A 55,986-nucleotide genomic window follows, 5' to 3' on the forward strand; every position below is an offset into this window, starting at 1 on the left:
CGCCATCTCGGTCACGACATAAACCAAGACGCCAAGGACGATACCATAAAGCACCGCCCCACCATACTTATTGGTCCTTCGATAACCGGCCGTAAACGCGAAGGCAATGACCAGCGAGCCACACAGCGTAAGTGGCAGTGCCAGGAGCCTGAGGAACCGCGTTTCGGTTTCGGCGCGCTCGCGGGTATCGGTGAGCCGGGCGGCCAGTGATCCGGCCAGTTCCCACACCGTCATGTCCTTGACCGAGGCGATCCGGGCGCGCATATCCCCGGCTGTGCGGCCCGTGGGCAGGCGAAAATCCGTCATTGCTTCAGGCATTTCGTTGGATCGGTAGCGCGTCGCCTCCGCCAGCACCCATTCGTTGCCGACAAGCTCGGCTGACGCCGCCTCGATCCGGTCGCGCGGCGTTTCCATCAGGAACACGTTGACACTGCCCAAAGCCATCCCCGACGGGTTCACATAGCCCGCCTCGAGAATGTAGTGGACATCGCCTTGCCGTTCATCGAGCCACAACGTGCCGGCCCGGCCGACCTCGCCGCTTGTGGTGCTTGGCGAAAGTGTGCGGTTGAACTGAATCACCGCCGTATCCACCACCAGCGTTACCAGCACCCCGCCCGCAAGGGTGACCGCCAGCGGCGCGATCATCACCCGCCAGACCGAGCGGCCCGAAGCCTTGATCACGGTCATCTCCCGCGTCGCCTGCAGGTTCAGCAGGCCAGCGACGGTGCCCACGAGGAAGGTGAGCGGCAGCGTATCGATAATCCACCGGGCCGCTGCCAGCGCCACGGCTGCCAGCGCCAGCGGCGCGCCTCCGGTCGCCGCCAGGGCGGCGAAGCGGGTGGTATTGAGTGACTCGACCAGCAGCACGATGCCGAACAGCACCACCAGTGTCAGCCCCACATTGCTCGCCAGCCGCCTGACGATGATCCAGTCGATCCGGTTCATCGGCTATGCGCCTCCCGGGGCAGGGGCGCGAGCAGCCGCAATCGATAGACGAGCATCGCGATGGCGATGACGATCAGGACCACGACGCCGGTGAGTTCGTGCGCCCAGCCGGGAACAGGTGCGTAGGAGGTGACTGAACGTTCGAACAGCACCGCGCCGAGCACCGTGATCTCTACCGGCAGGATCGGCTCTCGGCGGCGGCCGGAGGGGAATGCGCTGATGGCCGCGACGAACAGGCAGAGCGCCAGCACCCGCAGGCCATCGGCAGTCCGCTCGGCGATGTGCCGTTGGTCTTCGCTGGGCATTTCGCCCGCGCTGAGGCCGCGAGCGATGAGTCCGTATGTGGTCTGGTCGCCGCGCCGGTCGCCGGTATCTTCGTCGCCGGTCAGCCGTTCGAGCGCGATGTCGTAGCGCTCGAACGAGATTTCGGAAAACTGTCCGTCCGCGGTGCGGTACTGGATGGTGCCGTCCTCGAGTTGCAGCACATAACCCAGCTCGTCCGCCGTGATCACTGCCGAGTCGGCAATATAGGTGCGCCGCGTCTCGGCGTCGCGCCGGTCGTCGGCGAAAAACGAGGTGATCTCGCCATCTGCGCCGCGGCCGCCCACGGTGATCGTCACGCCGTCGCCGAGTTCGGCAAAGCGGTTGGGGACCAGCGAGCGCCCCACCAGGTCCGCTGCTGCCTGCGCCTTGATCAGGTTGTTCTCCCGGCCGGCAATCGGGGCGATCACATGGCCCAGCAGCCACACCAGGAGCGTCCCGACGGCGGCATAGCTGAGAATCGTCCCGAGCAGCACCGGCAGGCGCTGCGAGACGTGGATGATGTGGAGCTCGCGCGAGCCCTGCATCGCCCGCAGCGCCCGCGCCAGCCCGATGGCGAGGCAGACATAGAGAAAGGCTATGGAAAGCGGAGGCAGTCCGAGGATCGTCTGCCAGAACAGCGTTCCCAGCCCGCGATCGCGGACCGCCCCGACTTCGACGATTCTAAGCAACTGCACGAGGTACAAAATGGTCAGCGCGACCCCGAAAAGCGCGGCGGCCTCGGCGGCAAAAAGCCTGAAAAGATAAGTGCCTAGCCGGGTCATGCTGATAAACGGGTTCCGACGCGCGCCCAGCCTCCCGGACTGCCCCCGGCGGATGAACCGGGCGGACTTTGCCCGCCCCGGCCCCGGCTTGGCAAGCCAATGGGGCAGGGACGTGACCATTGCCCCCGGGGATGTTGCGGGATTGACGCGACGGGCGTAGCCACTATCAGTCGTGGGCCTGCTCTTCACGGACAGTGTCCGCCCCATTGCCACAAGGTATTTTCCCATGCCGAACCGGATCGAGATCAAGACCGCCACCCTGCCGCTGCAGGCGACGGGAACGCTGGTCGTCTATGTCGCCGAGGGCGCTGCCCCGGCGGGAGGCGCGGCCGACGTCTGGAAAGCGACAGGGCTCGACTGGCAGAAGGTCGCCACCGCCGCCGGCTTCAAGGGTAAGCAGGGGCAAGTGATCGACCTGTTGGCGCCGGCCGGAGTCGCGGCCGACCGGCTGCTGTTGCTCGGCAGCGGCAAGTCGGCGCCTGACGCGGGCCTGTCAGCCTGGACCGACCGCGGCGGTTCGCTCGCCGGCAAGCTCTTGGGCATCAAGGCAACCAAGGCCGCCATCCTGCTCGACGACGCCGAAGCGACCACCGAGCGCATCGGCGAACTCGCTGCCGGCCTCCGGCTCCGCCACTACAAGTTCGATCGCTACAAGCCAGCCCGGGTCGACGACAATGGCGACAGCACGCTGACGGTGACGTTGCACGTCGATGGCAGGGCGGCCGTCGACAAGGCCATTGCCGACCGTCAGGCGACCGCGGAGGGGACGCTGCTCGCCCGCGACCTGATTCACCTGCCGCCCAACGTCCTGGGTACGCTTGAGTTCGCCGCCGAAGCCGCAAAGCTCGCCGACCTCGGAGTCGAAATCGAACAGCTCGACGAAAAGGCGATGCGCAAGCTCGGCATGCATGCGCTGCTCGGGGTTGCGCAGGGCTCGGCCCGGCCGCCCCGCCTCGTCATCATGCGCTGGAACGGCGGCAAGGCGAAGGAACAGCCCATCGCCTTCATCGGCAAGGGTGTGGTGTTCGATTCCGGCGGTATTTCGCTGAAACCCGGCCTCGGCATGGAGGATATGAAGGGCGACATGGGAGGCGCTGCCGCCGTCACCGGCCTGATGCATGCGCTCGCGGCCCGCAAGGCCAGGGTGAACGCCATCGGTGTCATCGGTCTCGTCGAGAATATGCCCTCTGGTACCGCCTACCGCCCGGGGGACATCCTCACCGCCATGAGCGGCACCACCATCGAGATCGTCAACACCGACGCTGAGGGCCGCCTCGTCCTCGCCGACGCCCTCTGGTACACGCAGGATCGCTTCAAGCCGAAGTTCATGATCAACCTCGCAACGCTCACCGGCGCCATCGGTGTGGCGCTCGGCAACGATCACGCGGGGCTCTTCTCCAACAACGACGACCTCTCGGCCCGGCTGCTCGCCGCCGGCCTCGCCACCGGCGAGAAACTCTGGCGCCTGCCGATGGGCGCCGCTTACGACAAGCAGATCGACAGCCGTTTCGCCGATATCAAGAACTCGGGCGGCCGCCCGGCCGGTTCGATCACCGCCGCGCAGTTCCTCGCCCGCTTCGTCAACGACGTGCCGTGGGCGCATCTCGATATTGCGGCAGTGGCGCTCGCCTCGCCCAGCAGCGAGACCAACACGGCCTGGGCCTCCGGCTTTGGCGTGGCGCTGCTCGATCGGCTGGTGCGCGACAACTACGAGGCCAAATGACCGGCGCCTTGCCAGAGCTGCCGCTCATCGCCAATCCGTCGCGCCTGTGGCTGCTGCCGATCGCGGCGATTGCGCTGTTCGCCGGGCTGGTGGCGCTGCTGCCCAGCGGCCTGTTGTTGGCCAGCCTCGTCGGCCTGCTCGGGATGCACCCGAGCGTGGAGCTGACGTTGCTGGCGCTGCCGACCTTGGCCGTCGCGACGTTCTTCCTCGCAGTGGCAAGCGTGGTGATTGGTGACCTTCGCCTCGCGCATCCGGTACTGACGATCGACGAGCATGGCGTGTTCGATCGCCGCGTCACCGACACGCCGATCGCCTGGAACGAGGTGGTGGAAGTTGCGCCGGCCCCCGGTGGCGGTGGCGTCCTGCTAGCCCTGAAGACGCCGCGCGAGACCCGTCTCAGTCCTTATCGCGCCGGCACCGCCGGGTTCCGCCAGCCCGCCGCGGGCCTGGCCAATATTCCGGTCCGCGGCATGGACCGCCCGGCGAGACTGCTTGCCGAGACGCTGACTGCACTGGCGTTGCGGCACGGCGCCGTACCGCCGACGGAGGGGGTTGCGTGACCGAGATCCTGTTCTACCACCTCGAAAGCCAGCCGCTCGAGCGCGTGCTGCCGGTGCTGCTCGAAAAATCGCTGGAACGCGGCTGGAGCGTTGTGGTCGAAACCGCCAGCGACGAGCGGGCGAGGGTGCTCGACGACATGCTCTGGACCTATCGCGACGACAGCTTCCTGCCACATTCGCTGGCAGGCGGCGATGCCGATCATCTGCAGCCGGTGCTGATCACCACTCGGCCGCATAACCCCAATAATGCCGAAGTCCGCTTCTTCGTCGACCGCGCCGTGCCGCTGTCGGGTGATGGCTACCAGCGCATCGTCTTCATGTTCTCCGGCCACGACCCCGATGCGGTGACTGAGGCGCGAGCTGCCTGGAAAGCGCTGCGCGACGGCAACGAAGTGACCTACTGGCAACAGGACGGCAACGGCCGCTGGGCGAAGAAAGGGTAGGGCGCCGCCGGATCGGCCGGCGACTGCTGACCCCCACCCCTGTCCCCTCCCCCTAAACATGGGGAGGGAGACCAAAACACCGCCATTAGTGAGAGCGTCTCCCTCCCCATGTTTAGGGGGAGGGGACAGGGGTGGGGGTCAGCCTGCACCGGCTTTGCGGTCAGCCCGGCTCCCACCCGTCTTCCGCCTGCTCGAATTTCGAGAACTGGAACCCCGGCGCCACCGTACACCCCACCAGCGACCAGTCGCCGAGGCAGGTCGCCTGCTGCCAGGCGCCGCGTGGGATCACCACCTGCGGGCGCTCGCCGGTGACGAGGTCGTTGCCCAGCTGATGCTCCGTCACACTCTTGCCGTCGCGGGAGATGCCGATCGTCATCGGCGCCCCGGCGTACCAGTGCCACACCTCGGTCGAGTCCACCCGGTGCCAGGCGCCCGATTGCCGGTCGGTCAGCAGGTAATAGATCAGGGTCGAGCGCGGCCGGCCGCCCGCATCGGTCTCGTCGGCAAAAGTCTGGCGATAGAAACCACCTTCGATATGCGGCTCCAGCCCCAACAGGCCGACAATCTCGCTTGCGGTCATCGCCGTCATCCCATCGCCCTCTCGGCCTGCTCAAGCTCTTCGCTGAGCGTCAACCAGCTTTCCTCGATCTTGGCGATTTCGCCTTCGAAGCGCGCCTTGTCCTTGCCGAGCAGGATCACCCGCTCGGGCGCACCGTCATAGGTCTTGGGGTCGGCGAGGAAGCCATCCACCCGTGCCAGTTCGGTCCTGAGCCGCCCGAGCTTTTGTTCGAGATCCTTGATCGACTTGCGCAGCGGCGCCACTTCGGCGCGTTTGGCCGCCGCATCCTGCCGGGCCGTCTTGCGGTCCTCGAGCACCGGGGCGGCCTCCTTCTTGCTGCCTTTGCTGGCGCTGTTGGAGGTCAGCAGCCGCTGATAGGTGTCGAGATCCTCGTCGAACTCTTCGATGGTGCCGTTCTGCGCGATCCACAGCTTGTCGACGGTGGCGTCGATCAGGTGCCGGTCGTGGCTGATGATCAGCACGGCACCCGAGTAATCGTTGAGCGCCGCCACCAGCGCGTCGCGGCTGTCGATATCGAGATGGTTGGTCGGCTCGTCGAGGATCAGCATCCCCGGCCCGCCAAAGGTGATGAGCCCGAGCAGGAGGCGCGCCCGCTCGCCACCCGAAAGGTTCTTCACCTTGGTGTCCATGCGCGAGGTGGTGAGCCCCATCTGCGCCACCCGCGAGCGGCGCTTGGCCTCGCTGTCATACGGCATCAGGTCGATCACATGCTCGAACGGCGTCTGCTCCGGCTTCAGTTTGTCGAGCTGATGCTGGGCGAAATAGGCGATCTCCAGCCCCTTGCCCTTGCGCATCTCGCCGCCCATCGGCCTCAGGTCGCCCGACAGCAGTTTGGCGAAGGTCGACTTGCCGTTGCCGTTGACGCCGATCAGCGCGATGCGGTCGTCCGGATCGATCCGGTTGGTGATGTGCCTCAGGATCACCTTGTCGCCATAGCCCACCGACACGTTGTCGAAGGTCATCATCGGCGAGGCCGGGACCTTCTTGGGGTCGGGGAAATTGAACGGCGACGAGCTCTCGTCGAACATCGCCGCCGGCGGCTTCAGCTTGGCGATCATCTTGACGCGCGCCTGCGCCTGTTTGGCCTTGGTGGCCTTGGCCTTGAAGCGGTCGACGAATTTCTGCAGGTGCGCGATCTGGTCGAGGGTCTTCTCGCGGCTCTTGTTGTTGAGCTCCATCTGCATCCGGCGCGTCTCTTCGAACGTGTCGTAGTTGCCTTTGTAAAAGGTGAGCTTCCGGTGCTCGAGATGCGCGATCGAGTTCACCGCCTTGTTCAGCAGGTCACGGTCGTGGCTGATCATGAACACGGTATAGGGATAGGTCGCGAGGTACTTCTCGAGCCACAGCGTGCCTTCGAGATCGAGGTAGTTGGTCGGCTCGTCGAGCAGCAACAGGTCGGGCTGCGAAAACAGGACGCCGGCCAGCGACACCCGCATGCGCCAGCCGCCCGACAGCTCCGAGGTTGGCCCCAACTGCCGGTCCTTTTCGAAGCCAAGGCCTTTCAGAATGGTCGAGGCCCGTGCTTCAGCGGTATGCGCGTCGATCTCGGCGAGCCGTGTGTGGATGTCACCGATCCGGTGCGGGTCGGTCGCCGTCTCGGCCTCCGCCAGCAGCGCCGTACGCTCCTTGTCGGCCGACAGCACCACGTCGAGCACGCTGATGTCGCTCGCCACGGCTTCCTGCGCCACCGCGCCGATGCGGGCCTTCTTGTTGACCTCGATCGTGCCGCCCTCGGGCGAGATCTGCCCAAGGATCAGCTGGAACAGCGTGGTCTTGCCGGTGCCGTTCTTGCCTACGAAACCGGTCTTCGAACCGTCAGGCAGGACAAGGTTGGCGTTCTCGAACAGGGGGCGGCCCTGGATGCGATAGCTAAGGTCGGTAATGGTCAACATGGCGCGGCCGATGCATCCGCGGCGCGCGGAATGCGTTACTGGTGAGATGGGTCAAATCGAAGCGACCCAATAGACTGAGAACCCGGAGAAGTCCAATGCGCCTCGTTCCTGCCACCCTCGCGCTGTGCCTCGTTTCCAGCGTGGCCCTTGCCCAGGAGCTGGCGCCGCTGAATGATCTCAAGGCCTGTCGCCTCGATGCCGAGCTGGTGTCGCTCAGCTTCAGCTATGATGGCGGCGCCTGCGAGAAGACCGGCAACGGCAGTGTCGACCTGGTCGATTCCGGCACGGCGACGGTCACCATCCCGGTCGTCCCCACTGCCGAAGTCTGCACCATGCAGGTGGTGAAGGTGCCCCACGCCAGCGCCATCAACGCCGTCGACGACGTCACTGCCCTCGAGGTGCAACTGGTGAGCCCGGGCGGCGAAGTGCAGGCCAAGGGCAAGGTCGAGATCGCGCCGCACTCCCCGGATTGCGTGCCGCCGGTGCCGACGGAGTAGGGCACTCAATCGAGGCAAGGGCGGCTCGCCGGCCCTGTCATTTCGGTCGGTCGCGCTGCGCGAGCCCGAGCGACACAGCCGCCAGCACAATCAGGACAGTCAGCAGCAAGGCGCGGATCAGCGTCATCGCCACGCCTTGCTCGAACGCCGCCTGGTTGGTCCGCAGATAGCGTTGCAGGAGGTCGTCGATCTCATCCGACAATGACGATGTCGACGCGTTCCTCAGCTCGAGGAGGCGCTTGAGATGAGCGACTTCGCCACTCACAACAGCCTCTAGCCATCGCAACCCGTTCCTCACCTCGTCGGCGCTGACATGGGAGTAGATCGAAGACAGTTGCCGGCTCTCGTCCGCCGTAAGCGTGACGGTGGCGATCGGGTATCGAACGATGCCGCTTTCGTCCCTGGGCACCGTGAACAGGCAGAAGAACAGGTCGAGCGCGACCAGCTTGCTGCCATCGGCCATCGTATCGATGTCGCGTCTTGCGCTCCAGACCGGCGTCGACCACGGATAGCCGGCCGTGCAGGATTGCTCGAGGTCGAGCGCCCTCTGCAGGTCCGCGAAAGCCTCGATCATCGGGCCGGCGCCGTCACGTTCAGCGGGGTTCTCCAACAGCCTCGCGATGGTTGCGAGGTAGGGCGCATCGACTTTGCTGCGCTCCTCCATCAGGAACATGTCGCGTGAGTACGTATTGTAGTCGCGGAACTTCGACTTGAGGCCACCGAACACCTCGCTCGTCGATGCCGATGAGTTGGTCTCACTGCTGCTGAAGAAATGTGACCAGGCGTAGCTGAACCCGGCATAGTCAGTCGCTGCGATCGCCAGGGCGATCACCACGATCAGCGAGCCGACCTGAAGCCGCCTGTCGGTCCATGGCCGGCTGCCACGTCGGGTGGTCGTAGTATCGCCATGCGGCGTATGCGCAGACACCACAGAAGACATTTGTCCCCTCCGGTTAAGCCCGCTGCCATCCTACTCCGGTTTTGACCGTGGTGTCAGAGGGCTGGGCACGGGCGGGTGGGCCTGCCGCCGGCGTCGAAGGACTAATCCTTGTTGAGGTTCAGAAGCATGACCGGTGCCTTGCCGAACTGCGTCTCGGTCACCCCGGTCTCGATGAAGCCGACCGACCGGTAGAAGGCGAGGGCGTCCTCGCCGGCGACGACGTGCAGCGTCGACGCACCCATGGCCCTGGCCAATTCCTTGGTCCGTTCGATCAGCCGGCGCCCGATGCCGAGGCGCTGCATGGCCGGATCGACGAACAGCCCGTCGAGTTCCGCATCCCCATCCGGCCTCGGCAGCACGACGGCGAAACCGGCGGTGGTGCCGGCGGCGTCGGCCACGCACGCCGTTGCAGGCGTCAACTGCTCGACCGGCACCTGCACCGCTTCTGGGTGCGCCAGTAGCGTGTCGCGATCGCGTTCACTTGCCATCACCGTCTTCCAGACGATAGCGACCAGAGCCGGCTGATCATCGGCCCTTGCCGGGCGAATAGTGTATCCGGAGCCCATTGGCCCTCCACTTGCTGCAGTGCAGGTGACAGAACGCCCGTCTTGCGCCCGTCACGCCTTCCCGTTAGAAGGCCGCACCCAATTCAGACCTACTCCAAGGACCAGACACATGGCCATTGAGCGCACCTTCTCCATCATCAAGCCCGACGCGGTCCGCCGCAACCTGATCGGCAACATCCTTGCCGTGTTCGAAAAGAACGGCCTCCGTCCGGTCGCGCTGAAGAAGATCAAGATGACCCGCGCTCAGGCCGAGGGCTTCTACGCCGTGCACAAGGAACGCCCGTTCTTTGGCGAGCTGGTCGAGACCATGACCTCGGGTCCGGTGGTCGTGCAGGTGCTGGAAGGCGAGAACGCCATCCTGAAGAACCGCGAAGTGATGGGCGCCACCAACCCGGCCAACGCCGCCGAGGGCACCATCCGCAAGCTCTACGCCGTTTCGGTCGGCGAGAACTCGGTGCACGGTTCGGACGCTCCCGAGACTGCCAAGGAAGAGATCAAGTTCTTCTTTGCCGACGACGAGATCGTCGGCTGATCGCCGGCTAGACGACGATTTTCCGAGGGCCGCCTCCGGGCGGCCCTTTTGTTTTGCTAGTGCCGCAACCACGATGTCATCCCCGCGAAAGCGGGGACCTCCGTTTGCGATCGCGCCGCAGGCCACAAACAGAGGTTCCCGCTTTCGCGGGAATGACCCGGTGGGTGCTATACTCATCGAGCAAACAGCAAAGATGCACCCCGTGAACCTTCCCGAGACCATCCATCCCGCGCTCGCCGCCGCCCTCACGGCCCGCGGCTACGACACGCTGACCCCGGTACAGCTGAGCGTCCTCGCGGCCGAGGCCGCCGAGCGCGACCTTCTGGTGTCGGCGCAAACCGGCTCGGGCAAGACCGTGGCTTTCGGCATGGCGATCGCCCCGACGCTGCTGGGCGAGGCTGAACGGTTCGAGCCCGCGAGCGCGCCGTTGGCGCTGCTGATCGCTCCGACCCGCGAACTGGCCCTGCAGGTGCAGCGCGAGTTGCAGTGGCTCTACGCCGAGACCGGGGCGCAGATCGCGGCCGGGGTAGGGGGCATGGACATCCGCACCGAGCGGCGGGCGCTGGAGCGCGGCGCCCATATCGTCGTCGGCACGCCCGGGCGGTTGCGCGATCACATTTCGAAGGGGGCCCTCGATCTCAGCCAGGTCCGGGCGGTGGTGCTCGACGAAGCCGACGAGATGCTCGACCTCGGCTTCCGCGAGGACCTCGAGTTCATCCTCGAAGCGGCGCCCGAAACGCGCCGGACCCTGTTGTTCTCGGCCACGGTGCCGCGCGCCATTGCCGACCTCGCCAAGACGTTCCAGCGCGATGCACTCCGCCTCGTCGCCACCAGCGCCGGCGAGCAGCACGCCGACATCGAGTACCAGCAGGTCGTGGTGCGCAACGACGAGCGCGAGCACGCCGTCATCAACATGCTGCTGCTGCATGACAGCTCCAACACCATCGTCTTCTGCCATACCCGCGAGTCGGTGAAGCATCTGACCGCCCGCCTCGCCAACCGCGGCTTCCCGGTAGTAGCGCTGTCGGGTGAACTGACCCAGGCCGAGCGCTCCAACGCGTTGCAGGCGATGCGCGACGGCCGGGCTCGTGTCTGCGTCGCCACCGATGTCGCCGCCCGCGGCATCGACCTGCCCAATCTCGATCTCGTCATTCACGCCGATGTGCCGTCCAACCCGGAAACATTGCTGCACCGCTCCGGGCGCACCGGCCGCGCCGGACGCAAGGGCATCTGCGCGCTGATCGTGCCGCTGCACCGCCGCAGCGCCGCCGCACGCGTGCTGCGCGCGGCCAACCTCGAAGCCACCTCCCGAGGCGCCCCGACCATCGCCGAGATCGACGCCCGCAACCGCGAGCAGATCATCGCTACCGCGGTGGCTGTCACCGCGCCGAACGAGATCGAAGCGCCATTCGTCGCTGAACTGCTCGAGCGCCTGACGCCGGAACAGCTCGCCGCGGCCTATATCCGCCGCGAACTGGCGGCGCGCCCGGCCCCTGAGGAGGTGTCCGAGCAGCCGATCCCGGCGTTCAACGAGAAGCCGCCCCGCCGCGACAAGCGCTTCGTTGACGAAGATGGTGCGCCCCGCGGCAAACCCGAGCCGATGCAGGACGGCCGTTGGTTCACCCTGTCGATCGGCCGCAACCGCCGCGCCGATCCCAAGTGGCTGCTGCCGATGATCTGCAAGGCCGGCGACGTCACCAAGCGCGATGTCGGCTCGATCAAGATTCTCGACACCGAGACCCGCTTCGAGATTGCCGCTGACAAGGGCGACGCCTTCGCTGCCGCGATCGGCCGCATCGGCGGACAGATCGAGGCCAACACTACCATTGCCGCTTCCGGTCCGCCCTCGACGGCAAACAGGAAGAAGTTCAACCGAGACAGCGCCCCGCGCTTCAACAAGCGCGACGATGCCGCTCCGCGCTACCAGCCGCGCGAGGAGCGCCCGGCCCGCGACGATGGTCCGCGCTACAAGGTCCGCTCGGACAGGGGTGCCAAGCTCGCCACCAAGCCGGCCCGCGAGATCACCCCGCCGGTAGCCTTAGACGCGCCGCCGGCCACGCGTGAGCCGGTGCTGTTCAACAGGAAGCCTACCGAGAAGCCGAAGGTGAATCCCAAGGACAAGGGCAAGCCGAAATACAAGAACCGCGAGAAGCGCGACCCGCCGGCCGACGCCGCCGGGACCGCCCCCCGCAAGAAGCCGAAGAAGGGCTACGATCCGCTCGGTTGACGAACGTACCTCGGCTGCCGCATCCTCCCCCCGGCGTTTGGGGAGGAAACCATGCCTTATGTCCGTATCGAAATCACCGACGGCGCGACCTACGAGCAGAAACTGCAGATTTACAAAGAGACCACCGAGATGCTGGTCCGGATCCTGAACAAGAAGCCGGAATACACCTTCGTGGTCATCGAAGAGGTCGACAACAAGAACTGGGGCCACATGGGGACGTCCGTGGCCAAGATCCGCGAGGCAGAGGCCAGCGCCGCAGCCAAGGTCACCAAGGCCAAGGACAAGGACAAGCCGAAAGCCAAGGCGAAGCCAAAGACCATCAAGGCCTGACGTGCCCGAGATTCTCGTCCACATCGTCGAGGGCCGCTCGAAAGAGAGCAAGAAAGCGTTGATGAAGGACATCACCGACGCGGTGGTGAAGAACTTCAACGTGCCGGCCGAACGCGTCGTGGTGCAGATCGTCGAAAGTCCGAAGGACAGCAAGTCGAGGGGCGGCGTGCCCTTCGACGAGATGTAGCCCGCGGGACAAGACCCGCGCTGGAGCGAAGCCGACCCCCTGCCTCTGTCCCTTCCCCCCAGGGGGAAGGAGACCCTTCGACTTGTATGGGGGTTAGGTCCTTCCTCCTGTTGATGGCACCTCTTGCCTTCTCCCCTTGTGGGAGAAGGTGGCCGAAGGCCGGAGGAGGGGTATCTCTCCGCGTACTGTGTCGCCCGTCGCCGCGCTCCGGTCGCGCTACACACTCCTTGCACGGCCCCCTGATCCGCCTTCTCGCACCTCGCAGCGGACAGTCCGTCAGTTCCCGGGATCGGGGATATTCAGCACATGTCCGCAGGCCTTGCAGTGCACCGCGTCCGGTTCGTGCCGCTGCAACCCGCATTGCGGGCAGGGGAAGAACACCTTGTGCGGTCGAAACAGCGATTGCGCCAACCGCACGAACAGCGTGATGCCAACAATCATCACCGCGATCGAGGTGAGCTTGCCGGCCGTGCCTGGCAGCGTCACATCGCCATAGCCCGTGGTCGTTACCGAGGTGACGGTGAAGTAGAGCGCGTCGACGTAGCCCTCAATGCCGGAATCGGGGCTGCCAAAAAAGGTCAGCACGAACCCCGAGACGAGGAACAGGAACGTCACGATGTTGACGATCGCCTCGCCCTGTTCGCGATATTGCGTCAGCTTGAACTTCTTCAGCGGCCGCCACAGCACGCCGCTTTTTGACAGCGTCCATAGCCTCAGGATGCGCAGGAAGCCGAAATTGGCGAGCCATGCCGGCAGCAGCAGCGTGACGAGGATGAAGATGTCGACGATCGTCGTCGGCTGCCGGAGCCAGCGCAGCGGATCGGTCGAGGCCAGGGCGCGCGCCACGAGGTCGGCAATCAGCAGCACTGCCACCGCGATGTCGAACCAGATGAAGCTCGGCCGGTCGCGCAGCAAGGGCGTCGCGATGAAAAAGGCGATGATCGCCAGATCGACCAGCAACACCGCGAACTGGAACCGCAGCGCCATGGTCGAACTGCCGTGGTAGAGCAGCCGCAGGGTCGAGCGCAGGCGGGTCACGACATGCTCGGGCTTTGCCTCATCCATTGGGGTGTCTCCTCTTCGCGGAGCTTGCCCGGACGGCATCCACTGTCAATGCTGTGCCGCCGGTTGGCGTTGCAGCACGTTGTGCGCGACCAGCAGCACTGCCGCCCCGGCCGTAGCCAGCACGGCCGCGACCCAGAACAATTCAAGGTATCGACCCGGTGCCGCGACCAGGCCGAAGATCCCGGCCGATAGCATGCCGGACGCCACCACCGTCACGTCGAGCAAAGATGTCGACAGGCCCACGCGGCCTCGGATTGCCTCCTGCATGTAGCTGATCGGGACGCTCATCAGCACCGCGATAGCGATCGCCCGCGGCACCTGCAGCCAGAACACCTCGGTGACCCCGCCCGCCTGCGTCAGCAGCACCTGGTAAAGCGCGTAGATCAGCGCTCCCGCTGCGATCAGGGTGTGCTTCCTGAAGCGGCGGCCGAGGAAGCCCCAGGCCAGCATCAGCGGGATCTCCAGGAACGCCCCGATCCCTGCGGCGATACCGACATCGCCGATACTGCCTCCGAAATGGCTGACCATCGCCAGCGGCGTCGCCGTGCCGCTGACCTTGATCGCCACGTTGATCAGCAGGATGCCGCAGATACCAACCAGCATCGGCAAGGCAATCCCGCCCGCGCCATCGGCTCTGGGCTTGGGCGGCGATGAGATAACGCGGGTGGCGGGGTCGGCCAGCATCACCAGTGAGATGGCGCCACAGACGAGATAGGCCACGGCCGCCAGGAGGTAGACGTCGAACACGTTGTAGACCGCAGCGATCCAGCCGGCGAGCGGTGGCACCATCACCCACGACGCCGCATAGATCGAGCGCAGCACGGTGATGCGGAACTCGGCGTCCTTGGGGCGGGTCTGGTCGTAGTAGACCCGGGCATAGGCGAAGGTCTGGCTGAACGCCGAGTTGCCGAATGGCAGGATCACGCAATAGGCGATGACGAAGGCCAGCGGGCTGCGCAACCAGTACATCAGCCCCATGCCGGCGGCGCCGAGCAGCGCCGTCGCCAGCATCAGCAGCCGACGGTCGCCGATCCGGTCCGACAGCCAGCCGAGCGCCACTGACGCGACGACGCCGACGATCGAGGCCACCGTCAGGATCAGGGCGAAATCGCCGTGCCCGACCTTTAAGGCGTCGATCGCGATGATCGCGTCATAGGGCGCCGTCGAGGCGTATCCGACGCCGATCGACAACAGGCTGGCGGAAACAAGCGCCGCCATCGGCAGGCGTGGTTCAGGCGCGTCGCGAATCAATAGTCTCCTCGGCGACGATCCCTAAGACAGAGTCGGGGAGGATGACCAAGAAATTTGACCGCGGCTCTCGCTAGTCGCAACAATACAGGTCGCAATCGCACTGTTCCGGCGGCGGTTCCTGGTTGCCGGGATCTGGCACGAACTGCGGTGCGTCGCCACTGTCGCCATAAATGAGACTGCGCGGTGTGTCGGCCACAAAGCCCTTCTGGAAGCACTCCTTGGCCTCCTCGACGCGGAAGGCGCCGAGCAGCGGAGCCTGCGACTGCGCATACTTGAACTCGGCTTTCAAGTCTTCGCGCGCGGCCCCCTTGAAGTCGTCGGTGTGGCCGAGAATCTCGGACTTTCCGAGATCATAGGCCCCAAGTTCGCAGGTGTCGTCCAGCGTCACGCAGGTGTTGTCGAGGTTACAGAGCACAACTTGCCCATGATAGAGCAGCACCCGGGTTTCCTGGGTCGCCGAGTTGAAATCGAACGACGTCCCGCGCACCCCGATGGTGCCCGTCGGGGTCTTGATGACATAACGGTCCTTCGGCGCCCGGCCGGTAGTAAACCGGAACGTGCCCGACAGCGCATTGATGGCAAACTTGCCGGCCGACTCGTCGTTGCGCAGCAGGTAATCCTCGATCAGCAGCGCCGAGTTGGGGCCGACCACCAGTTCGGTCTGGTCGCTGAACTTGATCTGCACCTGACCCTTGGCACCGGTGACCACCCGGTCGCCGATGAAGATGTCGGCCCCGACCGTCAGCGTCTTGCTGTCGGCCTTGGTCTCGACAGCGGCAGCGGGGTCGACACCCAGCGCCTTGCCGCTGGCGGCAATCGATGCGGTGGCGTGGGATAAAAGTGCGAACGCAACCAACGCGCAGGCGAGGAGGGGTCGCCATATCATCTTGTACATCTGGAGCCTCGATAGTGTATTACCATGAAGATCGCCCAGCCCCCCGGCGAGCGTACTTGGAACGTCTAGTACACAAGTCCTGGGGCGAGCGCCAGCGTGGGTGAAATGTCGGCGCCGTTTGTGATCCACAGGAGTTTCGACGACTAAAGGCAGAATTCGCCGCCGGGAACGCTGTCGTCGGGCCAGCAACTGTCGCCGTCGCCATCCGGTGGTGGGACATCATCTGGCGGCGGCACGGGGTCGGTCACCGGCTCGAGCCGGGGAGCGGTGCCGCTGTCCCCATAGATCAGGCTCCGCGGAGTGTCGGCCACAAAGCCCTTCTGGAAACATTCCTTGGCCTCCTCGACGCGGAACGCCCCGAGCAGTGGCGCCTGCGACCGCGCATACCTGAACTCGGCCTTCAGGTCCTCACGGGCGGCGCCCTTGAAGTCGTCCGTGTGCCCGAGGATTTCGGACTTGCCGAGGTCGTAGGCCCCCAATTCGCAGGTGTCATCGAGCGTCACGCAGGCGTTGTCGAGATTACAGAGCACCACCTGGCCGTGATAGAGCAGCACCCGAGTTTCCCCAGTCGCCGAGTTGAAGTCGAACGAGGTGCCGCGCACGCCGATCGTACCCGTCGGCGTCTTGATGATGTAGCGATCCTTCGGCGCCCGGCCGGTAGTGAAGCGGAAGGTTCCCGACAACGCGTTGATGGCGAACTTGCCCGCCGACTCGTCGTTGCGCAGCAGGTAGTCCTCGATCAGCAGTGCCGAGTTCGGCCCGACCACCAGTTCGGTCTGGTCGGTGAACTTGATCTGGACCTGGCCCTTGGCGCCGGTGACCACCCGGTCGCCGATGAAGATGTCGGCCCCGACCGTCAGCGCCTTGCTGTCGGTTTTGGTCTCGACCGCGGCGGCCGGGTCGACGCCCAGCGCCTTGCCGCTGGCCGCGAGGGTAGGCAATGAGAAGGCAATAAATCCGAGCGCAGCAAGTGCGCGGGCGAGGGGGGCTCGCCAGATCAGGGGGTGCATATGCGTCCTCGGCTATGCAGTGACATGAACATCGCCCGGCCCCCCGGCGGGTGCGACTGGGGGTCTCCTACACAAGGCAAAAACCCGCTTCCAGACCCAAAAACAGCATTCCATCGCCCGTGCGATCAAACCTGTTCAGGGAGCGTTCAGCTTGTGATGACCGTGCCAGTCCCGGGCTGGCAGATCGGTACCCCCAGGCACTTCTCAATGGCGCGCCCCGGGCCTATATCGCTCCCGTTGGGGACGACCCCGACACTTCCCATCGTCAGGCGGGACGGCCCACGTTCAAGGAGCTCCTCCCATGGCGTGGGTTTACCTCACCATTGCCGGCCTGCTGGAAATCGTCTGGGCCATCGGCCTCAAATATACCGAAGGCTTCACGCGGCTCGGACCGACGGCCGTTACCGTGGCGGCGATGGTCGCCAGCATCGTGCTGCTTGGCATCGCCCTGCGCGATCTGCCGGTCGGCACGGGCTACGCCATCTGGACCGGTATCGGCACCATTGGCACCGCGGTGCTCGGCATTTTGGTGTTCCACGAGCCGGCCACCGCGCTGCGGCTTGCCAGCATCGGGCTGATCGTCGCCGGCATTGTCGGCCTCAAGCTGGTCAGTTGATCGGCGCTTCGGCGCGGCAGCTGTTGCTTCCGCGCCAGCCTCACCGATGAAAAACGCCGGATAACAGAAAAGTTGATGGAACCTTCTGCGCTTTTCCGTAACCTGATTTGTGGGGGCTCCGTCAGGCGGAGCTAATCCGCGCCGAGCGTCAGCGCATCTCGAAAAGAAAGTAAAGGGGAGCCATGCTGTTCCGCTCTGCTGAGGTCGTGTCTGTCCTCATGCTCGTTGTTGGCTTGATCATCGCCAAGCATCTGCCGCTGCTTTCCAGTCTGCCGCTGTCGCAGATCACCGGCATCGTCTGCTTCACATTCGCCATCTATCTCAGCCTGCGCATCTACAATGCCGAGCTGAAAAAAATCCGCGCCGAGGAATAGGCGACGGACTAATAGTCCATCGCCTCATCGGTGGCGTCGGGGAAGTTGCTGCGCGCCTCGTCGATGGCTTTTCGGCAGGGCTCGGAGAATTTCGACGCGTTCTCGCGAATGCATTGCGCCAGCCGGCCCTCGCCAGGCTTCTGATCGCCGCAGGACGATTGGAAGTCGTGCTGGCAGGCGCGGCGCAGTTCCATCTTCTGCATCAGGTTCAATTGTGTTGCCTCCGCCCCCGTCGCTGCGAACAGCAGACCGGACAGCGCGAGAACCAGACCTCGTTTCATTGGGCACTCCTGTGAAAAGATGAGCGGGGAGCCCTGCGGTTGGGGTTCCGGGGGCTGCCCCGCTCCACGGCCGGGTCGTGGCCGATCAGTATGCGGTGACGCGGAACCGGCGGCTGTGGCTGTTGCCGGCCGGACCAGTCACCGTTCCCTTGCAATCCCATTGCTCATAGGCGACGCGGACGCACATGCCCGAGCGCTTCAGCGTGTTGCCGTTGACGCCGGTAAGCTCGGTTTCGCGATAGCACGCGCCCTGGAAGCAGTAGACCTCTGCCGAGCGGCTAAGTGTGCCGCGGTCAGTGTCGATGGTCACCTTGCGTTCCCAGGCGGAGGCGCTGCCAGCGCCTCCCACGATGGCTGCCGTGGCAAGGGTAAGGACGACGATGAGTTTTCGCATTTCTGGTCTCCTGGTTTCGATGGGGAGACGATGCGCCCGGGTCTTTGCGCCGCTGTTGCACGCGGGCGCCCTCGTGTAACGATTTGTAACAGCGGCAGCTCGGCGGTTGCCGCCTCATCGGTGTAACCGCTACAGCGCTTGGGGCGACGTATCGCCGACCTAATTGCTCGACAGCGCGACAGATCAGACAACCGGCCGCTTCATGGACCCAGCACGCCTGCTCGTCATCGAGGACGATCCTGACCTGCGGGCATTGCTCGCCGAGTTCCTCACGCGTGAGGGCTATGATGTGCGCACCCTCGATACTGGCCGGCTGGCGACGCAGACCATTGCGAGCTTTGCGCCGGCGCTGGTTGTCCTCGACATCATGCTGCCCGGCGAGGACGGCTTTTCCGTCTGTCGCCGCATCCGCATCGAGAGCATGGTTCCGATCATCATGCTGACGGCCAGGTCGGACGACGTTGACAAGATCGTCGGGCTGGAAGTCGGCGCCGACGACTACCTCGGCAAGCCTTTCAATCCCCGCGAGCTGCTCGCGCGCATCCGCGCCCAGCTCCGGCGCTCGGCGGCCCTGGTGCCGCCCGCCGTGCCGGTCTCGCGCCGCAAGGCGGTGGGCGAACTCATCATCGACCTCGATGGCCGCGCCATCGCCACCCGCGCCGGTACGCTGGTGCCCCTCACCACCGCCGAGTACGACCTGCTCGCCTGCTTCATCGAACGGCCGCGCCGCGTCCTCTCCCGCGACCAGTTGCTCGACTGGACGCGTGGCCGCACCGCCGATCCGTTCGATCGCACCATCGATGTCACCGTCTCGCGCCTGCGCGCTCGCCTCGCCCCGGTTGCACCGAGCGTCGTCGACGCCATCACGACAGTGCGCAACGGCGGCTATCTCTTCGCCATGCCGGTCGAGGACGCCTGATGCGCGGCCTCCCCCTGTCGCTGCGGCTGGTGCTGATTGTCACCGGCGCCATCTTCCTGCTCCAGATCGCAGCGTTCGCCGTGCAGGTGACGCGCGATGACGGTTTCACCCTGGGTGGTATTCGCCCCTCCTTTGCCCGCCAGGTGGTCAGCCTGGTCCGTTTGTTCGATCGCCTGCCGCCGCTTCGCCGCAGCCTAGCGCTCGATCTGCTCAACAACGCTCGCTTCGACGTCGCCGTTGTGGATAGCCCACCGGCGCCTGATCCCGGTGGCCTGCTGCTCGGATGGAGTGCCCGCATCACCGCCGACCGGATTGCGGCCGAAGGGCTCGATCGCGACCGCGTCGAGGTGAGCAACGTGCGCTCTGCCCGTGGCGAGGGCGACGGCCCGTTCGCTCGCCTGGTCGGTCGGCACCTGCGGATTACCGTGGCGCTGGAGGGCGGCGCCTATCTGGTCATCAACCCTGCAGGCGAGGTCGATTCCTACGTCTATGGCGGGATTCTGGCGGCCCTTGCCGCGCTGGTCGGCCTCCTCGTGCTTGGCGTCGCCGTCGTCCTTGTCCTGCGAGAAACCCGGCCACTGGCCGCTCTTACCGCCAATGTCGAGGCCTTCGCCCGGACCGTATCCCCGCGCGAGCTCGAGCCGCGCGGCGCATCCGATCTTCGTTCGCTGATCGGGGCCACCAATGCCATGCAGCACCAGATCGCCGCGCTGATCCGCGATCGCGCCCTCATCCTCGCGGGCATGTCGCACGATCTGCGAACCCAGGTGACCAAGCTCCGCCTTCGCCTCGAACTCATGCCGCCCTCGCCGGGTCGCGATCAGGCCGTTGCCGATGTCGAGGCCATGCAGGCGCTGGTCGAGCAGGCACTGGAGTTTGCCTCGCTCGCCGACAAACCCGGCGAGGGCCGCGCCGATATCGGTGCCACCCTCGACGGCATACGCGCCGATCGTCCGGAATTGGCCTGGTCCGGCCACCCTCCGCTCGAGGTCGCCATCGGCGAGCCGGCGCTCCGCCGTGTGCTCCACAACCTGGTGGGCAACGCCATCGCCTACGGTCGGCAGGCCGATGTCAGCGTGACTGCCACCGCCACCGAAGCTGTCGTTGCCATTGCCGACCGTGGTCCGGGCATTCCGCTCGGCGAACGCGAGCTGATCTTCGAGCCCTTCTACCGCATCGAGGGCTCGCGCAGCCGCTCGCACGGCGGCACCGGGCTTGGGCTGGCGATCGTCAGGCAGATTCTCGATCGCCATGGCGGCCGCATCACCGTCACGGATCGCCCGGGCGGCGGCACGATCTTCACCGTCTTTCTGCCGCTTGCCGTCTGAGCGCCATCCGCAGCCGGCGCAGCCGCAATGATCTAGAGGATGAAATCGGCCGCGTACATTGGCAGTCGGCCATTCAGTTCGAGCTGGAAATCCGCCACGCCGTCACCGTCCGTATCGCCTTCAACCAGCGTTACGGCGGAAAGGTCGGCACGCTGTTCGTAGACCCAGCGCAACTCGCCGGCCTTGCCGGTGAACTCGGCAAAGCCCAGCAACTGAAATGCCTGGTTGCCGGCAAAATGCTCGTTGGCGTCGATCGACCCCAGGTTGATCTTGTCCGCCGTCGGCTTGAAATCCCAGATCACGTCGCGCGTCGTCTCGCCCATGCCGATCTCCTCGACATTGCGAAAGTCGAAGCGATCCCGGCCCTGTCCGCCGAGCATGAACTCCGTACCGAGCCCGCCGATCAACAGGTCATTGCCGGCCCCGGCGTTGAGATAGTCATCGCCGTCGCGCCCTTCGAGCCGGTTGCTGCCGCCCCAGTCGATCAGTTCGTTGTCCGACGCGTTTCCCAGCAGCGGGCGGCCGGAATAGTCGATGGCCATGGTGAGGTTCTCGATCTCGGGATAATCCTCGAGATCGATCGCCACGGTTGCGCGGATGGTGTCCACGCCACCGATATCGATGATGGTGTCGGAGCGATCGTCGATAAGCTGGTAGATGTCATCCCCAAGGCCACCCTCGAGCAGGTCGGCGCCGCCATGCCCGAACAGCTGGTCGCTGCCACCGAGCCCGAGGATGTGATCATCCCCGGCAAACCCGAGGATAGAGTCGTTGGCATCGCTGCCGGTGAGCGTCTCGGGCGCGTCGGTGCCCATGATGTAGGCCATGGAACTCTCCCTCAGAGCGCTTTCAGGAAAAGTTGCAGACTTTTCCGGTTCGAAAGCGCGACCAAATCAATGACCTGGATCTTTTCACCGTTTCACTCGAAACGGTGAAAGATCTAGAGAATGAAGTCGCCCGCCGTCAGCACATGCTGGTCGCGCAGTTCGAGGCCGAAATCGGCGTCCCCGTCGCCGTCGAGGTCACCCTCGATGATGGTCACCACCTCGCCGTTGGTGAAGGTGAAGTAGTCGTAGCGCAACTGCCCCCACTTGCCGGTGAACTCGCCATCGCCGATGAAGGTGAAGGCCTGGTTGCCGTTGCGCCAGACGTTCGCATCGACGCCCGCAAGGTTGATCAGCCCGCCCGCTTCGAAGTCGACGATCACATCGCGGCCCACGGTCGGCTCGCTCTGGTTGCTGGCGAAGTCGAAGCGATCCGTGCCGGCGCCGCCGATCAGCACATCGCGGCCAAAGCCACCGATCAGGATGTCGTCGCCACCGCCCCCCTCGAGCCGGTCATCGCCATTGTCGCCCGAGAGCACGTTGTCGCCAAAGCCGCCGACCAGTCGGTTGTTGAGGCTGTTGCCGTTCACGTGCCAGTCGCCCGCATCGGCGAGCACCAGGTTCTCGATCTCGGGATTGCCGGCGAGGTCCCAGTGCGTCGTGGCGCGGATCGTGTCGATGCCGCCGCTATCGATGATGGTGTCGCTCCGGTCGGCGAACACGAAATACTCGTCGTTGCCGAGGCCGCCTTCGAGCGTGTCTGCGCCCGCGACGCTGCGCAGCGAGTCATTGCCCACATCGCCGATCAGGTGGTCGTCGCCGCCGTAACTGATCAGCACGTCGTTGCCGAGCCCGCCGCGCACTGTCTGGTCGCCGGCTGCGTCGATCCGGGTCACGGCTTCAGTGGGCTTCAGCCCGAACACGACCGCCGTGGTTCCCGAGAGATAGAGGCCGCCCGGGCTGGCATTGCTGTTGCCGAAGGCGAAGTCAGCAAAGCCGTCGCCGTTTAAGTCGCCGAGCCCGGCAACGTCTTCGAAACCGGAATAGGGGTCGGAGCTGTCGATCTCGAAGCCATTGCGACCGTCGAGATCATCGACATCGAATCCCGGCGTGTGGAACGTTGCCCGGCCGAACACCACATGCGCCCGGCCATAGCCGGTCTGCACCAGCACATCGTCGAAACCGTCGCCGTTGACGTCCCCGGCGCCCGCCACCTCGACCCCAAGCCGAGACAGGGTAGGGCCGCGGATGACGAAGCCGTCACTGCCGTCGAGCGCCTCGAGGTCGAGCGAAGCGTCGAACCCATCCGCCTTGCCGAACACCACATAGGCTTGCCCGCCATCGATGTGGCCATGCGGCCTGGCGTTCGGGTTGCCGACGATGAAGTCGTCGATGCCGTCGCCGTTCACATCGCCTGCCGCCGCGACCGAGCGGGTGACATCGGGGTCGAGCCGGAAGCCGTTACTGCCGTCGAGCAGGTCGACGGTGAGGTCGGCGGGAAATCCGTCGGCGCCGCCGAAAATCACTGCTTCTCCGACGGCGACGTCGCCGTACCCGTCGCCATTGATATCGCCGATACCGGATGGGGGCTCGTACCCGCGCTCCAGCTGCCTGAAGATCGATGTGGTGGCGTCGGTGACGATCGCATCCGCCGCAAAGCCGTCCGCCTGGCCAAGCAGCAGCCGGGCCTCGTAGTCGGTGGTGATCAGCACGTCGTCGAAGCCGTCGCCATTGGTGTCGCCGGCCGAGGCGATGGTGTAGCTGGCGGTCGATCGCGGCGGCCCGTTGAGCGTAAAGCCGTTCTCGCCGTCAAGCTGCTCGAGCCAGAAATACGGTTCGAACCCATCCGCCTTGCCGAAGACGACATGTACGTCCTCGTAGCCATACTGGTCGGTGTCGTTGGTGGTCCCCACCATCAGGTCGTCGTAGCCGTCGCCGTTGATGTCGCCGGCGGCCTGGACGTACCAGGGCTTGTCCACCGTATCGATCGCGAAACCGTTGCTGCCATCGAGTTCGGTGATGTTGAAACTGGCCGGAAACGGCGTGGCCGAGCCGAAGACGACATAGTTGTAGACGGTACCGCCTAGCCGGTCGCGGCCGCTGACGATGATATCGTCGAAACCATCGCCGTTGACGTCGCCGGCGTTCTCGACGCTGGTCCCCAGCCTGTCGTCGGTCGTGGCGCCGGTAATGTTGAAGCCGTCGCTGCCGTCGAGCGCGTCCGGATCGATGCTAGGTGGATAATAGGCCATGCTGAAAATCCTCCCGGAGTATCCCTCAAGGCTCCGCCTCGGCCCGCGATACGGGAACGCAACCGTTCGCATGTGGGGGATGCCTCAGGCGCATGGATAAGCGTGGATTCCGCCGATCGATGCTGTCGCGGCCACCTGTGCTGCCTATTGTTTCGGCATTCGATCCACCGACACGCGCTGTGGCTCGCCACGTGGGCAACCGCCACCCTGTTGCCGCCCCATCCCCCGTGATAAATCTCCGCGCCATGAACGCCATCACCACACCCCGCACCGCCCGTTCGGTCTGCCCGCACGATTGCCCCTCGACCTGTGCGCTGGATGTCGAAGTGATCGACGCGCGAACCATCGGCCGGGTGCGCGGCGCCAAGGACGATCCGTACACCGCTGGCGTCATCTGCGAGAAGGTGGCGCGCTATGCCGAGCGGATTCATCACCCGAACCGACTGACCCATCCCCTTCGCCGCATTGGCAAAAAGGGCTCCGGCGAATTCCAGCAGATCAGTTGGGACGAGGCCTTCGACGAGATCGTCGCGCGCTGGCTCGAGATCGAGCGCACCGATGGCCCCGAGGCGATCTGGCCTTACTTCTACGCCGGCACCATGGGCCACGTGCATCGCGACGGCATCGAGCGGCTGCGGCACGCCCGCGGCTATTCGCTGCAATATGACACCATCTGCACCGGCACCGCCTGGCCCGGTTTCATCGCCGGCACCGGTGTACTCGCCGGCCCCAACCCCGAGTCGATGGCCGACAGCGATTGCGTCGTCATCTGGGGCACCAATGCGGTCGCCACCCAGGTCAACGTGATGACCCACGCCATTCGTGCCCGCAAGGAGCGCGGGGCGAAGATCGTCGCCATCGATATCTACCGCAACGGCACCATGGAGCAGGCCGACATGGCGCTCGTCGTGCGCCCCGGCACGGATGGGGCGCTGGCCGTGGCGGTGATGCACATCCTGCTGCGCGACGGCCTCGCCGACCGCGCCTACATGGCGGAATACACCGATTTCTCACCCGAGTTCGAGGCCCATCTCGCGACCTGCACGCCAGAATGGGCAGCCACGATCACCGGGCTCACCGTCGCCGAGATCGAGGCCTTCGCCCGTCTGGTCGGCACCACGCCCCGAACCTATTTCCGCCTCGGCTACGGCTTTACCCGCCAGCGCAACGGCTCGACCTCGATGCATGCGGCGCTCTCGGTCGCGGCGATGACTGGCTCCTGGCAGCACCATGGCGGCGGCGCCTTCCACTCCAACTCCGGCTCGTGGAAGCTCGACAAGTCGATGATCACCGGCGCCGAGATGGGGCCGGGTGGGCGCGAACTCGACATGTCCGAGATCGGCAAGGTGCTGACCGGTGATGCCAAGGCGTTGAAGGGCGGCGGCCCTGTCAAGGCGCTGTTCATCCAGAACACCAACCCGGTCAATGTCAGTCCGGAGCAGGGGCTGACCCGTGCCGGCTTCGCGCGCGACGACCTGTTCACCGTGGTGCACGAACAGTTCATGACCGATACGGCCAGGTTCGCCGACATCGTGCTGCCGGCCACCATGTTCCTCGAGCATAACGACTATTACCGGCGCGGCGGCCATACCCGGCTGCTCTACGGCCCGAAGCTGGTCGACGCCCCCGGCGAGTGCCGCTCCAACTTCGAGGTGGTCAACGAGCTGCTCCACCGCCTCGGCACCGATCACCCCTCGATGCACCTCACCGATCGCCAGATGGTGGCCGAAACCTTCCGCCGCTCAGGCTTCGGCGAACTCGACGAAATCGAAAAATCGGGCTTCATCGATGGCGCCTGGCCCGACGAGAAGGCGCGCTTCGCCGATGGTTTCGCCTGGCCGGACAAGCGCTATCGCTTCGCGCCGGATTGGAACGCGGTGGGGCGGCTCAAGGGCTATAACTGGGTCTGCGACCCCCAGGAAATGCCGCGCTTCGCCGACCACTGGGATGTCACCGAGCGGGTCGATGCCGAAACCCCGTTCCGGCTTGCCACCAGCCCGTCGCGCAGCTTTCTCAACTCGACCTTCGCCGAAACCGCCGGTAGCCGGAAGCGTCAGCCCGAGCCGACCGTGTTCATCCACCCTGATGATGCGGCCGAGCTTGGCATCGCCGACGGCGATCCGGTGACGCTCGGCAACCGTCGCGGCGAGGTGGCGCTGACGGCCGTGTTTTTTGCCGGCATGCAGCGGGGCGTGCTGATCGCCGAGGGGATCCACCCGAACTCGGCGCATCGCAACGGCGTCGGTATCAACACGTTGATCGGTTCCGACCCCGTCCGCCCCTTCGGCGGCGCCGCATTCCACGATGCGTCGGTATGGGTGCGCAAGGACTGAAACCAGCTACCGGCCTTTCGGCTATCTCCCCGCACGAGGAGAGATGGCCGAGAGACCGCTAAGCGGAGCGACATGGCTAGGTTGCGCCGTAAGCGTCCCAGAAGAACCAGACCGTCAGGCCGCTTGCATAGATGATGACCAGCGCCCGCAGCCATTTGGTCGGCACCCGGTGTGATAGCCGCGCCGCCACATAGCCTCCGATCGTCGCCCCGACCAGCGCGAACGAGCCGTGATACCAGTCGATCGAGCCCGAGAGCGCAAAGCGCACCACGGCGATCAGCGCCACCGCGCTCGAGATCCAGCTCTTCAGTCCGTTCATCGCGTGGATGTCAGGCAGCCCGGCCAGCGCCAGAAACGCCAGCAGCAGGATGCCGAGCCCGGCATTGAAGAACCCGCCATAGACGCACAGCGCCGCCAGCAGCGCATAGATTGCCACCGTGCCGGCGATCTTCATGCCGCGCGCTTGGCCGGCGCGCCGGGCGATGAACGCATTGATCGGTCCGCCGAAGGCGAACAGCAGCACGGCGAACAGCATCAGCCACGGCACGATCTTGCCGAACGCCTCGTTCGACACGTGCAGCAACAGTTCCGCCCCGACGAAACCGAAGATCAGCGCGATGGCCGTGTAGGGGAGGAGCTTGTCGCGGTGCTTGACGATGTCCTTCCAGAACCCGACGGCACCGCTCATGTAGCCCGGCAGCGAGGCATAGGTGTTCGACGCATTGGCGATCACCGGCGGCACGCCGGCCGCCATCAGCGCCGGAAACAGCACGAACGAGCCACCGCCCGCCAGCGTGTTGATGGTTCCGGCGATAAGCCCCGCTACGAACAGCATGGGTTCGGGAAAGCGGACGATGGTGGCAATGAGGCTGGTGAAGAAAAGCATGATCTCAGTCATTTGCCTTCCCTAGCCCGTTGCACGCCGGCGCTCCAACGAGAAACCGTGATCTTCGCCATCAGCGGCACGAATGGCGGCAAGTTGACAAAACGGCCGTCATCCACCATATGCCGAGCCGTGCTGCTGGCGCCTGCCGCTCGCCGGGGAAACCCGATGGTCAAGTCCAGCCGCGGATCATCCGTGACGCATTACATGATCGCTCCCCTTCTAGGCGGTTCATGGCAAGGCGAGCCCCATGAAGAAATCCGCCTCTCTTTGAAGAGGACCGACATGACTTTCTCTCTCGATACCCCCAGTGCCGCCACGCTCAAGGCCGAGGCCAAGGCTCTGCGTGCCGAACGTGCGCTCGCCGGCAATCCGCTGGGGCAGGGCGCCGCGCTCGAAGAAATCGCCCGCCGCCACGGCTACCGCGACTGGAACACCGCCTCAGCGGCGATGCCGGAACGCGCGGTCAGCCCGGTGCAGGTTGGCCAGCGCGTCAAGGGCACCTACCTCAGCCAGCCGTTCATCGGCATGGTCATCGGGGTACAACTGCTCGCCGACATGAATCACTACGAGGTGACGGTTAAGTTCGACCGCCCGGTGAACGTCTCGAAATCCGAGCTGATGGGCCCGATCTACCGCCAGCGCGTCCGCGCCACGGTGGACCTGCGCGGCATCTCTGCGGCGCGCACCAGTGACGGGCAGCCGCATATGCGCATCGGGCGCGCCTGACAGGACTTTCCGGAGCCATCGCGATCCGGAGAATTGCATTTCAACGGCGGGCCTCGCTCCGCCGTTGTCATTCCCGTGTGCGGGTTGTCTTCCATCGGCAGGTGCCGATATATGGAGCCCTCGTCCTCCGGTGGCGTTTCGTCACCACTTCAGCAGCAGACTCGGGACTCCATCCAATGACCACCCAGACCTTGCCCATCGATCTCTATTACGCCGCCACGCCGAACGGCCGGAAGATCACCATCATCCTCGAGGAGCTGGCGCTGCCCTACGCCATCTACCCGATCAATATCGGCCGCGGCGACCAGTTCAAGCCGGATTTCCTCGCCATCTCGCCCAACAACAAGATCCCGGCGATCGTCGATCCCGAGGGTCCGGAGGGCAAGCCTGTCTCGATCTTCGAGTCCGGCGCCATCCTGAAATATCTCGCCGAAAAGTTCGGCAAGTTCTACGGCACCAATTGGTCGGAGCGGATCAAGATCGATGAGTGGCTGTTCTGGCAGGTCGGCGGCTTCGGCCCGATGCTGGGGCAGAACAATCACTTCTCGCGCTACGCCCCCGAGAAGATCCCCTACGCCATCAAGCGCTACCAGGATGAGAGCCACCGGCTCTACCGTGTGCTCGATACCCAGCTGCAAAAGCAGGCCGAACTCGGCAAGGACTATGTGGCGGGCGACTACTCGATCGCCGATATCGCCATCTTCGATTGGTCGCGCAGCTCGGACAATCACGGTATCGACATTGCCGAGTTCCCGACCTTTGCCGCCTGGCGGCAGCGCATCACCGACCGTCCGGCCGTGCAGCGCGCCCTCGGCATCACGCTCGAGCAAAGCCAGCAGATCAGCGCCGCCACCGACAAAGAAGCGCACAAGATCCTGTTCAACCAGCGGTAAAGTCGGAGCGCGCAAGAGAGCGCTTGGCAGAGCGCAGACGTCACCCCACCCACGGTGTCACCCCGACGAAGGCCGGGGTCCATCCTGAGATGCCGCGGTGCGCTGAGGATCGGGTAACTTCACGGATCGGTTGAACCACCGCGTTCGCCCCACCCACCGGCTGTCATCCCAGCGAAACCTTATACGCGCTAAGTCAGGTGCTGCGCCTGCTCCGGTGAGGTAAGGGGTGACAACACTCCCCGGCGTCATTCCCGCGAAGGCGGGAACCTAGTGGGATGCTTCGGCATCCGCTGAGGCTGAGAGATCCCACTGGGTCCCCGCCTTCGCGGGGATGACGCCGGTGGCAAGACAAGCCTACCTTACAGTCTGCGCAAATGCCTACTTGGCGTCCAGCTTTCGCTGGGATGACATCGCAGGTGAGGTGCTTGCGGCGCCTAAGCTCGAGCGCGTACACACCCTACTCCGCCACGACTTCCACCGGCACCCGCGACCAATCCTGCTCCTGGCAGAGCACATAAAGCACGCACCCCTTGAGCCGGATCAGGTCGACCGACAGCACCTCGACCGAGCCCGAATAGACGTTGCCGTCCTCAGGACTGTAGATCTCGCCCTCATAAAACATCGGATTGCCCGTCTGGCGCAGCGCCAGGATCTGCAGCCCCTGGATCGGCCGGCCCTGCAGTGCCGGATCCTTGTTGTTGGCATCGGTGAACGATGCCGGATCGATCGCTTCCAGCTGATCGCCGTATTTCTCTTTGATGGCCTCGGGGATCACGATCTTGCTGATGTGCCCGCAATAGCCGGCGGGGCAGGGGATGATGGTCAGTTCGGTCTGCGCCGTGGTCAGCCAAACCCCTTCGATCAGCGCCGGCAGCGCCTGCTGTGCTGCCACGGGCCCCAGGCCCAGCCCCATGGCAACCACTGCGACGCGCGTCAGTTCACGTAGAAAGGCCATGGGTTCATCCTCCGCAAAGATCGCCCATTCCGCTCCGCTTGATTCGAGGGCAGGGCCTCGACTGCGGCAACTGCGGCTATCGTCGCGCAGCCTCGGGTCAAATCAATGGCAAACTTCGGCAAGTATCGTGACGCAATAGTCGGCGAGGCAGTTCTGCATCACTTGCCCGGGTCCGGTCAGTTATTGCGACATGGCCCCACCGAAAAACCCCTTGCCCGCCCGGGCGATTGCCCCTATCAGGACCGGCGACGGAGAGGTGGCCGAGTGGTCGAAGGCACGCCCCTGCTAAGGGCGCAGACCTCTAAAGGGTCTCGTGGGTTCGAATCCCATCCTCTCCGCCACCCTGCGCCCGTTGCGCTTCGGGTGGCAGGCCACACGGACCCCAACGGGCGCAGGGGTGATCTCTCGAAGCTGCTTGCAGCGTAGGGAGACATGTCGCCCAAGTGGCACCATTTTCCTTCTGCCGACGATCCGCACCGCCGGGCGCGCGCATAGGTGACGCGCCTGGAGCCGCGGCCCCCGTCGTCGCACCGCCCGGCTTCGGTGCCGAGCGGCATGTTTGCATCAGCGTCAGTTCGTCATTGGCGGATGAGACAAAAACCCGGGCTCTAACTGGCCCAACTTCGAGCCGACGACGAAGAACAGGGTGTTCGGCGCCAACAGCCAGAACTCGGGCCGGCGGGCCTGCTTGCCCGCCGTGCCGCCTAACCTGCGATGGCGATGTAGTCGCCGCCGCGGCTGTGCTTGAGATAGTTGAGCGCCCGGACCTGGCCGGTCATTTCGAGCTCGCCGCGATAGACCGGGTCGTGCCAGCCTTCGATGTCGATCGAACCCGACCAACCGGCGAGGCGCAATTCGGAGATGATGTCGGTCCAGTTGCTGTCGCCGAACCCCGGTGTGCGCATGAACACGAACTTCTCCTTGCCGAAGATGCCGTGCTCCCTGATCACGTCCCAGCGGACGGTCGCGTCCTTGCCGTGCACGTGGAAGAACTTGTGCGCCCACTTGCGGATCTGGGGCAGCGGGTCGATCAGGTAGACCAACTGGTGGCAGGGCTCCCATTCGAGGCCGATATTGTCGTCGGGCGTCTCATTGAACATCAGCTCCCAGGCATCGGGGTTATGGGCGATGTTCCAGTCGCCGGTCAGCCAGTTGCCATCCATGGCGCAGTTCTCGAAGGCGATCCGGACGCCTTTGTCGGCCGCGCGCTTGCTCAGTTCCGACCAGACGGTCTTGTATTGCGGCAGGCTGTCGGTGAGCGGCTTGCCCCTTACGCGGCCGGTGAACCCGGCCACTGTGGTCGCTCCAAAGTGGTGCGCATTGTCGATGCAGGCCTTCCAGCCCTCCAGTGTCTGGCGATCCATTTCCCGGTCCTCCAGCGGATTGCCGAACATTCCGAGGGTCGAAATGGTGATGTCGCGGTTACCGATGGCGTCGAGGCAGCGTTTGCCGAGTTCGCCCAGGTCCTGTCCGTTGGTGGTCTGCCAGAAGAACGGCTCAAAGCTCTCGAAGCCGAGGTCGGCAATCTTGCCGATATTCTCGGCGGCCTGGCCCGCCGTGGCAGAGATCATGGTGCCGATGCGGATGGCCTTGGCGGGGTCGGTCAATTCGAGATCCTCAAGCTGTAATGGCGACGCGCTGGCGCGTCCGGGCGCTCTCGATGGCGGCAAACACCATGGCGAGACTGTTGATGTTGTCCGAGCTCGCCGTTTCCGGCGCCTGCCCGGCCGCGATCGCGTCGATGAAACTGGTAATGACGCTGGCATGGCCGTGCGTTTCGTCGGCGTTCGCCGGCGGGGCGACTTCCAGAGGAGCGAGCGGGCGGAAGAAGCCGTCGCTGCCGGCCACCACGTTGGCCTCGAACCCGTCGGCGCCGTCCCACAATACGGTGCCCTTCGAGCCGACGATGCGCCACGCGGAGTCCCAACTGGTATTGGCGCCCTCGGCGCTCCACGAGCCGCGATAGGTGAACAGCACGTCGTCTGAGAACTCGAAGATGGCGTTGGCAACCGAGCCGTGCGCGTACCACGAGCTTTTCGGGTTGGCCTCGTGGCAGTAGACCGCCAGCGGCTGCTTGCCCGAAATGAAGCGGGCCGCATCCAGCGTGTGGATCGCCATGTCGACCAGCAGCACATGCTCCATCTGCTCGCGGAAGCCACCGAAATGTGCGCCGACGAAGAAGTCGCAATGCACTGCGTTGAGCGTCCCGAGGGCGCCGCTCTCGATCGTCGCGCGGAGCCGGCGGACGCCCTCGTTGAACCGGCGGTTCTGGACGATGGCGTGGGTCTTGCCGACTTCGGCCGCGAGCGCCACGAGGTCGCGGGCGTCGGCGAGGCTCGTCGCCATCGGCTTTTCGGAGAGCACATGGCAGCCGTGCCGCAGCGCAATGGCGACCACGTCATGCCGGGCCCCGGGGATCACTACGTCGAACACCAGGTCCGGCCTGGTACCATCGAGCAGCGCCTCGAGGTCGGACTCGACCGCGGCGCGGCTGAGCCCGAACTCCGTTGCCAGGCGGTTTGCCGCGTCGATATTGATGTCGTTGAGCCCGACGATGCTGATGCGGTCGCTGAGAGCTGGCGTCTCGGCAATCGCCTTGAGCCAACCTCTGGACATAGCTCCGCATCCGGCCAGAACGGCACGATATGACAAGTTGATCCTCCCCACGAGGCGTCGGCGGCGCGTTGTCGCATTCTCGCCGAGCGAGTTCCGTAAACGTTTACGACGCTATATTCTACCTCAGTTCCGTGTCAATACGACTTTCGTAAACGTTTCCGGTCTTGCGGCAGGCTGGGGAGAAATGAGGGAAACATGAAGGGAATCAAGCAGCTGGCGGAGCAGCTCAACATTTCGATCGGCACTGTTTCGCGCGCCCTGAACGGTCGCCCCGATGTGAATGAAGAGACCCGCAAGCGCGTGCTTGAGGCGGCCGCGGAGTTCGGTTACGTGCCAAACCAGTCGGGCAGGAGCCTTCGCCAGGGCACCACCAACGCCATCGGTTTCATGATCGAATCCGGCGGCGGCATCGCCGGCAACTCCGACAACTTCTTCTTCGGGGTGTTCGACGGCGTGCAGAACGTGCTGAGCCGCCACCATCTCGACCTCGTGGTGCTGCCGTGCTCGACCGACGAGGATCCTGCCGCATATTTGCAGCGCATGGTGACGCGCCGCACGGTCGACGCGATGATCATTTCCGCCACGCACCGCCGGGACGAGCGCATCGAGCTGCTGAACAAGGCACAGATCCCCTTCATCGCGCTGGGTCGGTCCGGCACGCAGGGGCCGCACCCCTGGCTTGACCTCGATTTCGAAGGCGTCGCCAACCGCTGCATCGACCGGCTCGTCGCCAAGGGACATCGGCGCATCGCCGTGGGAGCGCCGAGTAACGACATCAACCTGAGCTTCGTCTATCTCGACGGCTACATGGCGGCGTTGAAGCGGCACGGCATCGCGTTCGACCCCAAGCTGGTGCTGCGCGTCGCCTCGTCGGAGCAGGGCGGCTACCAACTGGCGCATGATCTGCTCGCCATGGAGGAGCGGCCGACGGCGGTTGTGCTGGTCTATGAACTGCTGGCGTTGGGGCTCTATCGCGGGCTCAACGAGGCGGGCCTCGTGCCGGGACGCGACATGGCGATCATCGGTTTCCGCGAGAGCCTCGTGGCGAAGTTTCTTTCCCCCTCGCTCACCTGCTTTCGCATCTCGTTGCGCGACCTCGGCATTGCGCTGGGCGAGTCGCTGCTCGCCGCCATGCCGCCCTATGCCGACATCTACCCGCAGGGCATCGTCCACCGGGTTTGGCCAATGGAACTGGTGCCGGGCGAAAGCGACGCAATGGTGATCGGGGATTGACGGGCAGTGCCGCCCCGATCACGGGAACGCATCCGGCAATCAGCGGTTGAAGACCGCCAGCGATACGTCGGCGTAACGCTCGCTTAACACGCGATGTCGGAACCTGAGCGCCAATCAGGAGTGCTTTAATGGGTGCGACCGTGCTGGCGGCCTTGCTTGCCGGCGGATTGGGCTTGATCGCCGGAGGTTACTACTCGACGGTCGGCTGGATCGTGGTGGGTAGCCTGTTGCTGGTGACCACCGCCACCGCTTCGTTCGCCGCGCATGCCGACGTCGTCGCGACATTGGGCTGGATAGCGCTCTCGATCGTTGCGTTCAGTACCGGCCTCATGCTCGGCCTTATCATCCGTCGTCCCGTGGTCCTCAGTCCCGCGTGATTGCGTGGCCTCGAGCGCAGCTCACGGCTCCTCACGCGGCACGATGTCTTGCGTAGCGCGGATCATCTCCAACGAGAGGTACAGCGACCAGGCCTCACGCAAGTCGATGTGGCAGGCGCCGGCTCCGCCGATGGCGCGATCGCCACGTCAGCCGCCTGCAGTGGCAACGCGGCGAGTGACAGGCTCTGCTGCACGTCGTTCTCCGGTGGCAACGATCTCGACGAGAGACGCAACTTCAAGCTCACGCGACACAATAGCTGCACCTGTCAGCAACTGCCGCCATCGAGTTGGTCGGTCACCGTCTGGTAAGGATGATTTCCGCGCGAATGCGCGGCCCGCCCCCTATCTGGCGGGGTCAACGGATGCTATCGCCTTCCGTGGTATGCTTCTCCTTCCGGCCGCAACGGGACCTTAAGACGGCCATGGATTCGTTGTTTGGCGTTGGGCCAACGGTCCGCCAGCCCCGAGCAGCACGAGCTGACCAGCCTTCTACTCCACCGAGGCCTACAATCGATGACTGAAGCCACCCTGATCGTACCGGTAATCCTTGCAGGCGGGCAGGGGACCCGGCTCTGGCCGATGTCGCGTGCGGCTCGCCCCAAACAGTTCCTGCCGTTGACCGGCCCGACGTCGCTGTACCAGCAGACGCTGCGGCGCGTCGCCGACCCTTCACGCTATCACCCGGCGGTTATCGTCACCAATGCCGAGTATCGCTTCCTCGTCGCCGAGCAGGCGCAGGAGGCCGGTGTCGCGACGTCGGCCGTGCTGCTCGAGCCCGTCGCCCGCAACACTGCCGCCGCCATCGCCGCAGCCGCCCTCCATGTGCAGCAGGCTTTCGGCGACAATGCCGTGATTCACGTTCTCGCTTCCGACCATGCCGTCGAAGCCGACGACAACTACTGGTGGAGCGTCGATACCGCTGCTGCGGCGGCCCGGGCCGGCCAGCTTGTCACCTTCGGCATCACCCCCACCGCACCCGAAACCGGCTACGGCTACATCGAGGCCGGGTCAGAGCTCGGCAACGGTGTTCGTTCGGTTGCCCGCTTTGTCGAAAAGCCCAACCGCGCCACTGCCGAGGAGATGCTGGCGGCCGGCGGGTACTACTGGAACTCCGGCACCTTCATGCTGGGTGTCGCGAGCTTCCTCGGCGAGGTGGAGACGCTCGCACCCGAGAGCTTCGCCGCGGCGGCCGCTGCGGTTTCCGCCGCCAAGGCCGACCTCGATTTCATCCGCCTCGATGAGGCCGGCTTCAGCACAGCCCCCAACATCTCGGTCGACTATGCGATCTTCGAAAAGTCCAGGCAGGTGGTGCTGGTGCCGGTGACCTTTCCGTGGTCGGATCTGGGCGCCTGGGATGCAGTGTGGAAAGTGTCCGGCAAGGATGCGGCCGGGAATGTCGTCAGCAATGGCAACGCTACCCTCTCCAACACCCGCAACTCGCTGATTGTCTCCGAGCGGGCGCACATCGCCGTCGAAGGGCTGGAGGATGTCGTCATCATCGCCTCGGAAGACGCCATCTACGTCGGCCGGCTGTCGGAGGCACAGCAGGTTGGGCCGATGGTCAAGGTGCTGCGGGCCGATCCCGCCACCCAGGGCCTCACCGAGATCCACCGCACCGCCTATCGTCCGTGGGGCGGCTATTCCTCGGTGCTGAACGGGGATCGCTTCCAGGTTAAGCGCCTGTTCGTCAAGCCCGGCAAAAAACTCAGCCTGCAAAAGCACCACCATCGCGCCGAGCACTGGGTGGTGGTGAGCGGCACCGCCGAAGTCACTGTGGATGGCAAGGTGACGATGCTCACCGAGAACGAGTCCATCTACCTGCCGCTCGGTTGCGTGCATCGCCTCGCCAACCCCGGGAAAATCCTGCTCGAGCTGATCGAGGTGCAGACCGGCTCCTATCTGGGTGAGGATGACATCATTCGCATCGAGGACGAGTTCGGCCGCGCCTGACTTTGGTCGGTGGTTGCGACGAACCGCCATTGCCGCGCATAAAGGCTGCGGGTTCTTTCGGGGCTTTCGATGAAGATAACGATATTCGGCTCGGGCTATGTCGGCCTCGTCACCGGGGCCTGCCTCGCCGATGCGGGCAATCACGTCGTCTGCGTCGACATCGACACCGCCAAGGTAGCCCTGCTCAATAGCGGCCATGTTCCGATCCACGAGCCCGGGCTCGAGGCGATCATCGCCAGCAGCCGCGCCGCCGGACGCCTCTCCTTCACCACCGATGTCAGAGCTGCGGTCGAGCACGGCGAAGCGCTGTTCATCGCCGTCGGTACCCCTCCCGATGAGAACGGGTCGGCCGACCTCAAATACGTTCTCGCGGTGGCGCGCAGCATCGGCGAACACTTCACCGGATTCAAAGTGGTGGCGGACAAGTCCACAGTGCCGGTCGGCACCGGCGATCGCGTTGCCGAAGCCATTGCTGCCGAACTGCAGAAACGCGGCTTTGCCGCCGACCCGGACGAGCGCGCCCGCCTCGGCCAGCCTGATTTCACCGTCATCTCCAACCCCGAGTTCCTCAAGGAAGGCGCGGCGGTCGCCGACTTCAACCGTCCGGACCGCATCATCATCGGTGCCGACAGCACGCCGGCCGGCCGGCGCGGCCTCGAACTGATCCGCCAGATCTACGCGCCGTTCACCCTCAACCACGATCGCACCATGGTAATGGATGTCCGTTCGGCCGAGTTCACCAAGTATGCCGCGAACGCCATGCTGGCGACGCGCATCTCGTTCATGAACGAACTCGCCAATCTCGCGGAGGACCTCGGCGCCGACATCGAGCTGGTCCGTCGCGGCATCGGCTCGGACCCGCGCATCGGCTACAGCTTTCTCTATGCCGGCACGGGCTACGGCGGCAGTTGCTTCCCCAAGGATGTGAGCGCGCTTCGGCGCACCGCAGCAGAGCATGGGCGCGAGTTGGGCATCCTTGCCGCTGTCGAGGCCGCCAACACGGCGCAGAAGGAAGTCCTGGGGGCCAAGATCCGGGCCCGTTTCGGCGAGGACCTCACCGGGCTGACCTTCGCCATCTGGGGCCTGTCGTTCAAACCCAATACCGACGACATGCGCGATGCGCCCAGCCGGGTGCTGATCGCCGAGCTTGTCCGCCGCGGCGCCTCGATCCGAGCCTACGATCCCGCGGCGATGGCCGAGGCGAAGCGCGTGCTAGCGCTCGATCTCGGCGGCGACATCGAAAGGGTCGAGTTCGCGGTGTCCGCCATGGCAGCCATCGCAGGCGCCGATGCGCTGGTCATCGTCACCGAATGGAAGGCCTTCCGGAGCCCTGATTTCGCCGCGCTCGCCAGAGGCCTCGAGCGAAAGGCGATCTTCGACGGCCGGAACCTCTACGAACCCTCCGTGGTCGAAGGCGCCGGGCTCGCCTACTTCCCTATCGGTCGGCGCCAGATATCCTGAGCCCGGCCGATACGGCGACGCGCAAGCCCGCCGCACCACCCCCACTAGTGCAGTTCGGCCAGCCGCTTCTCGCCTGCTTCGATGCGGAACGGCAGCACGTTCTCCAGTGGCGGCAATGGGCAGACCGCGAACTCGGTAAAGGCGCAGGGCGGGTTGATCGCCTTGTTGAAGTCGAGCACGATGCTGTTCTCGGTGACCTCCTCACCATAGAGGAAGCGCGACGCCGGATAGGTGGAATCGCGCGAGGTCGGGTCGCGGATCACGAATTGCGGCGCTTCCGGCGTGCCATGCGTGGCGATCAGCTCGTAGGTCTTGCCCTCGCGGGTGAACACCGCCTTGTGCGTCACCGCGACGCCGGTGCGGATATTGCCGGTGGTATCGACATCCATTTCCATCGGCGCCTCGAACGGCACCCACTCGGCGACGATCCGCCAATCCTGCTCTGCCGGAAAGTACTCGATACCCCGGAATGCGGCAGGTGCCGTTGACGCGGTGTCGCGGATGCGCAGGGCGTTGTCGCCGTTGACCGTGGTGATCTCGCACAGCAGGCTGCCCAACTGGAATTTCGGCGGGCTCTTCTTGTTCGGCGTGAGGTGGATCGGCTCGCCATCGGTCGGCTTGAACGTCACCGTACCGTCGGCTTCCTGCGTCACCGTCCCCAGATGCGCCGGGCCGGCGGAGAGCACGATGTCGTTGTCCTCGGCAGTGCCGACCCTCGCCGTGCCGGGATCGAGCACGAACCGGCCGATGATGTTGAGCCAGCCATTCGGCGCCTTGAGGTTGCTGAGGCGCTTCGCCTTCCAGGCGTCGAGCGCGGCGAGATAGTCGGCAGTCGTGGTCATTGGCGTCGTCCTTGGGTCAGGCAGGCATGCGGGGCACACTGCCGAGCAGCTTCCCCGTATAGGGATGTTGGGGGTCGGCGAGGATTTTGCGAGTGGCGCCGGCCTCGACGATCCGGCCTTTTTCGAGGATCACCATCTCGTCGCAGAGCGCCGCCACGACGCCGAGGTCGTGCGACACGAACACCAGCGTCATGTCGGCTGCCAACTGCTGCAGCAACTGGACGATGCGGATGCGGGTCGAGAGATCGAGCGCGCTCACGGCCTCGTCGGCCAGCAATAGTTTCGGCTTGGCGACGATGGCGCGGGCGATGGCGATGCGCTGTCGCTGCCCGCCGGAGAACTCGTGCGGATAGCGCCCGAGGATACCCGGCTCCAGCCCCACCGAAACCACCGCCGCCTCGACCAGCGCGCGCCGATCCCCCGGGATGCCGAGCGAGCGCAGTGGCTCCGAGACGATACCGAGCACATCCTGGCGTGGGTCGAGCGAGGAGTACGGGTCCTGGAACACCGCCTGCACCTGCTTGCGATAGTCCCGCATGAAGCTGCCGCGGCGCGTATCGAGGGGGGCGCCATCGAAGCGAATCTCCCCCGAGCTCGGTCGAGTCAGGCCCAGCAGCAGCCGCAGCAGGGTGGTCTTGCCCGATCCGGATTCTCCCACCAGCCCCACACTGGCGCCGGGACGGATCTCGAGCGACACCCCGTCGAGTACCAGCCGATCGCGGCTATAGCCGAAGCTCACATTGTCGACGCTGACTAGGCTCACGGTGTGCCCTCCAGCGCGTCGTCGAACGCCTTGGCGGCCGCCACCAGCGCGCGGGTATAGCCGTGCTGCGGCGCGCCGAACACTTGGCGCACCGGTCCGATCTCTACGGCCACGCCCCGCTGCATCACCACCACCCGCTCGACGATCTCCGCCACCACCGGCAGGTCATGGCTGATGAACAGCAGCGCCATGCCGCGCTCCCGCACCAACCCATCGAGCAGCTTCAGGATTTCCGCCTGCGTCGTCACGTCGAGCGCCGTCGTCGGCTCGTCGGCAATCAGCAGTTGCGGCCGGCACGCCAGCGCCATGGCAATCGCTACGCGCTGCCGTTGCCCTCCGGAGATCTCATGCGGATAGGAACGGGCGATCCGTTCGGGCTGGGGCAGGGCCACCTGCTCGAGCAGCGCCAGCACCTCGCGGTTGAGCGCGCTGCCTGCCAGTTCGCGCCCGTCGCGCCTCGCCCGCCGCCGTAGCGGTTCCGCCACCTGCTGTTCGGTCCGCAGCAGCGGGTCGAGCGCCGTCAGCGGCTCCTGGAACACGAACGCCGCCACCGTGCCGCGCAAGCTGTTCAGCGTCCGCTCCGGGGCTCCGATCACCTGCTGCCCGCCAAGTGTGACCGAGCCCGTCGCGGCGATGGCGCGCGGCAGCAACCCGGTCGCCGCCATCGCGGTCAGCGATTTGCCCGAACCGCTCTCCCCGATCAGCCCCAACCGCTCGCCGGGAGCGATCGAGAAGGAGAGGTCGGTGACCAGCGGTTTGCCATCGACGGTTAGGTTGAGATCCTGAATCTGCAGAAGTGGCTGCATCTATGCCCCACCCACCGGCGTCATCCCCGCGAAGGCGGAGACCCAGTTGCGATCCATCCACGTCACCGCATGTCGCAGCATCCCACTAGGTTCCCGCCTTCGCGGGAATGACGCCGGTGCAAGGCAGCAACGGGTAGGCGAAGTGCACCTCATCGCGAAACCCTCCGCGTCGGGTCGCCGATATCGCGCAAACCGTCGGCAAGAAGGTTCACCCCGATCACCAGCGACACCAGGGCAATGCCGGGCGCAATCGCCCCGATCGGCGCCGTGTAGACCGTGCCTTGCGCCTCCTGCAGCAGCCGGCCCCACGAGGCGTTCGGTGGTGGGGCGCCCAGCCCGAGATAGCTGAGCGACGCTTCGGCGATCGCGGCCAGCCCGAACTGCAGCGCAAAGTTGACCGACAGGGTCGGCCAGATATTGGGCAACACGTGCTGGAGCACGATGCCGGGCCAGGAAGTGCCCGAGGTCCGTGCCGCCGTGATGTAATCCATCAGCAAGACCCGCTTGGCGAGGATGCGGGTCAGCCGCGCGACGATCGCCGACAAGGCGATGCCGAGCGCCAGGATCGCCGTGCCGAGGCTGGCCGTGTCGCTCGCCGCCACCACCAGCATGGCAATGAGCAGCGTGGGGAAGGCGATGAGGATGTCGAGCGTCGCCGCCAGTGCATCATCGAGCAGGCGCGTTGCGAACGCCGCCAGCACACCGAGCGTCACCCCGATCAGCCCGCCGATCGTCACCGCGCCGATGCCGACGATCAGCGCGATGCGCGAACCGATCATGATCTGGGTGAAGAAGTCCCGTCCCAGCCGGTCGGTGCCGGCCCAGTGCTCCCACGATGGCGGCGCAAGGCGCCCGCCGGTCAGCGCTGTCGGGTCATACGGAGTCCACACCAGCGTCAGCAGTGCCACCGCGATATGCATGCCAACCAGCAGCAGACCAAGCCATAGCGTCAGCGATCCACGTGCGCGCGGCGCGATTGCTATTGCGGTGCTCACGGCGCACCAGCCCGACCGCGCAGCCGCGGATCGATGAAGCGCTGCAAGAGGTCGGCGGCAAAGCCGATCAGCAGCACCAGGAGCGTCGAAATGAACAGCACGCCCTGCACATTGGGATAATCACGCTGCTGGATGGCGAGCAGCAGCATCGAGCCGAGACCCGGCAGGGCAAAGACTTTCTCCACCACCACTGCGCCGAGGAAGGTGGTCGCCAGCTCGATGCCGAGGATCGAGATCACCGGCACCGCGCCATTGCGGACGCCGTGCCGCACCAGCGCCTCGGTGAAGCCCGAGCCCAGCGCCCGCGCCGTGCGGATATAGTCGCTCCCGAGCACATCCTGGGTCGCCGAGCGCACATAGCGCAGCAGCGACGCCGCGATCACCAGCGCCACGGTGAGCACCGGCAGCGCCAGCGCGACGGCGGCCTCGCCGAAATTGGCCCACCCCTTCAGCGGAAAGCCGCCCGAAGGGAACAGCCGGAGGTTGATGGCGAAAATCGTGACGATCAGGATGCCGAGCCAGAACACCGGAATGGCGATCCCCAGCTGGCTGACGATCGAGATCGCCGCCCCGTACCAGCGGTCCGCCTTCACCGCCGCGACGATCCCGAGCGGCAGCGCAATGACGATGGCGAGCAGGAAGCCGAGGATGGTCAGCGGCACCGTCACGCTCAGCCGGTTGCCGATTTCCTCGAGCACACTCGCCTTGCTGACGAAGGAGGTGCCGAGGTCGAAACGCGCCAGGTTGCCGATGAAGCTGACGAATTGCGTCAGCAGCGGCTGGTCCGAACCCACCTGCGTCCGCGCCGCCGCGATCTGCGCCTCGGTGGCGCCGACTCCGAGCAGGGCATTGGCCGGGTCGCCCGGCAACAGCCTGAGCAGCACGAACAGTACGATTGCCGCGATCAGCAGCGACAGCAGCAGGATGGCAAGGCGCCGGAGGAGGTAAGTGAGAATGGGAGTGTGGCCTTCAGTCTTGTGGTTGCCCACCTTATCGCGCCCCACCCACCGGGTCATTCCCGCGCAAGCGGGAAACTCTGTTTGAGATGCCGCAGCAGAAAACAGAGATCCCCGCTTTCGCGGGGATGACACCGAGGTTGATGGCAGGCTGGATGAGGGCGGCGACGCGCGCCGCCCCCCAAAGCTCACTTCGCCTTCTGGATGCCGTAGGCGAAGAACTGCGAGTTCAGCCCATTCACCGGGTAGCCGGTGACATTGGCGGCCGACACCACGATCTGCGGATAGAGATAGAGCCAGTTGCTGGCCGCATCCTCGGCGATGAGCTTGTTGGCATCGGTGAGCCTGGCCACCTGGTCGGCCTCGCTCGGGGCGGCTTCGGCGTCGGCGATCAGCTTCACCACCTCGGGGTTGTTGTAGCCCCAGTAGAAGTCAGGGTTGCCGTAGAACACGATGTCGCGGTGGTTGACGTGCTCCTGCAGCGTCGCCTGGAAGTCGTGCGCCTTGTAGATCTTCTCGTACCACTCGTTGGCGGTGATGATGTTGATGTTCACCTTTACGCCGACCTTGGCATACTCGGCCTGCAGGAACTGCGCGACGATCGGGTGCGGATCGTAGTCGGGCGTATCGAGCGTGAACTCGAAGCCATCGGGGTAGCCGGCTTCGGCCAGCAGCGCTTTGGCCGCGTCGACGTCATAGGCATCGACACCGGTGAGATCGACATACCACGGGTCGGTCGGCGGCACGAACGAGCCGATCAGCGTGCCGTACTCGCCCCAGATCGAATTGAGCAGCTTGGCCTTGTCGGTGGCCTTGGCCAAAGCCTTGCGCACCTTGACGTTGTCGAACGGCGCGACACGGTCGTTCCAGGCGAGGAGCTCCTTGGTGGTCGATGCGCCTTCAGTCACCGTGAAGGCCGGGTTGCCGGCGAACTGGGCCAGCGAGTCCGGGCTCTGCACCGAAGTGATCACGTCCACCGCATTGGTCAGCAGCGCATTGTTCAACGCCGTCGCGTCGGTGAAGTAGGTGTAGATCACTTCGCCATTGCTCGGCGCAGTGCCCCAGTACTTGTCGTTGCGGGCGAGTGCCAAAGCCGAACCGCGGCGCCATTCGCCCAGCGTGTAGGGGCCGGTGCCGTCTTCGCTCGCCGTGATGTCGGTCGCCTTGTCGTTGACGATCCACACATAGCTGAGGTTGTAGGGCAGCGAGATCGAGCGGGTCGAAAGCGTGATCACCACGGTCTGATCGTCCGGCGTCTCGATGCCGGTGATGGTCGAAAGGCTCTTCTTGCGCGAACTCTTCGAGGCTTCGGCGGTGACGCGCTCGATCGAGTACTTCACGTCGGCAGCGGTCAACGGGTCGCCCGAGTGGAAGGTGACGCCCGGCTTCAGCTTGAAAGTGTAGGTCAGCCCGTCATCGCTGGCGCTGTAGCTGTCGACGAGCTTGGGCTCCACGGCGCCCGCATCGGTCAGCTGGAACAGCGCCTCGTAGACGTTGCCGTTGAACGCCTCGTTGATGCCCTGGCCGGCGCCGGCCGTATTGTCGAGGTTCTGCGGCTCATAGAGCGAACCGATGCGGATCGTCGCATTGGCATCGAACTCCTGCGCCAGGGCGAGCGGCGCCACGGCAACGCTGCCCAGCAGCGCTGCGGCGACCAGCGCGCGGCGGATGGAAATCTGGTTCATTCGGGGAACTCCTTGTTAGTGCGTGGACCGGCATGATGAAAGCGGTCTCACATTGTCATCTGTGTACCCTGTCAAGCGGCAAAACCCTATGCTTCGGCCAGCCAATTCGATCTGCCGGGCTGCGCGGTGGCGAAACGCTCTTCGAGCGCTGGAGCAGAACTGAAAATCTCGTTCCGATTGCCGCCCGAGGCCCTCGTCGCTGCGCGAGTGCCAGCCACTCGGCGACCTGATGAGCCTAAGCAGCGCGACCACGTCGGCGACCCAACTGAGTTGACGCTCCTGACTTTGGCAGTGTTTTGTTCTCGTCGCCCAGTGATCGCCTCGATGGCAGGCTGCCGCTGTCTATCCGTATTTGCCATTGTCGAAAGTTGGTATCTCACGTCCTGTGGTATGCCGTATGCCGTATGCCGTATGCCGTATGCTGTTGTCGTTGCACGAGGATTTACATCATGAAAGCTGCATTGGTCTGCGGCGCCGGCGGCTTTATCGGGAGCCATATGGTCAAGCGATTGAAGGCCGAAGGACACTGGGTCAGGGGCGTCGACCTGAAGTTTCCGGAATTCTCCGAGACCCAGGCCGATGATTTCGTGATCGGGGACCTTCGTGACCGAAGCGTCGTCGACCGCGTAATCGACCGCCGCTTCGATGAGATCTACCAACTGGCAGCGGACATGGGCGGCGCCGGGTATATCTTTACCGGTGAGCACGACGCCGAGATCATGCACAACTCGGCGACGATCAACCTGAACGTCTCCGACAGCGCCTACAAGCGCAACAACGCCAAGGTCTTCTATTCATCTTCGGCATGCATGTATCCCGCCTACAACCAGGAAGATCCCGGCAATCCCAACCTCGCTGAGTCGAGCGCTTACCCGGCTGCACCGGACAGCGAATATGGGTGGGAGAAGCTGTTCTCGGAGCGATTGTTCCTCGCCTACAATCGAAACTTCGGCATGAGCAACCGCGTCGCCCGCTACCACAACATCTTCGGGCCGCAGGGAACCTGGACCGGAGGCAAGGAAAAGGCTCCCGCCGCGGTCTGCCGCAAGGTTGCCCAGGCCAACAACAACGGCGAAATCGAGATCTGGGGCGATGGCCACCAGACGCGCTCCTTCCTCTACATTGACGAGTGTCTCGAAGGCACCATCAGGCTCACGCGCTCCACCTTCGAGGGACCGGTCAACATCGGCTCCGATGAGATGGTGACCATCAATCAACTGGTAGACATCGTCTCCGACATCGCCGGCAAGACCCTGCACAAGCATCACATTCCTGGTCCGCAGGGCGTACGCGGACGAAACTCCGACAACCGCCTCATTGAGGCGACGTTAGGGTGGCGCCCCTCGGCATCATTGCGTTCAGGGTTGGAGACAACCTACGCATGGATCGAACAGCAGGTCCTTCGCAATGCAAACTGAGCGGCGGTAGGGGAGCAGGGCGACATGGACGTCATTCCCCCGATGGAAATTCCTGGCGTCCCGGTGAGCGTTGTCGATATGACTGCGTCGCTTGTGGGGGGCTCCAGCCGATCAAGACGGATGCCATGACGCCTGCAGCCGATGGGACTGCTGGTGCGTAATCGCGGACATTGTGTCTGGTTACGAAGCAACGGCCCGTGGGTGCAGATCTTCGAGGTTACCCATCGCGACGCACGCTGCGCCCATTGGGGGCAGCGTCTGCGGTAGGTTGGCCTGCGAGCGCAGTTCAGGGGGAGAAGAAGAAGAATGGGCGGGGGCGATACGCAACGCGTTCTGGTCACCGGCGGCGCCGGCTTTCTGGGCAGTCACCTTTGCGACCGGCTGATTGACGCCGGACACGATGTCGTCTGCGTCGACAACTTCTATACCGGCAGCAAGGACAACATCCGTCACCTCATCGGTAACCCACGCTTCGAGCTGCTGCGGCATGACGTGACGTTTCCGCTCTATGTCGAGGTCGATCGCATCTTCAACCTGGCGTGCCCAGCTTCGCCGATCCACTACCAGCGCGACCCGGTGCAGACGACCAAAACCAGCGTGCACGGCGCCATCAACATGCTGGGGCTCGCCAAGCGGCTCAGGGCTCGCATCCTGCAGGCGTCCACCAGTGAAGTTTATGGCGATCCCGAAGTTCACCCCCAGACGGAGGACTATTGGGGCAGGGTCAATCCGATCGGCACGCGCGCCTGCTATGATGAAGGCAAGCGCTGTGTTCTTCGACTACCACCGCCAGCACAAGCTCGACACCAAGGTACTGCGGATCTTCAATACCTATGGACCTCGCATGCAGCCCGACGACGGTCGCGTGGTGTCGAACTTCATTGTTCAGGCGCTGAAGGGCGAGCCCATAACCATCTACGGCGATGGCAAGCAGACCCGCAGCTTCTGCTACGTCGATGACCTGATCGAGGGGATGCTGCGCCTGATGGAAACGGGGCCCGACTTCCCCGGCCCAATCAACATCGGCAACCCCGGTGAGTTCACCATGACTGAACTGGCCGAAGTGGTCGTTCGCCAGACCGGCAGCAGGTCGCCGATCGTCTACCTGCCTTTGCCGGCTGACGATCCGCGCCAGCGACGCCCTGATATTTCGCTGGCCCGCGAGAAACTGGGCTGGTCGCCCGCCATTGCGCTCGAAGAGGGCATCGGACGCACCATCGCGTATTTCCGCACCGTGGTTGCGGCCTGATCATGCGGGTCGCAGTGATCGGTGGCGCCGGCAACATCGGCAGCCACACCGCCAAGGCGCTGGCGGTCCGCTGGGCCAGCCGTATCCGCTGATTTTCCTGTTCCCATCCGCCCCCCGCGATAAGCTCACAGCTCATTACTGCGAGTGAGTCCCGATGAGCATTTCCTACGACGCCATCCTTGCCGACATGGTCACTGTCGCGCGCGAGGCTGGAGCCCTGACGCAAGGTTATTTCAAGCGCTTCCGCGACATCGAAATCGGCATCAAGGGGCCGGCGGATTTCGTCTCCGACGCCGACAAGGAATCCGAGCTGCTGATCCGCAAATTCCTGTTCGAGCGTTATCCGGACTGGAGCTTCACCGGCGAGGAATTCCCACCGGTCGACAAGGCCGACCAGGAGTATCGCTGGCTGGTCGATCCGATCGACGGCACCACCAACTTCATCAACGGTATGCACTACACCATCTCGCTCGCGCTCCGTCGCGGCAACGAGACGGTGGTCGGCGTGCTCTACAACCCGCCAGCCGACGAGATGTTCACTGCCATCGCGGGGCAGGGCAGCTTTCTCAACGGCGAGCGGCTGAAGGTCTCCGAGCAGACCGAGATCGGGCTGATGAATATCGGCACCGGGCTACCGACACCCGGGCTGTCGCTCTATCCCGGTGCCTATGAGCGGCTCGACGCCATCCGCGCCCCTGTCGGCGCCGTGCGCATCGTCGGCAGCGCCGCCAACTCCTGCGCCTATGTCGCAATGGGCCGGCTCACTGGCTATTACGAAGAGACTGGTTTCACCGACACGGCAGCCGGTATCCTGTTCGTCCAGGAAGCCGGCGGCATCGTCACCGATTGGTGGGGCAGGGGCCCGGAATACTACGAGCAGACCGGCGCCATGATCGTCGCCAACAAGGCGACGCATGCGTATCTGATCGACAAGCTGAAGGATGTGCCCAAGAAGGAAACCAAGCACCCCAAGGGGGTGTGAGGGACGAACACCAGCCTCTCGGTCATCTCCCCCCGTGCGGGGGAGAAAGCGAAAACTTGAGCTTAGCGAAGCTAAGTCCTTAGTTTTCGCAAGAGGGGGGCCGTTTGAGGCACCGTGCCCTCCACGTCCCCCCTCTTGGAATTTCTAAGGCTTAGCCAAGAAGCTAAGCCCAAGAAATTCCATTCTCCCCCGCACGGGGGGAGATGGCCGAGAGATCGGGGCTCACCCCAGCGCCGCCGCCACCCCTTCCGGATCATCCGTGGTGATCTGATCCACTTTCAGCTCGAGCAACCGCCGCACGACCGCCATCCCCTCTTCGTCCGCCCGCTGCACCGTGTAGGCATCGATCCTGCGACCATGCGCGTGGAACGCGCCGATGATATCGAACCCGTCACGGTCGGCCTCGAGCACCAGCCGGTATTCAAGATAGTCGAGCTCCGATTTCGGCGACGCCGCCACCGCGTCCGCGACGAAGGCGGGGTAATCGCGCGTCGCCAGCAGCCGCTCCATCGCCCCCTTGTGGCAGGGGTCGTAGCCGATCCTGAGGCCGGGCGTGCTGTCGGTCAGGATCCGCACCGACTCCGCGTCTCCGGACGAGAGGATGAAATGCGGCGCCACCGGCCCCAGCGCCCGCGCGAAGTTCTCAATCACTTCGGGGTTGAGCGCTGCCGCGTCTTCCTTGTAGTCGAGCTGCAGCAATCCCTCGGGATGCGCGCCGTCGCGGGCGATCAGCGCCGCGAGGTCTTCGAGCAGCATCACCTTGTCGTCGATCGGCTGGCCGTCATTGTCGCGCAGGTGGAGCCCGCGCAGTGTCGCCGCCGATGTCTCGCGCACCAGGCCGCTGCCGGTGGTTTCGCGCTCCAAAGACAGGTTGTGCAGCACCGCCATGCCGTTATCGGCGTGGATCACCAGATCCACCTCGACACTGGCGCCCAGCTGCATGCCCTCGATGATCCGGCGTCCGGTGAACACCGGATCTGTGCCTCTGCGACGTCCGCGGTGCCACTTGAAGAACGTGCGGTGACCCGCACGGGTCACCGAAATCGCGTCGGCCATTAGTTGCTCCGGTGGATTGCCGCGTTGTCGCGATAGGCCGCAAACGCCCTCGGCTTCAGATCGATCGGCTGGCCATGCGACCAGTCCCGCGCTTCGCTGGTCATGGATTTGAGCCGCGTGCCATCCGGCAGCTCGATATCGACGATGGCGTGCGTGCCGTAGTCGGTGACGCGATGGATTGTTGCCATCCCGGGGCCGTTGGCCGAAACGATCTCGAGCGCCTCGGGGCGCACTGCCAGCGTCGCCGCGCCGTCGCCCACCGGCAGCGGCACGGTGAAGCCCGAATGCGTGAACGTGCCATTGGCCACAGTACCCTCGACGAGGTTCATCGTGCCGATGAAGCCCGCGACGAACGGCGTCGCCGGTTCGCGATAGACCACGTCCGGCCGCGCCGCCTGCTCGGTCCGCCCGTCGCGCATCACCACGATCCGGTCGGCCAGCGCCAGCGCTTCGTCCTGGCCGTGCGTCACGAACAGCGTGGTGATCTTCAGCCGCTGCTGGATGTCCCGAACCTCTTCGCGAAGCCGTTCGCGCAAGTGCTGGTCGAGTGACGCAAACGGCTCGTCGAGCAGCAGGATTTTCGGCTCCAGCACCAGCGAGCGCGCCAGCGCCACGCGCTGCTGCTGGCCGCCTGACAGCTGGTTGGTGGCGCGATGGCCATAACCGCCGAGCCCCACCAGCTCGAGTACCGCCTCGACCTTGCGCTTGATCTCGGCTTCCGGCAGGCGTCTGAGCTTCAACCCGAAGGCCAGGTTCTTGAACACGTTCATATGCGTCCACAGCGCATGACTCTGGAACACCATGCCGGTGGGACGTTTCTCAGGCGGCACTCGCGTCACGTCCTCGCCGTCGATCTCCACATGGCCAGAGGTCGGCGTTTCGAAACCACCGATCATGCGCAAGAGGGTCGATTTGCCCGAGCCCGAGGGCCCGAGCAGGCACACCAGTTCGCCATCGCCGACGGTCAGGGTGAAGTCGTCCACCGCCTTGGTCGTGCCGAAGGCTTTGGTTACGTCTCTGATTTCGAGCACGGACATGCGAGAATTCCTTATCCGCCAAAGCCCTTGGCAAAACTGCCCGAACTGATGACGCGGCGCGCGAACAGAAGCGCGATGAAGCTCGGCACCCAGAGCAGCACGGAAAGCACCGCGCCATACTGGATCACCGGCTGGTTGTTGATGAAGCTGATCATCAGCACCGGCAGGGTGCGGATCTGCGGCGCGCCGATCAGCCAGGCGCCTTCGGTCTCATAAAAGGTGCCGACGAAACTCAGGAGGATCGCCGCCGCGATGGTCGGCCCGGCTTGCGGCAGGGTGATCGACCAGAACACCCGGAACGGTCCGGCGCCCACATCGCGTGCTGCCTCTTCCATGCGCCGATCTACCGACTGGAAAGCGGCCACCGGGATCCAGATCATGAACAGCAGCGTGCCCACCAGTTGGATCAGCACCACCCCCCAGAACGTTCCGATGAGATTGAGCTGCAGGAAGATGCCGGCGATGGCGACCAGCAGGCCGAACTTGGGGAAGGCATGCCCGGCAAGAAACGAGAAGAACAGGATGTTCCGCCCCGGAAAGTCCATCCGCGCGAAGGCATAGGCCGCCGGCAGGCAGATCATCGCCGACAGTAGCGTCACCACCGTGGCGAGGCTCAGGCTCATGGTGATCGAACTCCAGACATCGGCCCGCGCCAGCGTCTGCTGCCAGAACCTCAGCCCGAACTCCTGCGGGATCACCGAGGGGAAGCGCCACACATTGGTGAAGGCCCAGGTGCCCACCACCAGCAGCGGGAAGACGATGACGATGGTCAGCGCCAGGGCAAAGAAAATGCCGGTCCAGTCGATGCGTTTTTCTACGAGCGCGCGCGCCATCTTACGGGGTCCGGTTCTTGGCGACGGAGCGGACGTAGAACAGCCCGAACACGATACAGAAGCAGAAGGCGATCACCGCTTGGGTGATGGCGTTGGTCGGATCGTTCAGGTCGCGGAAGGTCCGCTGCATGAACGGCCCCATCATTTCCGGCGCGGCGGGACCCAGCACGTAGGGCAGCGTGAAGGCTGAAAAGATCCCGAGCACGGTGAAGCTCACGGCGACGAGGATGGAATTGGAAATGCGCGGCAGGATGATGTGCCAAAGCAGCGCAAAGCGCCCCGCGCCGACATCGCGCGCCGCCTCGATCGCCTGGTTGGAGACGTTCCCCAACCCCGAGAGGAGGATCAGGACGGTCAGCGGAATATTGTCCCAGACCAGCCCGATCACCGGTCCCCATGGGGTGAGATAGGGGGTGCGGATCTTCGGCAGGCCAACCGAGTTGAGCAGCAGATCCACCGTGCCGTTCGGGCCCAAGACGCGGATGATCGCGTAGCTCAGGATGATCGAAGGCACGAACATGGGAAAGATCGCGAGGCCCTGCACATAGGCGGCGAGCCGCCCCTTGGCGAAGCGCAGGTAAAGCGCGATCGGCAGGCAGATCAGCACCAGCAGCAAAGCGCAGACGCCCGTGGTCCACAGCGTCACGCTGAGGTTGTTGAGGCTATACTGGTCGGTGAAGAAGAATGTGTAGGTCTCGAGCGAAAAGCTTCGCCCCGTCCCGCCATCATTGGGCAGCCAGATGGTGCGCCCGATGGCGGATATGATCGGCCAGATGATCATCCAGCCGACCAGGAACACCGGAATGGCGACCAGCAGGAGGCCCGTGAGCCCCCTGCGAGTCTTTGTTCCGACGATGTCGCTTGTGGCGCTCAGGCTCACGCGTTGCGGTCCACGTTGGGAGCAACATTGCGATACCAGCCATCGTTGATGGCCTTCTCCCACTCACCGGCCGGGAAGGACGGGATGGTGGTCGGGATCACGTCGGCATATTTCTGGCGCAGGTCCTGGCTAACATAGTCCCAGCCGACGCCCGGGAAGCCGCCCAGTTCGCTGAGCACAGCCGACTGGATCTCTTCGGAGAGCACGAAGTCGACGAGCTTGAGCGCAGCATCCTTGTTGACGCCGTTGGACAGGACGACCGAACGGGAGAAACCGCCGGGCAGGGCGAGATCCTGCAGTTGAACGAGGCCGGTGGTCTCGGGCAGCACGCCGGTGTTGATTGCCGAGATCGCCTGGTCGGACCAGGCCGGGATCATCGTGACGGCGCTCTGGCCCAAGAGCTGCAGCGACGGTGTGTTGCCGCCGGTATAGGCGCCATTGTCGAACAGCGAGCCCGCAATATCCTTGAGAATATCCCAGGCTGGGTTCAGCGCCTTCTCGGCCGCTTCTGCCGTGAAGTTATCGGTGGTGAACGCCTTCGGGTCCTTGCCGTTGGCTTCATAGATGGCGCGGCGGACGAAGTTGCCGCCCGAACCGCCCTTGTCGGGGCGGTTGTAGATGAACTGGCCGGGATTGGCCTTGATCCAGGCGACAAGGTCAGCCCAGGTCTTCGGCACATTGGCCGGGTCGAGCTTGGTGGTGTCGTAGGCGAGCAGCACCTGCGAACCGCGATAGGGCACCGAGTAGTCGGTGTCGATGCCGAGCGGATTGACCTTGGACCAGTTCGACAGTCCGGCTTCCTTGAGGTTCACGTAGAGGCCGGCCTCGATAGCGCCGGCCGGGAGGCGGGGCTCGCCCGACTCGAAATAGTCGGCCTGCGGATCGGTCTTGGTCTGCAGCGCAGCGAGGGCGCGGTCGGCGATCGCCAACTGACCAGCGCTGTCGCCTGCGTCCACGAGGTTGAGGAGCACGCCGGGGTTGGCTGCCTCGAACTTCGGCTTCACCACGTTGGTCCAGAAGTCGAGGATGTTGGTATCCGACGAGGTGTACCAGTCGATCTTGCCGGCTTCGGCAAAGGCCAGCCTCGGCAGCAGCACCATGCCGGCGGCTGCGCCGCCGACCGAAAGCATAAACGCACGACGTTTCATCGTTGTCTCTCCCAGGTTCGCCTGCGGGCCATCCCGCGGCAGGTCAATCTGACGCCGACCGTGGGGACCAGACTAATCTCGGTGGGCCCGCTGGCAAGCGAAAAATGGAACGGAAATTCCATTGTGACAGCGCACGCCTGATTTATTCCGCGCGCCTGTTCCAGCCGCTTAAACCGCACTCCCATGACATCAGGATGACAGTGGAAGAACCCCGGTTTCCGGGGCTTTCAGGGCATTGATGACGTCAGTTTTGCGACAGGAAGTGACGGCCGACCTCGGCGAACAACTCGAGGTCCTTGAGAGAGTCTGTCAGCAACGTCTTGGGCTTTTCCCCAGTTGTCACCGCATGGTGGAAGGCGCCGAGCTCCACGCGGAAAGCATCCTCGTAGAACGGCCCGATGATCTCGGTGCCGGTGGAGTGCTGGTCCGAGGTGGTGATCTCGAGCCTGGTGGGCAGGTTCCGCACATACGGGGTGTCGTAGTTGATCTTGAAGTGCTGGTTCAGCGTCAGCACTTCGATGCCCGCATCGAACCGGGCAACATCATGGATCACCGCTTCATAGAGCGCGGTGAAACTGCCGTAGTCGAACATCACGAGGACGTTCTCGCCGCGGTGCTGCCGTGCCGCCGCCACCGCGTTCGGCGCGCCGAAAAGTTCGCGCATCGCTGAAAAGCTGTGCGACGAAAGCCCGGTGAGCACCTGGTAGGCCCGCAGTTGATCCGGCCGCGCCTCGCCCATCACCGATTTCAGCAGCGCCTGGGTCTGCGCCCGCCCTTCGGCGATCGCCTCGGCCGGCACGTCGTCGGGCCGGAAAATGTTGCGCGTTTGATCGACGAAGAACTGGCTTTCGCGGATCAGGTCGCGGATCCGGACGTGCCGGATCTCCTCGCGCGGCGGCAGCCGTTCTTTGAGCGCCGTGAACGCCGGCGCGAAGCGCCGCATGTAGCCGACGAACACTGTCTTGGTGTTGCTCTTCTCGAGCTCCAGCAGCGGCTTCAGCTCGGCTGCGGTCAGCGCCGCCGGCTTCTCGATGAACACGTGCTTGCCGGCCCGGATGGCTTTTTCGAGCAGCGGTGCATGCAGGAAATCCGGCGTCAGGATGAACACCGCATCGAGCGTCGGGTCGGCGATCAGCGCCTCCGCCGACGCATGCCGCGTCTTCACCCCGTAGCGCTCCGCCACATGCGCCATGAGGCTGGGGGAGACATCGGTCACCGCTGCGATCTCGAAGCGCTGGTCGTCCGCGAGCAGCGGCAGATGCATCAGCTGCGCGACTTCACCGAGGCCAACGAGGCCAACCCTGAGCTTTGCCATCACGCGATCGCCTGCATGTACACGTAGTTGCGCTTGGCCAACTGCAGCGGCGTTTCCGTCGCATGCTCGGCCACGTCCTGTTCGACGACGATCGGCCCGTCAAAGCCTTTGGCGTCGAGGAAGCGCATCACCGCCCGGATATCGACTGCGCCATCGGGCAGGGGGGCCATGACGCCCTGGCCGTACGAATTGGCGACCGAGAGCTTGCCGTCCAACACGCGCTGCCGCACCGTGGGGTCGACATTCTTCAAGTGCATGTAGGCGATCCGTCCCCACACCTTTTCCATGTAGGCCAGCGGGTCCTGGTCCCAGAAGGCGTGATGGCCGGTGTCGAAGCAGAGGTCGATCTGGGTCTCCTCGAGCAGCCGGTCGATCTGTCGCTCGAACTCCACCGCGGTGCCGATATGCGGGTGGAAGCTTGCCTTCAGCCCGAACTCGCCCTCGATCACCGCCTGGGCTTCGCGCACCGTGGCGGTGAGCCCGTTCCAGCCCTCGCGATCGAGCACGCCTTCCTGACCCTCGGGGTACCAGTTGCTTTCGTCCATGATGACGAGGTGCTTGGCGCCGAGATCCTTGAGCAGCGGCGCCAGCTCCCTGAGCGTCGACATCAGCACCGGCGCCGAGGCTCGGTCGCCGAAGGTGTGGACGTGGGTGGCGCCGATCAGCGTCAACCCGCGCTTTTCCAGCTCCGGCCCGAGCTCGGCTTTGTCCTTTGGCAGGAAGCCGAACGGCCCGAGCTCGGTGCCGCGATAGCCCGAGGCGGCCACCTGATCGAGATACTCCTGCCACGTATAGGCGTTGCCGGTTGGGTAGTTGATGCCCCAGGAACACGGGGCATTGCCGATAAACATGGGTCAGTCCTGGTCGATGTAGATTGGGTTGGAGATGGCGCGCCGGATCGGCTCGTCCGTCAGGTGGAAGCCCTTGAGCTGCCACGGCAACTCGCCGCGCTCGCTCGCCGCCTTGGTGAATTCCTCGACCAGCCATGGCCGGCTCGCCTTGGCGATGATCTCGGCGCGCACGAACTTTTCGGCGCCGTCGAGCAGTGCCAGCTCGCCGCGCCAGTCGCCGCTGGTGATCTCCTGTTCGGTAATGGTGCCGCGCGCGTCGATCCATTGCAGCACGTCGCCGCGCGCCCCGCGCACAATCGCTTCGCAATGCAGCGGCGCCGTCACTGCCGAGCCCATCGGCTGGCCATTGACGGTGATCTCGAGGTGCGGGCCCTTCGGCCCCTCGGTCACATAGCCGTGCCCGGCCTTCATCGCCGCGAGCACCGCATCTTCGCTGAGTTCCGGCAGCCACAGCACCGTCGTTGGTCGCGCCAGCACCAGCGGACCCTCCGGCTGCAGTTTCGCCGGCTGGTGAAAGTCGCTGCCGCCGATCGCCGAAATCCTGAGGCCCGAGGCGAGCCGTTCCTGCCAGCGCTCCAGCGACACCCAGTTCCACGCCATCCACGTCGACTGCCAAACTTCCTGGCAGTCGGCGGCCGGGAACTCGTAGTCCCAGGGAATGGTCGGCTTGTCGTGGTTGATCGACAGGAGTCCGCCTTCGCGGTGCACCATTTCGGCCAGCACGTGCGCGTCCGACGGCTTGGTCATGCGGAAGTCGATCCACTTGTCGACCCCATAGACATTGGCGTGGCCGACGGCAGTGGTGACTTCCATGCCGCGTACGAACACCAGGTCCGGCGACGAGGCGGGGTGGAAGTAGCGCCGCTGCGTGATGGTGTTGTGGTCGGCGATGGCGAGGAAATCGAGCCCCGCCTGCACCGCGGCCTGGTGCAAGGTCTCGGGCGAACCGGCTGCGTCCGAATGGAAGGTGTGGCAGTGGAGGTCGCCGCGGTACCAGCCGGCACCGGCGCGCACCGGAAACGTCCGTTCCGGCTGCGGGCTGGTGGGGCGGGCACTGTCGTCGAGTTCGACCGTCACTGTCACATCGGCGCCACCGGGCGGCACCTTGTAGAGCCCGAGAATGACGTTCCATTCCCCGGCTGGCATCGCCCCGTGCACGTAGCCGGGCGTGGCGCTGTCGGTGGCGACGTAGAACCGATCGCGGAAGCCGCCCGACCAGCCGCGGAACCCCCCTTCGGAGGGGTACGGGGTCATCGCAGGGTCGAACATCCCGAGATCGATCACGCAGTCATCGGCCTTGGGGTAGGCGAGGGTAACGTCGATCCGCGTCGTGCCCGCCGGGACCGTGACTGGGATGTAGAAGTAGGGGTCCTTCGCCTGATCGGCGCGAGTGATGTGGGTTTTGACGATCTGCGTCATGCCGGCGCACAACCATCAGCAGACGGCCCGCTCCCATCCTCCCCCATGAAGGGGGAGGTGCCGCATCGAGTGTGTGGCACGATCGAGCAACAGCCTCGACTCTTCACCTCCCCCTTTATGGGGGAGGCCGGGAGGGGGCCGTCTCTATCAGTCAGCCCCCTCACAGCGGCATCTCCCCATCCGCCGGGATGCGCTTGCCCTCCGCGTCGAACAGGCTCGCGTGGGCGCCGTCGAAGGTGAACGCCACGTTCTCCGTCGTTTCCACCGCGTCGTCGGTGAAGATGCGCGCCGTCACCCGCCCGCCGTCCTGGCGCTCGAAGGTTACCAGTTTCTCGGGGCCCATATTCTCGTTCGCGAACAGCTTGCCGCTGACCATGTTGACGTCGTTGATCGTACCCATGCTGAGATGCTCGGGCCGCACCCCCAGCGTCAGCCCGGCGCCCTTGCCGAGCGCTGCCTTGATCCCCGTGGAGATCGGCAGGTCGCGCACCAGAACGCCATGGGCGCGCAACTGCAGCCGCTCGCCCTCGATGCTGCCCTCCACCGGGATCATGTTCATCGGCGGGTTGCCGACAAAGTTGGCAACGAACGTCGTTGCCGGCCGG

At 64.9% G+C, this 55,986-nt stretch carries 54 protein-coding genes, 1 tRNA gene and 1 pseudogene (1 of these 56 only partly in view); 23 read left to right on the forward strand and 33 right to left on the reverse strand.

Annotated elements, in window-relative coordinates; translation table 11 throughout:
• Both VGV07_RS25670 and VGV07_RS25675 read right to left on the reverse strand, forming a co-directional pair.
• The coding region (locus tag VGV07_RS25670) for an LptF/LptG family permease (protein WP_326871578.1) at positions 1-945 on the reverse strand (945 nt) is incomplete at its 3' end.
• Positions 942-2,030, reverse strand: coding sequence for an LptF/LptG family permease (locus VGV07_RS25675; RefSeq protein ID WP_326871579.1), 1,089 nt, complete (start codon positions 2,028-2,030; stop codon positions 942-944). The genes VGV07_RS25675 and VGV07_RS25670, both read right to left, overlap by 4 nt.
• Positions 2,031-2,256: 226 nt before the next feature.
• Between VGV07_RS25675 and VGV07_RS25680 the strand changes: the two genes are divergently transcribed.
• From VGV07_RS25680 to VGV07_RS25690, 3 genes are read left to right on the forward strand one after another with little or no spacing between them, the layout of a single operon-like run.
• Positions 2,257-3,753 carry a leucyl aminopeptidase gene (locus tag VGV07_RS25680; protein ID WP_326871580.1) on the forward strand — a complete coding sequence of 499 codons (1,497 nt, stop codon included), beginning with the start codon at positions 2,257-2,259 and terminating at the stop codon, positions 3,751-3,753.
• Complete coding sequence (locus VGV07_RS25685) at positions 3,750-4,313, forward strand: hypothetical protein (RefSeq protein WP_326871581.1); 564 nt, start codon at positions 3,750-3,752, stop codon at positions 4,311-4,313. Before VGV07_RS25680 ends, VGV07_RS25685 begins: the two co-directional genes overlap by 4 nt.
• Positions 4,310-4,756: a DNA polymerase III subunit chi gene (locus VGV07_RS25690; protein WP_326871582.1), complete on the forward strand. Its 447-nt coding sequence runs from the start codon at positions 4,310-4,312 to the stop codon at positions 4,754-4,756. The genes VGV07_RS25685 and VGV07_RS25690 overlap by 4 nt, the downstream gene beginning before the upstream one ends.
• A 160-nt stretch (positions 4,757-4,916) precedes the next feature.
• On the opposite strand, the gene VGV07_RS25695 is transcribed toward VGV07_RS25690, so the two are convergent.
• Together VGV07_RS25695 and VGV07_RS25700 are read right to left on the reverse strand one after the other, a co-directional pair.
• On the reverse strand, positions 4,917-5,345 hold the full coding sequence (locus VGV07_RS25695; protein ID WP_326871583.1) for a cupin domain-containing protein: 429 nt from the start codon (positions 5,343-5,345) through the stop codon (positions 4,917-4,919).
• Complete coding sequence (locus VGV07_RS25700) at positions 5,342-7,228, reverse strand: ABC-F family ATP-binding cassette domain-containing protein (protein WP_326871584.1); 1,887 nt, start codon at positions 7,226-7,228, stop codon at positions 5,342-5,344. The genes VGV07_RS25695 and VGV07_RS25700 overlap by 4 nt, the downstream gene beginning before the upstream one ends.
• A 95-nt stretch (positions 7,229-7,323) precedes the next feature.
• Here VGV07_RS25700 and VGV07_RS25705 point away from each other — a divergent pair, with 95 nt between their 5' ends.
• Positions 7,324-7,725 (forward strand): hypothetical protein, encoded by a 402-nt coding sequence (locus tag VGV07_RS25705; protein ID WP_326871585.1) that lies wholly within the window; start codon positions 7,324-7,326, stop codon positions 7,723-7,725.
• 37 nt (positions 7,726-7,762) lie between these two features.
• Here the strand turns inward: VGV07_RS25705 and VGV07_RS25710 are convergent, their stop codons facing one another.
• Positions 7,763-8,665: a hypothetical protein gene (locus VGV07_RS25710; RefSeq protein WP_326871586.1), complete on the reverse strand. Its 903-nt coding sequence runs from the start codon at positions 8,663-8,665 to the stop codon at positions 7,763-7,765.
• A gap of 101 nt (positions 8,666-8,766) precedes the next feature.
• Positions 8,767-9,231, reverse strand: a complete 465-nt coding sequence (locus tag VGV07_RS25715; protein WP_326871587.1) for a GNAT family N-acetyltransferase — start codon at positions 9,229-9,231, stop codon at positions 8,767-8,769.
• A 109-nt stretch (positions 9,232-9,340) separates the two neighbouring features.
• Here VGV07_RS25715 and ndk point away from each other — a divergent pair, with 109 nt between their 5' ends.
• The 4 genes from ndk to VGV07_RS25735 all read left to right on the forward strand — a co-directional run bounded on the left by ndk (position 9,341) and on the right by VGV07_RS25735 (position 12,507).
• Positions 9,341-9,763, forward strand: coding sequence for a nucleoside-diphosphate kinase (gene ndk / locus VGV07_RS25720; RefSeq protein ID WP_326871588.1), 423 nt, complete (start codon positions 9,341-9,343; stop codon positions 9,761-9,763).
• Positions 9,764-9,965: 202 nt separating this feature from the next.
• Positions 9,966-11,990, forward strand: a complete 2,025-nt coding sequence (locus VGV07_RS25725; RefSeq protein ID WP_326871589.1) for a DEAD/DEAH box helicase — start codon at positions 9,966-9,968, stop codon at positions 11,988-11,990.
• Positions 11,991-12,041: 51 nt separating this feature from the next.
• A complete protein-coding gene (locus VGV07_RS25730; RefSeq protein ID WP_326871590.1) occupies positions 12,042-12,320 on the forward strand; it encodes a 4-oxalocrotonate tautomerase family protein in 279 nt (92 codons plus the stop codon).
• A 1-nt stretch (position 12,321) separates the two neighbouring features.
• Positions 12,322-12,507, forward strand: coding sequence for a 2-hydroxymuconate tautomerase (locus VGV07_RS25735; RefSeq protein WP_055879248.1), 186 nt, complete (start codon positions 12,322-12,324; stop codon positions 12,505-12,507).
• 276 nt (positions 12,508-12,783) lie between these two features.
• Here VGV07_RS25735 and VGV07_RS25740 read toward each other — a convergent pair whose 3' ends face one another.
• The 4 genes from VGV07_RS25740 to VGV07_RS25755 all read right to left on the reverse strand — a co-directional run bounded on the left by VGV07_RS25740 (position 12,784) and on the right by VGV07_RS25755 (position 16,728).
• The gene (locus VGV07_RS25740; RefSeq protein WP_326871591.1) at positions 12,784-13,572 is read right to left on the reverse strand and encodes an ion channel; all 789 of its coding nucleotides are present in this window, start codon (positions 13,570-13,572) and stop codon (positions 12,784-12,786) included.
• A gap of 45 nt (positions 13,573-13,617) precedes the next feature.
• On the reverse strand, positions 13,618-14,823 hold the full coding sequence (locus tag VGV07_RS25745; protein WP_326871592.1) for a sugar efflux transporter: 1,206 nt from the start codon (positions 14,821-14,823) through the stop codon (positions 13,618-13,620).
• Positions 14,824-14,893: 70 nt separating this feature from the next.
• Complete coding sequence (locus tag VGV07_RS25750; protein ID WP_326871593.1) at positions 14,894-15,718, reverse strand: FecR family protein; 825 nt, start codon at positions 15,716-15,718, stop codon at positions 14,894-14,896.
• A 143-nt stretch (positions 15,719-15,861) separates the two neighbouring features.
• On the reverse strand, positions 15,862-16,728 hold the full coding sequence (locus tag VGV07_RS25755; RefSeq protein WP_326871594.1) for a FecR family protein: 867 nt from the start codon (positions 16,726-16,728) through the stop codon (positions 15,862-15,864).
• A 301-nt stretch (positions 16,729-17,029) separates the two neighbouring features.
• Here VGV07_RS25755 and sugE point away from each other — a divergent pair, with 301 nt between their 5' ends.
• Positions 17,030-17,344: a quaternary ammonium compound efflux SMR transporter SugE gene (sugE, locus tag VGV07_RS25760; protein ID WP_326871595.1), complete on the forward strand. Its 315-nt coding sequence runs from the start codon at positions 17,030-17,032 to the stop codon at positions 17,342-17,344.
• 182 nt (positions 17,345-17,526) lie between these two features.
• Complete coding sequence (locus VGV07_RS25765) at positions 17,527-17,718, forward strand: hypothetical protein (RefSeq protein ID WP_326871596.1); 192 nt, start codon at positions 17,527-17,529, stop codon at positions 17,716-17,718.
• Positions 17,719-17,726: 8 nt separating this feature from the next.
• On the opposite strand, the gene VGV07_RS25770 is transcribed toward VGV07_RS25765, so the two are convergent.
• Together VGV07_RS25770 and VGV07_RS25775 are read right to left on the reverse strand one after the other, a co-directional pair.
• Positions 17,727-17,999 carry a hypothetical protein gene (locus VGV07_RS25770; RefSeq protein ID WP_326871597.1) on the reverse strand — a complete coding sequence of 91 codons (273 nt, stop codon included), beginning with the start codon at positions 17,997-17,999 and terminating at the stop codon, positions 17,727-17,729.
• Positions 18,000-18,084: 85 nt separating this feature from the next.
• Entirely contained in the window at positions 18,085-18,393 is a 309-nt protein-coding gene (locus VGV07_RS25775; RefSeq protein WP_326871598.1) for a hypothetical protein, read from the reverse strand.
• Positions 18,394-18,595: 202 nt separating this feature from the next.
• Between VGV07_RS25775 and VGV07_RS25780 the strand changes: the two genes are divergently transcribed.
• Complete coding sequence (locus VGV07_RS25780; protein ID WP_326871599.1) at positions 18,596-19,312, forward strand: response regulator transcription factor; 717 nt, start codon at positions 18,596-18,598, stop codon at positions 19,310-19,312.
• A complete protein-coding gene (locus VGV07_RS25785) occupies positions 19,312-20,640 on the forward strand; it encodes an ATP-binding protein (RefSeq protein WP_326871600.1) in 1,329 nt (442 codons plus the stop codon). The genes VGV07_RS25780 and VGV07_RS25785 overlap by 1 nt, the downstream gene beginning before the upstream one ends.
• A 32-nt stretch (positions 20,641-20,672) precedes the next feature.
• Here the strand turns inward: VGV07_RS25785 and VGV07_RS25790 are convergent, their stop codons facing one another.
• Both VGV07_RS25790 and VGV07_RS25795 read right to left on the reverse strand, forming a co-directional pair.
• On the reverse strand, positions 20,673-21,467 hold the full coding sequence (locus VGV07_RS25790) for a M10 family metallopeptidase C-terminal domain-containing protein (protein ID WP_326871601.1): 795 nt from the start codon (positions 21,465-21,467) through the stop codon (positions 20,673-20,675).
• Positions 21,468-21,580: 113 nt separating this feature from the next.
• Positions 21,581-23,716, reverse strand: a complete 2,136-nt coding sequence (locus tag VGV07_RS25795; RefSeq protein WP_326871602.1) for a hypothetical protein — start codon at positions 23,714-23,716, stop codon at positions 21,581-21,583.
• Positions 23,717-23,961: 245 nt separating this feature from the next.
• Between VGV07_RS25795 and VGV07_RS25800 the strand changes: the two genes are divergently transcribed.
• On the forward strand, positions 23,962-26,049 hold the full coding sequence (locus tag VGV07_RS25800) for a molybdopterin oxidoreductase family protein (protein ID WP_326871603.1): 2,088 nt from the start codon (positions 23,962-23,964) through the stop codon (positions 26,047-26,049).
• Positions 26,050-26,125: 76 nt separating this feature from the next.
• On the opposite strand, the gene VGV07_RS25805 is transcribed toward VGV07_RS25800, so the two are convergent.
• Entirely contained in the window at positions 26,126-26,947 is an 822-nt protein-coding gene (locus VGV07_RS25805) for a sulfite exporter TauE/SafE family protein (RefSeq protein ID WP_326871604.1), read from the reverse strand.
• A gap of 270 nt (positions 26,948-27,217) precedes the next feature.
• Between VGV07_RS25805 and VGV07_RS25810 the strand changes: the two genes are divergently transcribed.
• Positions 27,218-27,661, forward strand: a complete 444-nt coding sequence (locus VGV07_RS25810) for a glyoxalase superfamily protein (protein WP_326871605.1) — start codon at positions 27,218-27,220, stop codon at positions 27,659-27,661.
• A gap of 176 nt (positions 27,662-27,837) precedes the next feature.
• Positions 27,838-28,554, forward strand: coding sequence for a glutathione S-transferase N-terminal domain-containing protein (locus VGV07_RS25815; protein WP_326871606.1), 717 nt, complete (start codon positions 27,838-27,840; stop codon positions 28,552-28,554).
• Positions 28,555-29,011: 457 nt separating this feature from the next.
• Here the strand turns inward: VGV07_RS25815 and VGV07_RS25820 are convergent, their stop codons facing one another.
• The gene (locus tag VGV07_RS25820; RefSeq protein WP_326871607.1) at positions 29,012-29,509 is read right to left on the reverse strand and encodes a DUF2147 domain-containing protein; all 498 of its coding nucleotides are present in this window, start codon (positions 29,507-29,509) and stop codon (positions 29,012-29,014) included.
• A 250-nt stretch (positions 29,510-29,759) separates the two neighbouring features.
• Here VGV07_RS25820 and VGV07_RS25825 point away from each other — a divergent pair.
• A tRNA-Ser gene (locus VGV07_RS25825) sits at positions 29,760-29,850 on the forward strand.
• A 363-nt stretch (positions 29,851-30,213) separates the two neighbouring features.
• On the opposite strand, the gene VGV07_RS25830 is transcribed toward VGV07_RS25825, so the two are convergent.
• Together VGV07_RS25830 and VGV07_RS25835 are read right to left on the reverse strand one after the other, a co-directional pair.
• On the reverse strand, positions 30,214-31,116 hold the full coding sequence (locus tag VGV07_RS25830) for a sugar phosphate isomerase/epimerase (protein ID WP_326871608.1): 903 nt from the start codon (positions 31,114-31,116) through the stop codon (positions 30,214-30,216).
• A 10-nt stretch (positions 31,117-31,126) separates the two neighbouring features.
• Positions 31,127-32,161, reverse strand: a complete 1,035-nt coding sequence (locus VGV07_RS25835) for a Gfo/Idh/MocA family oxidoreductase (protein WP_326871609.1) — start codon at positions 32,159-32,161, stop codon at positions 31,127-31,129.
• A gap of 159 nt (positions 32,162-32,320) precedes the next feature.
• Here VGV07_RS25835 and VGV07_RS25840 point away from each other — a divergent pair, with 159 nt between their 5' ends.
• The 4 genes from VGV07_RS25840 to VGV07_RS25855 all read left to right on the forward strand — a co-directional run bounded on the left by VGV07_RS25840 (position 32,321) and on the right by VGV07_RS25855 (position 37,146).
• Positions 32,321-33,358, forward strand: coding sequence for a substrate-binding domain-containing protein (locus VGV07_RS25840; RefSeq protein WP_326871610.1), 1,038 nt, complete (start codon positions 32,321-32,323; stop codon positions 33,356-33,358).
• A gap of 128 nt (positions 33,359-33,486) precedes the next feature.
• Positions 33,487-33,735, forward strand: coding sequence for a hypothetical protein (locus VGV07_RS25845; RefSeq protein ID WP_326871611.1), 249 nt, complete (start codon positions 33,487-33,489; stop codon positions 33,733-33,735).
• A 513-nt stretch (positions 33,736-34,248) separates the two neighbouring features.
• Positions 34,249-35,685, forward strand: a complete 1,437-nt coding sequence (locus tag VGV07_RS25850) for a mannose-1-phosphate guanylyltransferase/mannose-6-phosphate isomerase (RefSeq protein WP_326871612.1) — start codon at positions 34,249-34,251, stop codon at positions 35,683-35,685.
• A 69-nt stretch (positions 35,686-35,754) separates the two neighbouring features.
• The gene (locus tag VGV07_RS25855; RefSeq protein ID WP_326871613.1) at positions 35,755-37,146 is read left to right on the forward strand and encodes a UDP-glucose/GDP-mannose dehydrogenase family protein; all 1,392 of its coding nucleotides are present in this window, start codon (positions 35,755-35,757) and stop codon (positions 37,144-37,146) included.
• A 44-nt stretch (positions 37,147-37,190) separates the two neighbouring features.
• Here VGV07_RS25855 and VGV07_RS25860 read toward each other — a convergent pair whose 3' ends face one another.
• The 6 genes from VGV07_RS25860 to VGV07_RS25885 all read right to left on the reverse strand — a co-directional run bounded on the left by VGV07_RS25860 (position 37,191) and on the right by VGV07_RS25885 (position 43,193).
• Positions 37,191-37,988 carry a DUF1684 domain-containing protein gene (locus VGV07_RS25860; RefSeq protein WP_326871614.1) on the reverse strand — a complete coding sequence of 266 codons (798 nt, stop codon included), beginning with the start codon at positions 37,986-37,988 and terminating at the stop codon, positions 37,191-37,193.
• A gap of 16 nt (positions 37,989-38,004) precedes the next feature.
• The gene (locus VGV07_RS25865; RefSeq protein WP_326871615.1) at positions 38,005-38,751 is read right to left on the reverse strand and encodes an ATP-binding cassette domain-containing protein; all 747 of its coding nucleotides are present in this window, start codon (positions 38,749-38,751) and stop codon (positions 38,005-38,007) included.
• A complete protein-coding gene (locus VGV07_RS25870; protein WP_326871616.1) occupies positions 38,748-39,557 on the reverse strand; it encodes an ABC transporter ATP-binding protein in 810 nt (269 codons plus the stop codon). The genes VGV07_RS25865 and VGV07_RS25870 overlap by 4 nt, the downstream gene beginning before the upstream one ends.
• A 149-nt stretch (positions 39,558-39,706) precedes the next feature.
• Complete coding sequence (locus VGV07_RS25875; protein ID WP_326871659.1) at positions 39,707-40,477, reverse strand: ABC transporter permease; 771 nt, start codon at positions 40,475-40,477, stop codon at positions 39,707-39,709.
• A 71-nt stretch (positions 40,478-40,548) separates the two neighbouring features.
• Complete coding sequence (locus VGV07_RS25880) at positions 40,549-41,508, reverse strand: ABC transporter permease (RefSeq protein ID WP_326871660.1); 960 nt, start codon at positions 41,506-41,508, stop codon at positions 40,549-40,551.
• Positions 41,509-41,696: 188 nt separating this feature from the next.
• Positions 41,697-43,193 carry an ABC transporter substrate-binding protein gene (locus VGV07_RS25885; RefSeq protein WP_326871617.1) on the reverse strand — a complete coding sequence of 499 codons (1,497 nt, stop codon included), beginning with the start codon at positions 43,191-43,193 and terminating at the stop codon, positions 41,697-41,699.
• Between the two features lie 449 nt (positions 43,194-43,642).
• Between VGV07_RS25885 and VGV07_RS25890 the strand changes: the two genes are divergently transcribed.
• The 3 genes and pseudogenes from VGV07_RS25890 to VGV07_RS25900 all read left to right on the forward strand — a co-directional run bounded on the left by VGV07_RS25890 (position 43,643) and on the right by VGV07_RS25900 (position 46,842).
• Positions 43,643-44,611: an NAD-dependent epimerase/dehydratase family protein gene (locus VGV07_RS25890; RefSeq protein WP_326871618.1), complete on the forward strand. Its 969-nt coding sequence runs from the start codon at positions 43,643-43,645 to the stop codon at positions 44,609-44,611.
• A 306-nt stretch (positions 44,612-44,917) separates the two neighbouring features.
• Positions 44,918-45,860 (forward strand): annotated as a pseudogene (locus VGV07_RS25895) (UDP-glucuronic acid decarboxylase family protein).
• Positions 45,861-46,014: 154 nt separating this feature from the next.
• Positions 46,015-46,842 (forward strand): inositol monophosphatase, encoded by an 828-nt coding sequence (locus tag VGV07_RS25900; RefSeq protein ID WP_326871619.1) that lies wholly within the window; start codon positions 46,015-46,017, stop codon positions 46,840-46,842.
• 222 nt (positions 46,843-47,064) lie between these two features.
• Here VGV07_RS25900 and VGV07_RS25905 read toward each other — a convergent pair whose 3' ends face one another.
• The 9 genes from VGV07_RS25905 to VGV07_RS25945 all read right to left on the reverse strand — a co-directional run.
• Positions 47,065-47,898 (reverse strand): glycerophosphodiester phosphodiesterase, encoded by an 834-nt coding sequence (locus VGV07_RS25905; RefSeq protein ID WP_326871620.1) that lies wholly within the window; start codon positions 47,896-47,898, stop codon positions 47,065-47,067.
• Complete coding sequence (locus tag VGV07_RS25910; protein WP_326871621.1) at positions 47,898-48,935, reverse strand: ABC transporter ATP-binding protein; 1,038 nt, start codon at positions 48,933-48,935, stop codon at positions 47,898-47,900. The genes VGV07_RS25905 and VGV07_RS25910 overlap by 1 nt, the downstream gene beginning before the upstream one ends.
• A gap of 11 nt (positions 48,936-48,946) precedes the next feature.
• A complete protein-coding gene (locus VGV07_RS25915; RefSeq protein WP_326871622.1) occupies positions 48,947-49,768 on the reverse strand; it encodes an ABC transporter permease in 822 nt (273 codons plus the stop codon).
• 1 nt (position 49,769) lies between these two features.
• The gene (locus VGV07_RS25920) at positions 49,770-50,648 is read right to left on the reverse strand and encodes an ABC transporter permease (RefSeq protein WP_326871623.1); all 879 of its coding nucleotides are present in this window, start codon (positions 50,646-50,648) and stop codon (positions 49,770-49,772) included.
• A complete protein-coding gene (locus VGV07_RS25925) occupies positions 50,645-51,796 on the reverse strand; it encodes an extracellular solute-binding protein (protein WP_326871624.1) in 1,152 nt (383 codons plus the stop codon). Before VGV07_RS25925 ends, VGV07_RS25920 begins: the two co-directional genes overlap by 4 nt.
• A gap of 244 nt (positions 51,797-52,040) precedes the next feature.
• Positions 52,041-53,111 (reverse strand): Gfo/Idh/MocA family oxidoreductase, encoded by a 1,071-nt coding sequence (locus VGV07_RS25930; RefSeq protein ID WP_326871625.1) that lies wholly within the window; start codon positions 53,109-53,111, stop codon positions 52,041-52,043.
• On the reverse strand, positions 53,111-53,962 hold the full coding sequence (locus VGV07_RS25935; protein WP_326871626.1) for a sugar phosphate isomerase/epimerase: 852 nt from the start codon (positions 53,960-53,962) through the stop codon (positions 53,111-53,113). The genes VGV07_RS25930 and VGV07_RS25935 overlap by 1 nt, the downstream gene beginning before the upstream one ends.
• Positions 53,963-53,965: 3 nt before the next feature.
• Positions 53,966-55,381, reverse strand: a complete 1,416-nt coding sequence (locus VGV07_RS25940; protein ID WP_326871627.1) for a CehA/McbA family metallohydrolase — start codon at positions 55,379-55,381, stop codon at positions 53,966-53,968.
• 160 nt (positions 55,382-55,541) lie between these two features.
• Positions 55,542-55,986: the 3' end of an ABC transporter ATP-binding protein gene (locus VGV07_RS25945; RefSeq protein ID WP_326871628.1), read on the reverse strand. It continues 668 nt past the right edge of the window; the window shows 445 of its 1,113 coding nt (coding positions 669-1,113); its start codon lies beyond the right edge, outside the window — the gene reads right to left on this strand; it ends in the stop codon at positions 55,542-55,544.

Source organism: Devosia sp. (genome assembly GCF_035944845.1).
In the GTDB taxonomy this organism is placed as follows: domain Bacteria; phylum Pseudomonadota; class Alphaproteobacteria; order Rhizobiales; family Devosiaceae; genus Devosia_A.

Coding starts and splice junctions, on each gene's coding strand:
- VGV07_RS25675 (WP_326871579.1), bottom strand. CDS start 2,030: ATGACCCGGCTAGGCACTTATCTTTTCAGGCTTTTTGCCGCCGAGGCC.
- VGV07_RS25680 (WP_326871580.1), top strand. CDS start 2,257: ATGCCGAACCGGATCGAGATCAAGACCGCCACCCTGCCGCTGCAGGCG.
- VGV07_RS25685 (WP_326871581.1), top strand. CDS start 3,750: ATGACCGGCGCCTTGCCAGAGCTGCCGCTCATCGCCAATCCGTCGCGC.
- VGV07_RS25695 (WP_326871583.1), bottom strand. CDS start 5,345: ATGACGGCGATGACCGCAAGCGAGATTGTCGGCCTGTTGGGGCTGGAG.
- VGV07_RS25700 (WP_326871584.1), bottom strand. CDS start 7,228: ATGTTGACCATTACCGACCTTAGCTATCGCATCCAGGGCCGCCCCCTG.
- VGV07_RS25705 (WP_326871585.1), top strand. CDS start 7,324: ATGCGCCTCGTTCCTGCCACCCTCGCGCTGTGCCTCGTTTCCAGCGTG.
- VGV07_RS25710 (WP_326871586.1), bottom strand. CDS start 8,665: ATGTCTTCTGTGGTGTCTGCGCATACGCCGCATGGCGATACTACGACC.
- VGV07_RS25715 (WP_326871587.1), bottom strand. CDS start 9,231: ATGGGCTCCGGATACACTATTCGCCCGGCAAGGGCCGATGATCAGCCG.
- ndk (WP_326871588.1), top strand. CDS start 9,341: ATGGCCATTGAGCGCACCTTCTCCATCATCAAGCCCGACGCGGTCCGC.
- VGV07_RS25730 (WP_326871590.1), top strand. CDS start 12,042: ATGCCTTATGTCCGTATCGAAATCACCGACGGCGCGACCTACGAGCAG.
- VGV07_RS25740 (WP_326871591.1), bottom strand. CDS start 13,572: ATGGATGAGGCAAAGCCCGAGCATGTCGTGACCCGCCTGCGCTCGACC.
- VGV07_RS25750 (WP_326871593.1), bottom strand. CDS start 15,718: ATGTACAAGATGATATGGCGACCCCTCCTCGCCTGCGCGTTGGTTGCG.
- VGV07_RS25755 (WP_326871594.1), bottom strand. CDS start 16,728: ATGCACCCCCTGATCTGGCGAGCCCCCCTCGCCCGCGCACTTGCTGCG.
- sugE (WP_326871595.1), top strand. CDS start 17,030: ATGGCGTGGGTTTACCTCACCATTGCCGGCCTGCTGGAAATCGTCTGG.
- VGV07_RS25765 (WP_326871596.1), top strand. CDS start 17,527: ATGCTGTTCCGCTCTGCTGAGGTCGTGTCTGTCCTCATGCTCGTTGTT.
- VGV07_RS25770 (WP_326871597.1), bottom strand. CDS start 17,999: ATGAAACGAGGTCTGGTTCTCGCGCTGTCCGGTCTGCTGTTCGCAGCG.
- VGV07_RS25775 (WP_326871598.1), bottom strand. CDS start 18,393: ATGCGAAAACTCATCGTCGTCCTTACCCTTGCCACGGCAGCCATCGTG.
- VGV07_RS25780 (WP_326871599.1), top strand. CDS start 18,596: ATGGACCCAGCACGCCTGCTCGTCATCGAGGACGATCCTGACCTGCGG.
- VGV07_RS25785 (WP_326871600.1), top strand. CDS start 19,312: ATGCGCGGCCTCCCCCTGTCGCTGCGGCTGGTGCTGATTGTCACCGGC.
- VGV07_RS25790 (WP_326871601.1), bottom strand. CDS start 21,467: ATGGCCTACATCATGGGCACCGACGCGCCCGAGACGCTCACCGGCAGC.
- VGV07_RS25795 (WP_326871602.1), bottom strand. CDS start 23,716: ATGGCCTATTATCCACCTAGCATCGATCCGGACGCGCTCGACGGCAGC.
- VGV07_RS25800 (WP_326871603.1), top strand. CDS start 23,962: ATGAACGCCATCACCACACCCCGCACCGCCCGTTCGGTCTGCCCGCAC.
- VGV07_RS25805 (WP_326871604.1), bottom strand. CDS start 26,947: ATGACTGAGATCATGCTTTTCTTCACCAGCCTCATTGCCACCATCGTC.
- VGV07_RS25810 (WP_326871605.1), top strand. CDS start 27,218: ATGACTTTCTCTCTCGATACCCCCAGTGCCGCCACGCTCAAGGCCGAG.
- VGV07_RS25815 (WP_326871606.1), top strand. CDS start 27,838: ATGACCACCCAGACCTTGCCCATCGATCTCTATTACGCCGCCACGCCG.
- VGV07_RS25820 (WP_326871607.1), bottom strand. CDS start 29,509: ATGGCCTTTCTACGTGAACTGACGCGCGTCGCAGTGGTTGCCATGGGG.
- VGV07_RS25840 (WP_326871610.1), top strand. CDS start 32,321: ATGAAGGGAATCAAGCAGCTGGCGGAGCAGCTCAACATTTCGATCGGC.
- VGV07_RS25845 (WP_326871611.1), top strand. CDS start 33,487: ATGGGTGCGACCGTGCTGGCGGCCTTGCTTGCCGGCGGATTGGGCTTG.
- VGV07_RS25850 (WP_326871612.1), top strand. CDS start 34,249: ATGACTGAAGCCACCCTGATCGTACCGGTAATCCTTGCAGGCGGGCAG.
- VGV07_RS25855 (WP_326871613.1), top strand. CDS start 35,755: ATGAAGATAACGATATTCGGCTCGGGCTATGTCGGCCTCGTCACCGGG.
- VGV07_RS25860 (WP_326871614.1), bottom strand. CDS start 37,988: ATGACCACGACTGCCGACTATCTCGCCGCGCTCGACGCCTGGAAGGCG.
- VGV07_RS25870 (WP_326871616.1), bottom strand. CDS start 39,557: ATGCAGCCACTTCTGCAGATTCAGGATCTCAACCTAACCGTCGATGGC.
- VGV07_RS25875 (WP_326871659.1), bottom strand. CDS start 40,477: ATGCATATCGCGGTGGCACTGCTGACGCTGGTGTGGACTCCGTATGAC.
- VGV07_RS25885 (WP_326871617.1), bottom strand. CDS start 43,193: ATGAACCAGATTTCCATCCGCCGCGCGCTGGTCGCCGCAGCGCTGCTG.
- VGV07_RS25890 (WP_326871618.1), top strand. CDS start 43,643: ATGAAAGCTGCATTGGTCTGCGGCGCCGGCGGCTTTATCGGGAGCCAT.
- VGV07_RS25900 (WP_326871619.1), top strand. CDS start 46,015: ATGAGCATTTCCTACGACGCCATCCTTGCCGACATGGTCACTGTCGCG.
- VGV07_RS25905 (WP_326871620.1), bottom strand. CDS start 47,898: ATGGCCGACGCGATTTCGGTGACCCGTGCGGGTCACCGCACGTTCTTC.
- VGV07_RS25910 (WP_326871621.1), bottom strand. CDS start 48,935: ATGTCCGTGCTCGAAATCAGAGACGTAACCAAAGCCTTCGGCACGACC.
- VGV07_RS25915 (WP_326871622.1), bottom strand. CDS start 49,768: ATGGCGCGCGCGCTCGTAGAAAAACGCATCGACTGGACCGGCATTTTC.
- VGV07_RS25925 (WP_326871624.1), bottom strand. CDS start 51,796: ATGAAACGTCGTGCGTTTATGCTTTCGGTCGGCGGCGCAGCCGCCGGC.
- VGV07_RS25930 (WP_326871625.1), bottom strand. CDS start 53,111: ATGGCAAAGCTCAGGGTTGGCCTCGTTGGCCTCGGTGAAGTCGCGCAG.
- VGV07_RS25935 (WP_326871626.1), bottom strand. CDS start 53,962: ATGTTTATCGGCAATGCCCCGTGTTCCTGGGGCATCAACTACCCAACC.
- VGV07_RS25940 (WP_326871627.1), bottom strand. CDS start 55,381: ATGACGCAGATCGTCAAAACCCACATCACTCGCGCCGATCAGGCGAAG.